This is a genomic window from Cryobacterium flavum (assembly GCF_900103805.1).
GTDB classification, from domain to species: domain Bacteria; phylum Actinomycetota; class Actinomycetes; order Actinomycetales; family Microbacteriaceae; genus Cryobacterium; species Cryobacterium flavum.
Genome location: NZ_FNIB01000003.1, coordinates 1 through 57671 on the forward strand (window position 1 = coordinate 1; position 57671 = coordinate 57671).

54 protein-coding genes, 1 tRNA gene, 1 rRNA gene, 1 pseudogene and 1 riboswitch (1 of these 58 running past the window's edge) are annotated in these 57671 nt (G+C 64.5%); of the genes and pseudogenes, 37 read left to right on the forward strand and 20 right to left on the reverse strand.

Features of this window, described 5'->3' with window-relative positions:
- The first annotated feature begins 208 nt into the window (after positions 1 to 208).
- The 24 genes and pseudogenes from rrf (at position 209) to BLS91_RS04405 (ending at position 24402) form a co-directional block, all read left to right on the forward strand.
- A 5S ribosomal RNA gene (gene rrf / locus BLS91_RS04290) occupies positions 209 to 325 on the forward strand.
- Between the two features lie 1466 nt (positions 326 to 1791).
- Positions 1792 to 2775, forward strand: a complete 984-nt coding sequence (locus tag BLS91_RS04300; protein WP_233197485.1) for a hypothetical protein — start codon at positions 1792 to 1794, stop codon at positions 2773 to 2775.
- Positions 2753 to 3781, forward strand: a complete 1029-nt coding sequence (locus BLS91_RS04305) for an HAD-IIA family hydrolase (protein ID WP_092339526.1) — start codon at positions 2753 to 2755, stop codon at positions 3779 to 3781. The genes BLS91_RS04300 and BLS91_RS04305 overlap by 23 nt, the downstream gene beginning before the upstream one ends.
- A gap of 9 nt (positions 3782 to 3790) precedes the next feature.
- Positions 3791 to 3946, forward strand: a complete 156-nt coding sequence (locus BLS91_RS20135; protein WP_166789869.1) for a hypothetical protein — start codon at positions 3791 to 3793, stop codon at positions 3944 to 3946.
- A gap of 116 nt (positions 3947 to 4062) precedes the next feature.
- Positions 4063 to 4863, forward strand: a complete 801-nt coding sequence (locus BLS91_RS04310) for a TlyA family RNA methyltransferase (RefSeq protein ID WP_092339840.1) — start codon at positions 4063 to 4065, stop codon at positions 4861 to 4863.
- A 4-nt stretch (positions 4864 to 4867) separates the two neighbouring features.
- A complete protein-coding gene (locus tag BLS91_RS04315) occupies positions 4868 to 5788 on the forward strand; it encodes an NAD kinase (protein ID WP_092339527.1) in 921 nt (306 codons plus the stop codon).
- Positions 5785 to 7479: a DNA repair protein RecN gene (recN, locus tag BLS91_RS04320; protein ID WP_092339528.1), complete on the forward strand. Its 1695-nt coding sequence runs from the start codon at positions 5785 to 5787 to the stop codon at positions 7477 to 7479. The genes BLS91_RS04315 and recN overlap by 4 nt, the downstream gene beginning before the upstream one ends.
- Positions 7480 to 7514: 35 nt before the next feature.
- On the forward strand, positions 7515 to 9209 hold the full coding sequence (locus BLS91_RS04325; protein WP_233197486.1) for a CTP synthase: 1695 nt from the start codon (positions 7515 to 7517) through the stop codon (positions 9207 to 9209).
- Positions 9202 to 9846 carry an NUDIX domain-containing protein gene (locus tag BLS91_RS04330; RefSeq protein ID WP_092339529.1) on the forward strand — a complete coding sequence of 215 codons (645 nt, stop codon included), beginning with the start codon at positions 9202 to 9204 and terminating at the stop codon, positions 9844 to 9846. Before BLS91_RS04325 ends, BLS91_RS04330 begins: the two co-directional genes overlap by 8 nt.
- Before the next feature lie 2 nt (positions 9847 to 9848).
- The gene (gene xerD / locus BLS91_RS04335) at positions 9849 to 10781 is read left to right on the forward strand and encodes a site-specific tyrosine recombinase XerD (RefSeq protein ID WP_092339530.1); all 933 of its coding nucleotides are present in this window, start codon (positions 9849 to 9851) and stop codon (positions 10779 to 10781) included.
- Between the two features lie 141 nt (positions 10782 to 10922).
- Positions 10923 to 11762, forward strand: coding sequence for a ParA family protein (locus BLS91_RS04340; protein ID WP_233197536.1), 840 nt, complete (start codon positions 10923 to 10925; stop codon positions 11760 to 11762).
- Complete coding sequence (locus BLS91_RS04345) at positions 11746 to 12555, forward strand: segregation and condensation protein A (protein WP_092339532.1); 810 nt, start codon at positions 11746 to 11748, stop codon at positions 12553 to 12555. The genes BLS91_RS04340 and BLS91_RS04345 overlap by 17 nt, the downstream gene beginning before the upstream one ends.
- Positions 12545 to 13189, forward strand: coding sequence for an SMC-Scp complex subunit ScpB (gene scpB / locus BLS91_RS04350; protein ID WP_092339533.1), 645 nt, complete (start codon positions 12545 to 12547; stop codon positions 13187 to 13189). The genes BLS91_RS04345 and scpB overlap by 11 nt, the downstream gene beginning before the upstream one ends.
- 68 nt (positions 13190 to 13257) lie before the next feature.
- Complete coding sequence (locus BLS91_RS04355; RefSeq protein WP_241983052.1) at positions 13258 to 14007, forward strand: pseudouridine synthase; 750 nt, start codon at positions 13258 to 13260, stop codon at positions 14005 to 14007.
- A 12-nt stretch (positions 14008 to 14019) separates the two neighbouring features.
- Positions 14020 to 15102 carry a prephenate dehydrogenase gene (locus BLS91_RS04360; protein WP_092339535.1) on the forward strand — a complete coding sequence of 361 codons (1083 nt, stop codon included), beginning with the start codon at positions 14020 to 14022 and terminating at the stop codon, positions 15100 to 15102.
- Positions 15103 to 15107: 5 nt separating this feature from the next.
- Positions 15108 to 15800, forward strand: coding sequence for a (d)CMP kinase (gene cmk, locus BLS91_RS04365; protein ID WP_092339536.1), 693 nt, complete (start codon positions 15108 to 15110; stop codon positions 15798 to 15800).
- A complete protein-coding gene (gene der, locus BLS91_RS04370; protein ID WP_092339537.1) occupies positions 15793 to 17304 on the forward strand; it encodes a ribosome biogenesis GTPase Der in 1512 nt (503 codons plus the stop codon). Before cmk ends, der begins: the two co-directional genes overlap by 8 nt.
- A 307-nt stretch (positions 17305 to 17611) precedes the next feature.
- Positions 17612 to 18901: a hypothetical protein gene (locus BLS91_RS04375; RefSeq protein ID WP_092339538.1), complete on the forward strand. Its 1290-nt coding sequence runs from the start codon at positions 17612 to 17614 to the stop codon at positions 18899 to 18901.
- A gap of 144 nt (positions 18902 to 19045) precedes the next feature.
- A complete protein-coding gene (locus BLS91_RS04380; RefSeq protein WP_092339539.1) occupies positions 19046 to 20158 on the forward strand; it encodes a lipocalin-like domain-containing protein in 1113 nt (370 codons plus the stop codon).
- Positions 20159 to 20519: 361 nt separating this feature from the next.
- Positions 20520 to 21089 (forward strand): RNA polymerase sigma factor, encoded by a 570-nt coding sequence (locus BLS91_RS04385; protein ID WP_092339540.1) that lies wholly within the window; start codon positions 20520 to 20522, stop codon positions 21087 to 21089.
- The gene (locus tag BLS91_RS04390; RefSeq protein ID WP_092339541.1) at positions 21076 to 21684 is read left to right on the forward strand and encodes a hypothetical protein; all 609 of its coding nucleotides are present in this window, start codon (positions 21076 to 21078) and stop codon (positions 21682 to 21684) included. The genes BLS91_RS04385 and BLS91_RS04390 overlap by 14 nt, the downstream gene beginning before the upstream one ends.
- 460 nt (positions 21685 to 22144) lie before the next feature.
- Positions 22145 to 22432 (forward strand): annotated as a pseudogene (locus tag BLS91_RS04395) (NAD-binding protein); the annotation flags it as partial.
- Between the two features lie 85 nt (positions 22433 to 22517).
- Positions 22518 to 23183, forward strand: coding sequence for an SDR family NAD(P)-dependent oxidoreductase (locus tag BLS91_RS04400; RefSeq protein WP_092339542.1), 666 nt, complete (start codon positions 22518 to 22520; stop codon positions 23181 to 23183).
- 297 nt (positions 23184 to 23480) lie between these two features.
- Positions 23481 to 23581: riboswitch (TPP riboswitch) on the forward strand.
- 56 nt (positions 23582 to 23637) lie between these two features.
- Positions 23638 to 24402 (forward strand): 3-oxoacyl-ACP reductase, encoded by a 765-nt coding sequence (locus BLS91_RS04405; protein ID WP_092339842.1) that lies wholly within the window; start codon positions 23638 to 23640, stop codon positions 24400 to 24402.
- A gap of 159 nt (positions 24403 to 24561) precedes the next feature.
- Here the strand turns inward: BLS91_RS04405 and BLS91_RS04410 are convergent, their stop codons facing one another.
- A complete protein-coding gene (locus tag BLS91_RS04410; RefSeq protein WP_092339543.1) occupies positions 24562 to 25617 on the reverse strand; it encodes a bile acid:sodium symporter family protein in 1056 nt (351 codons plus the stop codon).
- Between the two features lie 850 nt (positions 25618 to 26467).
- Between BLS91_RS04410 and BLS91_RS04415 the strand changes: the two genes are divergently transcribed.
- Positions 26468 to 28381 carry an ABC transporter ATP-binding protein gene (locus tag BLS91_RS04415; RefSeq protein WP_092339544.1) on the forward strand — a complete coding sequence of 638 codons (1914 nt, stop codon included), beginning with the start codon at positions 26468 to 26470 and terminating at the stop codon, positions 28379 to 28381.
- A 110-nt stretch (positions 28382 to 28491) separates the two neighbouring features.
- Here the strand turns inward: BLS91_RS04415 and BLS91_RS04420 are convergent, their stop codons facing one another.
- From BLS91_RS04420 to BLS91_RS04470, 11 genes are all read right to left on the reverse strand, one after another.
- Positions 28492 to 28959, reverse strand: coding sequence for an SRPBCC family protein (locus tag BLS91_RS04420; protein WP_092339545.1), 468 nt, complete (start codon positions 28957 to 28959; stop codon positions 28492 to 28494).
- Between the two features lie 100 nt (positions 28960 to 29059).
- Complete coding sequence (locus tag BLS91_RS04425; RefSeq protein ID WP_241983051.1) at positions 29060 to 29512, reverse strand: hypothetical protein; 453 nt, start codon at positions 29510 to 29512, stop codon at positions 29060 to 29062.
- A gap of 286 nt (positions 29513 to 29798) precedes the next feature.
- Positions 29799 to 30332 carry a hypothetical protein gene (locus BLS91_RS04430; protein WP_134505201.1) on the reverse strand — a complete coding sequence of 178 codons (534 nt, stop codon included), beginning with the start codon at positions 30330 to 30332 and terminating at the stop codon, positions 29799 to 29801.
- Between the two features lie 32 nt (positions 30333 to 30364).
- On the reverse strand, positions 30365 to 32782 hold the full coding sequence (locus BLS91_RS04435) for an AAA family ATPase (protein WP_159433821.1): 2418 nt from the start codon (positions 32780 to 32782) through the stop codon (positions 30365 to 30367).
- Entirely contained in the window at positions 32772 to 33113 is a 342-nt protein-coding gene (locus BLS91_RS19515) for a hypothetical protein (RefSeq protein WP_134505200.1), read from the reverse strand. Before BLS91_RS19515 ends, BLS91_RS04435 begins: the two co-directional genes overlap by 11 nt.
- A gap of 230 nt (positions 33114 to 33343) precedes the next feature.
- Entirely contained in the window at positions 33344 to 35104 is a 1761-nt protein-coding gene (locus tag BLS91_RS04445) for an SIR2 family protein (protein ID WP_159433822.1), read from the reverse strand.
- Between the two features lie 699 nt (positions 35105 to 35803).
- Positions 35804 to 36298, reverse strand: a complete 495-nt coding sequence (locus tag BLS91_RS04455; protein WP_092339551.1) for a DUF1801 domain-containing protein — start codon at positions 36296 to 36298, stop codon at positions 35804 to 35806.
- Between the two features lie 289 nt (positions 36299 to 36587).
- The gene (locus tag BLS91_RS04460) at positions 36588 to 37535 is read right to left on the reverse strand and encodes a tyrosine-type recombinase/integrase (protein ID WP_241983050.1); all 948 of its coding nucleotides are present in this window, start codon (positions 37533 to 37535) and stop codon (positions 36588 to 36590) included.
- Positions 37536 to 37561: 26 nt separating this feature from the next.
- Positions 37562 to 37777: a hypothetical protein gene (locus BLS91_RS20495; RefSeq protein WP_241983049.1), complete on the reverse strand. Its 216-nt coding sequence runs from the start codon at positions 37775 to 37777 to the stop codon at positions 37562 to 37564.
- A gap of 6 nt (positions 37778 to 37783) precedes the next feature.
- Positions 37784 to 38041 (reverse strand): helix-turn-helix domain-containing protein, encoded by a 258-nt coding sequence (locus BLS91_RS04465; protein WP_241983048.1) that lies wholly within the window; start codon positions 38039 to 38041, stop codon positions 37784 to 37786.
- Positions 38042 to 38219: 178 nt separating this feature from the next.
- Positions 38220 to 38296: transfer RNA gene (locus tag BLS91_RS04470), tRNA-Pro, on the reverse strand.
- A 288-nt stretch (positions 38297 to 38584) separates the two neighbouring features.
- Here BLS91_RS04470 and BLS91_RS04475 point away from each other — a divergent pair.
- Positions 38585 to 39325: a hypothetical protein gene (locus BLS91_RS04475; RefSeq protein ID WP_092339552.1), complete on the forward strand. Its 741-nt coding sequence runs from the start codon at positions 38585 to 38587 to the stop codon at positions 39323 to 39325.
- Here the strand turns inward: BLS91_RS04475 and BLS91_RS04480 are convergent.
- Positions 39322 to 40329, reverse strand: coding sequence for an NYN domain-containing protein (locus BLS91_RS04480; RefSeq protein ID WP_092339844.1), 1008 nt, complete (start codon positions 40327 to 40329; stop codon positions 39322 to 39324). The two genes, BLS91_RS04475 and BLS91_RS04480, sit on opposite strands and share 4 nt — an antisense overlap.
- A gap of 198 nt (positions 40330 to 40527) precedes the next feature.
- Between BLS91_RS04480 and BLS91_RS04485 the strand changes: the two genes are divergently transcribed.
- Together BLS91_RS04485 and BLS91_RS04490 are read left to right on the forward strand one after the other, a co-directional pair.
- Positions 40528 to 41217: a class I SAM-dependent methyltransferase gene (locus tag BLS91_RS04485; RefSeq protein WP_092339553.1), complete on the forward strand. Its 690-nt coding sequence runs from the start codon at positions 40528 to 40530 to the stop codon at positions 41215 to 41217.
- 108 nt (positions 41218 to 41325) lie between these two features.
- Positions 41326 to 42081, forward strand: coding sequence for an MOSC domain-containing protein (locus BLS91_RS04490; protein WP_092339554.1), 756 nt, complete (start codon positions 41326 to 41328; stop codon positions 42079 to 42081).
- Positions 42082 to 42149: 68 nt separating this feature from the next.
- Here BLS91_RS04490 and BLS91_RS04495 read toward each other — a convergent pair whose 3' ends face one another.
- Positions 42150 to 42908, reverse strand: coding sequence for an SDR family oxidoreductase (locus tag BLS91_RS04495; protein WP_276326786.1), 759 nt, complete (start codon positions 42906 to 42908; stop codon positions 42150 to 42152).
- 108 nt (positions 42909 to 43016) lie between these two features.
- Here BLS91_RS04495 and BLS91_RS04500 point away from each other — a divergent pair, with 108 nt between their 5' ends.
- Complete coding sequence (locus tag BLS91_RS04500; RefSeq protein ID WP_092339556.1) at positions 43017 to 43895, forward strand: helix-turn-helix transcriptional regulator; 879 nt, start codon at positions 43017 to 43019, stop codon at positions 43893 to 43895.
- Positions 43896 to 44147: 252 nt separating this feature from the next.
- Here the strand turns inward: BLS91_RS04500 and BLS91_RS04505 are convergent, their stop codons facing one another.
- Positions 44148 to 45215, reverse strand: a complete 1068-nt coding sequence (locus BLS91_RS04505; RefSeq protein WP_092339557.1) for an NAD(P)-dependent alcohol dehydrogenase — start codon at positions 45213 to 45215, stop codon at positions 44148 to 44150.
- 312 nt (positions 45216 to 45527) lie between these two features.
- Here BLS91_RS04505 and BLS91_RS04510 point away from each other — a divergent pair, with 312 nt between their 5' ends.
- The 7 genes from BLS91_RS04510 to arfB all read left to right on the forward strand — a co-directional run bounded on the left by BLS91_RS04510 (position 45528) and on the right by arfB (position 51961).
- On the forward strand, positions 45528 to 46556 hold the full coding sequence (locus BLS91_RS04510; RefSeq protein ID WP_092339845.1) for a LacI family DNA-binding transcriptional regulator: 1029 nt from the start codon (positions 45528 to 45530) through the stop codon (positions 46554 to 46556).
- A 1-nt stretch (position 46557) separates the two neighbouring features.
- Positions 46558 to 48072: a sugar ABC transporter ATP-binding protein gene (locus BLS91_RS04515; protein WP_092339558.1), complete on the forward strand. Its 1515-nt coding sequence runs from the start codon at positions 46558 to 46560 to the stop codon at positions 48070 to 48072.
- 10 nt (positions 48073 to 48082) lie between these two features.
- A complete protein-coding gene (locus BLS91_RS20140) occupies positions 48083 to 49054 on the forward strand; it encodes an ABC transporter permease (RefSeq protein ID WP_134347022.1) in 972 nt (323 codons plus the stop codon).
- Between the two features lie 55 nt (positions 49055 to 49109).
- Positions 49110 to 50054 carry a substrate-binding domain-containing protein gene (locus tag BLS91_RS20145; protein ID WP_104090953.1) on the forward strand — a complete coding sequence of 315 codons (945 nt, stop codon included), beginning with the start codon at positions 49110 to 49112 and terminating at the stop codon, positions 50052 to 50054.
- Positions 50051 to 50995 carry a ribokinase gene (locus tag BLS91_RS04525; RefSeq protein WP_092339559.1) on the forward strand — a complete coding sequence of 315 codons (945 nt, stop codon included), beginning with the start codon at positions 50051 to 50053 and terminating at the stop codon, positions 50993 to 50995. Before BLS91_RS20145 ends, BLS91_RS04525 begins: the two co-directional genes overlap by 4 nt.
- Positions 50992 to 51375: a D-ribose pyranase gene (rbsD, locus tag BLS91_RS04530; RefSeq protein ID WP_092339560.1), complete on the forward strand. Its 384-nt coding sequence runs from the start codon at positions 50992 to 50994 to the stop codon at positions 51373 to 51375. Before BLS91_RS04525 ends, rbsD begins: the two co-directional genes overlap by 4 nt.
- Positions 51376 to 51538: 163 nt before the next feature.
- A complete protein-coding gene (arfB, locus tag BLS91_RS04535) occupies positions 51539 to 51961 on the forward strand; it encodes an alternative ribosome rescue aminoacyl-tRNA hydrolase ArfB (RefSeq protein WP_092339561.1) in 423 nt (140 codons plus the stop codon).
- 32 nt (positions 51962 to 51993) lie between these two features.
- Here the strand turns inward: arfB and BLS91_RS04540 are convergent, their stop codons facing one another.
- A complete protein-coding gene (locus BLS91_RS04540; RefSeq protein ID WP_092339562.1) occupies positions 51994 to 53880 on the reverse strand; it encodes an FAD-binding monooxygenase in 1887 nt (628 codons plus the stop codon).
- Between the two features lie 181 nt (positions 53881 to 54061).
- Here BLS91_RS04540 and BLS91_RS19520 point away from each other — a divergent pair, with 181 nt between their 5' ends.
- Positions 54062 to 54196 carry a hypothetical protein gene (locus tag BLS91_RS19520; RefSeq protein WP_420838489.1) on the forward strand — a complete coding sequence of 45 codons (135 nt, stop codon included), beginning with the start codon at positions 54062 to 54064 and terminating at the stop codon, positions 54194 to 54196.
- Between the two features lie 33 nt (positions 54197 to 54229).
- On the opposite strand, the gene BLS91_RS04545 is transcribed toward BLS91_RS19520, so the two are convergent.
- The 4 genes in view from BLS91_RS04545 to BLS91_RS04560 are tightly spaced (at most 43 nt apart) and all read right to left on the reverse strand, a layout consistent with a single transcriptional unit that may run on beyond the window.
- Positions 54230 to 55159, reverse strand: a complete 930-nt coding sequence (locus BLS91_RS04545; RefSeq protein ID WP_092339563.1) for a cytochrome b/b6 domain-containing protein — start codon at positions 55157 to 55159, stop codon at positions 54230 to 54232.
- On the reverse strand, positions 55156 to 56133 hold the full coding sequence (locus BLS91_RS04550; RefSeq protein WP_092339564.1) for an electron transfer flavoprotein subunit alpha/FixB family protein: 978 nt from the start codon (positions 56131 to 56133) through the stop codon (positions 55156 to 55158). The genes BLS91_RS04545 and BLS91_RS04550 overlap by 4 nt, the downstream gene beginning before the upstream one ends.
- An 11-nt stretch (positions 56134 to 56144) precedes the next feature.
- Positions 56145 to 56915, reverse strand: coding sequence for an electron transfer flavoprotein subunit beta/FixA family protein (locus BLS91_RS04555; RefSeq protein ID WP_092339565.1), 771 nt, complete (start codon positions 56913 to 56915; stop codon positions 56145 to 56147).
- 43 nt (positions 56916 to 56958) lie between these two features.
- Positions 56959 to 57671, reverse strand: the 3' portion of a protein-coding gene (locus BLS91_RS04560) for a 1,4-dihydroxy-2-naphthoyl-CoA synthase (protein ID WP_092339566.1). It continues 175 nt past the right edge of the window; only the last 713 of its 888 coding nucleotides appear in the window; its start codon lies off the right edge, out of view — the gene reads right to left on this strand; it ends in the stop codon at positions 56959 to 56961.

The following is a 57671-nucleotide window of genomic DNA, read 5'->3' on the forward strand; positions in this document are numbered from 1 at the left end:
TACTGCGTTGATAGGCCGGATGTGGAAGTGGGGACTAAAGACCCATGGAGCTGACCGGTACTAATAAGCCGATAATTTGATAACACTCAGTTTGAAGAAGCTGCTTTAGCGTCCACTATGTGGTTCTCGATGTACGGTCGAGAACAACGTCCTCGTCACGAGGACTCTATATAACTACATAATATAGAATCGATTCATCGCAAGATGTTTCGGCGGCTATAGCGAGAGGGAAACGCCCGGTCACATTCCGAACCCGGAAGCTAAGACTCTCAGCGCCGATGGTACTGCAGGGGGGACCCTGTGGGAGAGTAGGACACCGCCGGACTCAACGTAGAAACACCAGGAAAGCCATCCCTCCGGGGATGGCTTTCCTGCGTTAACAGGCCACCCACGGGTGGCCCTGTTTTCGTTAAGCCGCTCTCTTTCGACCGCGTTCAGTAGCGTTCTCAAGACCCCGGCCGTACGCCTGCGGGGTGACGGCGCCTCCGCTGCTCAGCTCAAACACTCGAACTCGGCACCCCGCGAATACCCCGACACCCCGCCCACAACGTAGACGCTGTGCGAGCTGCGACGTGCTCCAGCCGCGGTAAGAGCGGGCGTCTGGCGGAATGGAGTTGCATCTTGATGGGTAGGTTCTCAGCGGGGTTTTGCGCTAGGGATTAGGCTTGGTCTGTCTGTCGAAATGCCGGACTAATTACACAGGAGATACAAGTGAGCCCTTCAGGACCCCGCGACGGCGATTCCCGTAACAACGGTCAGGATGACCGTCGTTCGAACCAGAGTGGCCGACCCTCGAACGAGCGACCTTCCGGTGGCCGTAATGGTGCCAAGCCTCCCTACCGTGGCAACTCCGACCGCCCCCAGCAGGGTGGAGAACGGCCGCCGTATCGCGGTAACTCTGATCGGCCCGCCTATGGCGGCAATGACCGGGCTCCGTACCGTGGCAATTCGGATCGTCCGGCTCAGGGCGAGCGTGCTCCGTACCGTGGCAACTCTGACCGCCCCTCCGGTGGCAACGAACGCGCACCGTACCGTGGCAATTCTGATCGTCCGTCTCAGGGCGAGCGTCCTCCGTACCGGGGAAACTCTGATCGACCTTCCGGCGGCAATGACCGCGCCCCGTATCGAGGCAATTCGGATCGGCCCGCGCAAGGCGAGCGTCCTCCGTATCGGGGTAATTCTGATCGTCCGTCTGGTGGAAACGACCGTGCGCCGTATCGGGGTAACTCGGATCGTCCTGCCCAGGGTGACCGTGCCCCGTACCGTGGCAACTCTGACCGACCCTCCGGCGGCAACGAGCGTGCTCCCTACCGTGGCAACTCTGACCGCCCGGCGCAGGGCGAGCGTGCTCCCTACCGTGGCAACTCTGACCGCCCGGCGCAGGGCGAGCGTCCTCCGTATCGGGGTAGCTCTGACCGCCCGGCGCAGGGCGAGCGTCCTCCGTATCGGGGTAGCTCTGACCGCCCTGCCCAGGGTGAGCGTCCTTCGTACCGTGGCAACTCTGATCGTCCGTCCGGCTCCAACGATCGTGCTCCATACCGGGGCAACTCTGATCGCCTTGCCCAGGGCGGGGACCGTAAGCCGTGGGCCAAGGATGGCGCACGGCCCGACCGCAGCGATCGGCCGAGCAACGACCGACCGCGCAGCGACAACGACAGCAAGCCGTGGACCCAGCGCGGCGGTTCACCGAACCGTGCCGGTGCCCCGCGCGTCGACGCCGGCAAGAAGCTGTGGACCCGCGACGGCGCTCCGGCCCGTAACGACCGCGATGCCCGCGTCGTCGAAGAGGAGATGACCGAAGAGCAGCGCATGCAGCGTGAGCTGCGTTCGGTGCGTCCCCGTCACGATGACCCCGAGCTTCCCGACGACATCACGGCCAACGACCTCGACCGCATCGCGCGGAACGAGCTGAAGACCCTGACCAAGGAGAACGCCGAGACCGTTGGCCGCCACCTGGCCATGGCGGCACGCGTCATCGACGAGAACCCGCAGCTCGCCCACCAGCACGTGATGAGCGCCGCCCGCAGGGCCGGCCGCATTGGAGTTGTGCGCGAGAGCCTCGCGATCACCGCTTATGCCACCGGCGACTTCGCCCTGGCCCTGCGCGAACTGCGCACCTACCGTCGCATTTCCGGCTCGAACGACCAGCTGCCCCTCATGGTCGACAGCGAACGTGGCGTGGGCCGTCCCGACCGGGCTCTCGAACTTGGTCGCTCGGTCGACCGCAGCACGCTGTCCCCGTCCGTACAGGTTGGTCTGGCCATCGCCATGTCGGGGGCACGCCTCGACCTCGGTGAAACGGATGCCGCGCTCGTTGAACTCGAAATTCCCCAGCTCAACCCCAACACGGCCTTCTCCTACAGCCCCGAGCTGTTCGCCGCCTACGCAGAGGTTCTGAGCGAACTCGGCCGCGAGGACGAAGCTGACGAGTGGCTCGAACGGGCCTCTCGCGCTGACGCCGCCCTCGGTGCCTCCGGTGACGATGACGAAACCATCGAAATCGAAGAGATGGAAGAGGACGACGATGACGCCCTCGCCGACTTTGCGGCTGACGCCGGCGATGATGACGACGATGACGAATCGGTCGACGCCGGCGAGGCTGCTCGTGCAGTTGCCGCGGCCGGCCTCGGCGATGCTCCGGCGACGGCCGTTGATCCAGCGTCTGCCGTTGAGGTTGACGACGCCGACGACCAGACGAACGCCGAGGACGACGCTGCGGCATCCGTTTCGCAGGATGACGAAACGGAGCCGGATGCTGCATCGCCGAAAGCCTGAGTCGGCGACGCCACTCGATGGCGTTGACGTGCTGCTGGCCGATCTGGACGGCGTGGTTTATGCGGGTCCGGCGGCGATTCCGTTCGCCGTTGAAAGCCTGAACCGTGCCGCTGACACGATGCGCGTGGGCTACATCACCAACAATGCCTCGCGTACCGACCAGTCGGTTGCCGACCACCTCACCCAACTCGGGCTGAGCGTGGCCGCAGGGGATGTCGTCACCTCTCCCCAGGCAGCCGTGCGGCTGCTCGCTGAGCAGGTGGCACCCGGCTCGAGCATCCTCGTGGTGGGTGGCGACGGTTTGGTCGATGAGGTGGTCAAGGGCGGTTTCGTCGTGACGCGCTCGGCCGACGACAAGCCGGCCGCCGTCATCCAGGGTTTCTCACCCGACGTCGGCTGGGTGCACCTGGCCGAAGCGGCGTTCGCATTGAATGCCGACGGCGTGGGCACCGGAATTCCGTGGATCGCGACCAACACCGACTGGACCATTCCGGTGGCCCGCGGCATCGCTCCCGGCAACGGAACGCTTGTTTCCGCCGTGCACACGGCTGTGGGCCGGCTGCCGCTCGTGGCAGGCAAACCCGAAGCGGCCATCTTTCTGGAGGCGACTCGGCGGTTCAACGCGAAGAACGCGCTCTTCATCGGCGACCGGCTCGACACCGACATTCTCGGTGCCAACCGGGCCGGCATCCCCGCCGTACTCGTGCTCACCGGCATCGACCGGGCCAAACAAGCCCTCGCCGCCGACAAGGAGTCGCGGCCGGCGTTCATCATCGAAAACCTGCAGCAACTGCACGAGCCGTACCCGGAAACGGTGTTCTCCAAGGACGGTTCGACCGCGACGGTGAACGGGGCCAGCGTGCGGGTGCATGGCAACGACGTGCAAATTCTCAAGGCAGGTGACGGCGGGGTCAACCTGCTGCGCGCGGCCTGCGCCGCGATCTACCGATCCGGGCGGGCGATTTACGGCCTCAACGTTCCGGAGCGACTGTATCTCGAGCAGTAGCCTAGAGCCGTGAACCCCGAACCAGAATCGGTCGATCTCGCGGCGCAACTCGTCGACATCGAGACCCAGCCGCTCGAAGCGCGCGCTGAGGCCTTTGGGCAGCTGCACGAGCAGCTGCGCGAACAACTCGAGAACGCCGACACCGACCAGGCGGGCCAGGCGTGACCGACGCCTCCGTGCCGAATTTTCGCCGAGACCATGAAACAGACCCATTTATGCCCGAGTACGTGAACGACGCTGACCCGACCGATACCGCCCCGTTTGACGGCCCGCCAGAACGGATGCCCGCCTCCCGCCTCGACGCCGCCCTCGCCGATCGTGGCCTGGTTCGGTCCCGAACGGTCGCTGCCAAACTCATCGCCGACGGCCTCGTCACGGTCAACGGAGTGCCGGTCGTGAAGGCCAGCACCAAAGTAGACGTGGACGCTGTTCTCGAGGTGGCCGCGACCGACCACTACGTCAGCCGGGGCGCCCACAAACTCAATGCAGCTCTCGACGCCTTCAACCTCGACGTCAGCGGCCGCACGGCTCTCGACGCCGGAGCGAGCACCGGTGGGTTCAGCCAGGTACTGCTCGAACGCGGCGCAGCTCAGGTGATCGCCGCCGATGTCGGCCACGGCCAGCTGGCAGCGCAACTGAAGATCGAGCCGCGGCTGTTGTTGGTCGAGGGGTACAACATCCGCTATGCGACCCCGGAAACGCTCGCCGGGGCATCCGGAATCGCGGACCGGCCCGACCTCGTCGTGGCCGACCTGTCGTTCATCTCACTGACCACCGTGTTGCCGGCCCTCGTGGCCACGGCCGCACCCGGCGCCGACTTCGTGCTGCTGATCAAGCCGCAGTTCGAGGTGGGTCGCGGCGGCATTCGCGAGGGCATCGTGCACGATAGGGGCCTGCGCAGCGACTCGGTGGCCGGCGTGCTCTGGGCCGGCTGGGACCTGGGCCTGAAGACCTGCGGCGTCATCGCCTCACCCATCATTGGGGCGGCCGGAAATCACGAGTATCTGTGCTGGATGAGCGCCACGGCCGGCACAAATCCGACAGAATGGATGGACCGGGTCGATTCCGTGGTGGGAGCGTGACGAGATGAGTGACACCCCGCGGTATTTTCTGATTGTGGCGCACACCGGCCGGGCCGACTCGCTCGAGGCCGCCGCGACGGTCTGCGAGCAGCTCATCGCTGCCGGCGCCGTGCCCGTGCTCGCGCTCGATGAGCGGGCCGACCTGCTCGCTTCATCGCCCGAACTGAACGGCCACATTGCCATTCTCGGGGAAACCGTAAAAACCGACGAACTCGAGCTGGTCATCGTGCTCGGCGGCGACGGCACCATCCTGCGATCGGCCGAACTCGTGCGCGGCTGCTCGGCACCGCTGCTCGGTATCAACCTTGGCCACGTGGGTTTTCTCGCCGAGAGCGAGCGTGACGACCTCGGCGAGGCCGTGCGTCGAGCACTCAAGGGCGACTACGAGGTCGAGGAACGCCTCGCCCTCTCGGTGCGGGTCAAGGTCGCCGACGAGGTCGTCTACGAAACCTGGGCGCTCAACGAGGTCACCGTCGAAAAAGCCAGCCGCGAACGCATGATCGAGGTCGTCGTCGAGGTTGACGGTCGTCCGCTGTCGTCGTTCGGCTGCGACGGCGTCGTGCTCTCGACCCCGACCGGCTCAACCGCCTACTCGTTCTCGGCCGGCGGCCCGATCGTCTGGCCCGGCGTCGAAGCGCTGCTGCTGGTGCCGCTCAGCGCCCACGCCCTGTTCGCGCGGCCGCTCGTGGTCGGCCCGGAGTCGTCCCTTGCCGTTGAAGTACTCTCCCGTACCGGCGCCCGCGCCGTGCTCTGCGCCGACGGACGCCGCACCCAGGACCTCCCAACCGGCGCCCGCGTGATCGTGCGCCGTTCCACTGTTCCGGTGCGGCTGGCCCGCCTGCACATCGGGCCATTCACCGACCGCCTGGTCAACAAGTTCGACCTGCCGGTCACCGGCTGGCGCGGCCCGGTCGGCCGCGAGTGATCGACGAGCTGTTCATCCGCGACCTCGGCGTCATCGCCGAGGCCACGCTGCCGCTCGGCCCCGGCTTCACCGCCGTCACCGGCGAAACCGGCGCCGGCAAGACCATGGTGGTCACCGCCCTCGGGCTGCTGCTCGGCGATCGAGCGGATGCCGGCACCGTGCGCCAGGGTCAGCCGCAAAGTTTCGTGCAGGGCCGTTGGGTCATCGACCCGGCCAGCGCCGTGGCCGACCGTGTGCGCGACGCCGGGGGAGACCTCGACGGGCCGGAACTGATCCTCGGGCGATCGGTCTCGAGCGAAGGGCGCAGTCGCGCGATGGTCGGCGGCCGTGGCGCTCCGGCGAGCGTACTCGGTGACCTGCGCAACGACCTCGTCGTGGTGCACGGCCAGAGTGATCAGGTGCGCCTGCGCTCCGCCGCCGCCCAGCGCGACGCCCTCGACCGCTTCGCCGGGCCCGATCTCGCCGCCGTTCTCGGCGACTACCAGCACGCCTTCCACCGCTGGCAGGCCAATCAACAGGATCTCGATCGGCTGGTCACGGAGCGCGACCTGCGTGCTCGCGAGGCCGACGACCTGCGCGCTGCACTGGCCGAGATCGAAACGGTCGCCCCGCAGCGCGGAGAGGACGCCGAGCTGGCCGAGCGTGCTGAACGCCTCGGCAACCTCGAAGAGCTGCGCCTGGCCGGCGAGCAGGCCCGTCAGCTCATCTCCGCCGAAGACAACCCCGACGACCTGCCCGACGTCGTTGCCCTGCTCGAAACCGCCAGGCGCGCCCTCGACCGGGTCGCGCCGCACGACGTCGCCCTGCCGTCGTTGGTCGCGGCGATCGCCAACGTCGGTTTCGTCGTCGCCGACATCGCCGCCGAACTGGCCAGGTATCTGGACGGCCTCGACGCCGACGGTGCCCGCGAACTCGAAATCGTGCAGGAACGCCGCGGCGAACTGGGAATCCTCGCCCGCAAGTACCCAGGCGGTCTCGAGGAAGCCATCGAATTTCTGGACACCGGCAGCACGCGGCTGCTCGAGCTCGACTCCGACTCCGAGAGAATCGATGAGCTCAGCGCCGAAGCGGATGCCGACCACACGCTGGTCACCGACCTCGCCGCCGCCCTCACCGCGTTGCGCCTGGCGGCAGCCGTGCAGCTCGGCGCCCGGGTGACCTCAGAACTCGGCGCGCTGGCGATGCCGGACGCCGTGCTACTCGTGGAGGTGGAACCTGGCCCCGAGTTCACGATCACCGGCAGCGACCTCGTACGCCTGCTGCTGCAGCCGCACGCGGGCGCCGAACCCCGGGCGTTGGCGCGCGGGGCATCCGGTGGTGAATTGTCGCGGGTCATGCTCGCCATCGAGGTCGTCATCAACGCGACCGACCCGGTACCCACCTTCGTCTTCGACGAGATCGATGCCGGCGTGGGCGGGGCCGCCGCCATTGAAATCGGACGCCGGCTGGCTCGACTGGCCGAAACCGCCCAGGTGATCGTGGTCACCCACCTCGCCCAGGTCGCAGCGTTCGCCGGTAACCACCTCAGTGTGGTCAAGGACAGTGACGGATCCGTCACCGCCTCGAGCGTGCGCCAGCTGCGCGGCGACGACCGGGCCGCCGAAATGGCGCGCCTGCTCTCGGGGCTGCCCGACTCGAAGAGCGGCCTCGAACATGCCCGCGAACTGCTCGACCTCGCGAAGCCAAAGTGATCGGCGAAATTCAGGTGATAGCATTGAAGCCCGTGGTGGAAAATATACTTACGGATAGATCAGACGGCACGACCAAGCACATCTTCGTGACCGGGGGTGTGGTCTCCTCGCTCGGTAAGGGCTTGACGGCGGCCAGCCTCGGAAACCTTCTCACTGCACGCGGCCTGCGGGTCGTCATGCAGAAGCTTGACCCCTATCTCAACGTCGACCCGGGAACGATGAACCCGTTCCAGCACGGCGAGGTCTTCGTGACCGACGACGGCGCGGAGACCGACCTCGATATCGGGCACTACGAACGTTTTCTCGACATCAACCTCGGCCAGTCGGCCAACGTGACGACCGGGCAGATCTACTCGCAGGTCATCGCCAAGGAACGCCGCGGCGAATATCTCGGCGACACCGTGCAGGTCATCCCGCACATCACCGACGAGATCAAGCGTCGCATGCGCCTGCAGGCCAGTGACGATGTGCGCCCCGACGTGATCATCACCGAGGTCGGCGGCACCGTCGGTGACATCGAAAGCCAGCCGTTCCTCGAGGCCGCCCGCCAGGTGCGCCACGAACTCGGCCGCGGCAACGTTTTCTTCGTGCACGTTTCGCTCGTGCCGTTCCTCGGCGCGGCCGGCGAGCAGAAGACCAAGCCCACTCAGCACTCCGTCGCGACTCTGCGCTCGATCGGTATTCAGCCCGACGCCCTCGTATTGCGCAGCGACCGGCCGGTCTCTGAGTCAAACAAGCGCAAGATCGCGCTCATGTGCGACGTCGACGAAGACGCCGTCGTCAACGCCGTCGACGTTGCGTCGATTTACGAGATCCCGACCATGCTGCACGACCAGGGTCTCGACAAATACATCGTCAACGCCCTCGGCCTCGTGGCCGACGTCGTCGACTGGTCCGGCTGGGAGAACCTGCTCGAAGCCGTACGCCACCCCAAGCACGAGGTCACGATCGGTCTGGTCGGCAAATACATCGACCTCCCGGATGCCTACCTCTCGGTTACCGAGGCGCTGCGAGCCGGCGGATTCGCCAACCAGAGCAAGGTCAAGATCGTCTGGATCGGCTCCGACGATTGCGAAACCGACGAGGGAGCGGCCCGCCTGCTCGGCGAACTCGACGGCATCTGCGTGCCGGGCGGCTTCGGCATCCGCGGCATCGAGGGCAAGCTCGGCGCCCTCAAGTTCGCCCGCGAAAACGGCATCCCGGTGCTCGGCCTGTGCCTCGGCCTGCAGTGCATGGTCATCGAATACGCCCGCAACAAGGCCAACCTGCCCGGAGCATCCTCGAGCGAGTTCGACCCGGAAACCGAGTTTCCGGTCATCGCGACCATGGAAGAGCAGGTCGAGATCATCGCCGGCGGCGACCTCGGCGGCACCATGCGCCTCGGCCTCTACCCGGCTACCCTCGCCGAGGGGTCTCTCGTCGCCGAACTGTACGGCGAAAACTCGGCGTCCGAACGTCACCGTCACCGCTACGAGGTCAACAACGCCTTCCGCGACCAGATCGCCCTGGCCGGCCTGTGGTTCTCCGGAACCAGCCCCGACCGCCACCTGGTCGAATACGTCGAGCTCAAGCGCGAGGAACACCCGTTCTACGTGGGCACGCAGGCCCACCCCGAGCTGCGGTCACGACCGAACCACGCGCATCCGCTGTTTCGCGGCTTGATCAAGGCCGCGCTCGACCGCCAGCAGGCCAGCCGCCTGTTCGAGGTGAAAGAAGAACTCAGTGCCTGAACTGCAGGATGACGTCGCGCCGGTCGAGGTAACCGCGAGCGACATCGTCTATGACGGCGCCATCTGGAACGTGCGTCGCGATAGCTTCGACTACAACGGCGCGAGCATCACCCGCGAGTACCTCGACCACCCCGGCGCGGTCGCCGTACTCGCCCTCGACCAGCAGGACCGGGTGCTGCTGATCAAGCAGTACCGGCACCCGACCGGCCTGCGCGGTTGGGAACTGCCGGCCGGACTGCTCGACGTGAGCGGCGAGAACGCCGTCGTCGGAGCGAAGCGCGAACTGGCCGAAGAAGCGGATGTCGTCGCTTCCGAGTGGGCGCTGCTCACCGAGTTCTACACCTCGCCCGGCGGCAGCAACGAAGCGATTCGGGTCTACCTCGCCCGGGGCATCTCGGCGGTTGCCGCGTTCGCCCGTACCCACGAAGAAGCCGACATCGAACTGCGCTGGGTTCCGCTGGACGAGTGCGTCGACGCCGTGCTGGCCCGTCGCATCTCCAACCCGATCCTGATCGTGGCTGTTCTGGCCGCCCAGGTGGCGCGTTCACGCGGTTGGAGCACGCTGGCGGCGGCAGACCTGCCGTGGCCGCGGCATCCGCTCAGCATTCATTCGCGCAGCAGTCACACCGCCGCCTGAACATGTCGATCGCCACGGCGGTGGATGGGTATCTGCGGCACGTGTCGGTCGAGCGCGGTCTCGCGGCGAACACCGTCGCCGCCTACCGCCGTGATCTCGGGGTGTACACGGACTGGCTTGGGGCAGATTCGGCTGAGGGTGCGCCGCGGCCGATCACCGACCTGCGCGACGTCACCCGAGCGCACATCTCGGCCTTCGTGCAGTACCTCGGACTGCGCCCGGAATCGCCGCTGACGGCGGCTTCCATCGCCCGCGGTCTCTCGACCGTGCGCGGGTTTCACCGGTTTCTGCAGGGTGAGGGCCTCGTCGAAACGGATGTTGCGCACGACACCAAACCGCCCAAACTGGCCCTGCGCCTGCCCAAGGCGATCTCGATCGACCAGGTCAGCGCGCTGCTCGCGGCCACCGACGGCGACGATGTGCAGCGCCTGCGCGACAAAGCCCTGCTCGAACTGCTCTACGCTACCGGCGCCCGGGTGAGCGAGGTAGTCAACCTCAACGTCGACGACGTGCTCGTGGAGGAGTTCGACTCGGTGCGCCTGACCGGCAAGGGCGACAAACAGCGCATCGTGCCGGTCGGCAGTTTCGCGCGCGCCGCCGTCTCCGATTACCTGGTGCGAGCGCGGCCGATGCTGTCGGCTCGCGGACGCTCGACGCCGGCCCTGTTTCTCGGGCTGCGCGGGCAGAGGGTGAGCCGGCAAAACGCCTGGCTGATCATTCGCGCTGCCGCCGAACGCGCCGGGCTCACCGTGCCCGTCTCGCCGCACACCCTGCGACATTCCTTTGCGACACACCTGCTCGCCGGAGGGGCCGACGTGCGCGTGGTGCAGGAACTCCTCGGCCATTCCTCGGTCGCGACCACCCAGATCTACACGCTCGTCACGGTGGACACCCTCCGCGACATGTACACCCTCGCCCACCCCCGAGCGCGCTGATCAGGGGGCACAGCGGCGATCCTTGCGGTGACGGGCCGAACACTCGCTACAATCGACCAAGTGATGGGTGCAGGACAAATCAAGGACGGGCCAGTGACGCGTAAGTTGAGCGACCGAATTTCGCTACCCGGTTTCGACGATATGCCGGTCGGTCCGACCGGACGAGAAAAACACGAATTCGCCGAACCGGAGCCTCTGAAAAGCCACGGTCCGGCCCGCATCATCTCCCTCTGCAACCAGAAGGGTGGCGTCGGCAAGACCACGACGACCATCAACCTCGGTGCCGCCCTGGCCAGCTACGGCCGCCGCGTGCTGGCCGTCGACTTCGACCCGCAAGGCGCCCTCTCGGCCGGCCTCGGCGTACCCACCCACGACGTCACCACCATCTACGACCTGCTGCTGAACGGCAAGGTCGACCCGAGAGACGCGATCCAGCCGACCTCGGTCGAGGGACTCGACGTTATCCCGGCCAACATCGACCTCTCCGCCGCCGAGGTGCACCTGGTCAACGAGGTCGCCCGCGAGCAGATTCTGGCCCGCGTGCTGCGCAAGGTGTCGGCCGACTACGACGTCATCCTGATCGACTGCCAGCCCTCGCTCGGCATCCTCACCGTGAACGCCCTCACCGCGAGCCACGGCGTGCTGATCCCGCTCGAGTGCGAATTCTTCGCCCTGCGCGGCGTCGCCCTGCTCATCGAAACCATCGACAAGGTGCGCGACCGACTCAACCCGGCCATCGAACTCGACGGAATCCTCGCCACTATGTACGACTCCCGCACCCTGCACTCCCGCGAGGTACTCGAGCGCGTCGTCGACGCCTTCGGCCACAGCGTGCTCGAAACCGTCATCGGCCGCACCGTGAAATTTCCCGACGCGAGCGTCGCCGGGGTTCCCATTACCGACTTCGCGCCCGAGCACGCGGCCGCTAAGGCCTACCTACAGGTGGCCCGCGAACTGATCCACCGTGGCGCAGTCGCCTAGCGCGGCCGAGAAGCCCGCGTTTTCGGTCGCCCTCGGCAACTTCGAAGGCCCGTTCGACCTGCTGTTGAAACTGATCACGCGGCACGAACTCGACATCACCGAGATCTCGCTCAGCCAGGTCACCGACGAGTTCATCTCCTACCTGCGCGGGCCGGGCGCTGCCGAAGAACTCGACCAGGCCACCGAGTTTCTCGTCGTCGCCGCCACACTGCTCGACCTCAAGGTGGCCGGACTGTTGCCGCAGGGTGAACTCGTCGACGCCGAAGACGTGGCGCTGCTCGAAGCCCGCGACCTGCTGTTCGCCCGCCTGCTGCAATACCGCGCCTTCAAGGAAGCCGCGGGCTGGTTCACCGGTCAGTTCGACGTGGAGACCCGCCGGCACGTGCGGTCGGTGCGACTCGAGGAGAAGTACCGTCAGAAGACTCCCGAGCTGGTCTGGACACTCTCCCTCGCCGATTTCGCCGCCCTGGCCGCCGTGGCCCTCGCACCGCGCGAGCTGCCCGTTGTGGGCCTCGACCACCTGCACGCGCCGCTGGTCAGCATCCGCGAACAGGCCGCCTACGTCGTCGCCATGCTGCAGTCGGGGGAGCCGGTCTCGTTTCGGCAGCTCATCGCCGGGGCCGACCTGAAGGGCGTTATCATCGCCCGCTTTCTCGCGGTGCTCGAGCTGTACCGTCATGGCGCCCTCTCCTTCGATCAGATCGAGCCCCTCGGCGAGCTCACCCTGCGCTGGAGCAGCGACTCTTGGTCCGATGAAAACCTGGCATCCCTCGGAGCCGACTATGACAATTAGAAACCCGACAACCGACACGCGATCGCGCGCCCCGCAAACGGATGCCGCAGCATCCGTTTCGCCAGCGGCCAGCGACCTCGACCGCCAGCTCGAAGCCGTGTTCATGGTCGCCGACGAACCGCAGGGCCTCGTGCACCTCGCGACCGCCGTGGGGCGGCCGGTCGCTGAGGTAGCGGCATCCGTTGCGCGGCTGGTGGCCGATTTCGACGGCATCAGCAGCCCCGACGGTATGAAAGCGGTGCGCCGTGGTTTTGAGCTGCGAGAGGTCGCCGGTGGCTGGCGCATCTACGTGCGTGCAACGCACGATGAGCTCGTGACCGACTTCGTGCTGACCCAGAATCCCAGCCGGCTCAGCCAGGCGGCGCTCGAAACCCTCGCCGTGATCGCCTACAAGCAGCCGATCAGTCGCGGCCAGGTCGCCAGCATTCGCGCCGTCAACGTCGACTCCGTCGTGCGCACCCTGCTCGGTCGCGGCCTCGTCACCGAGGCCTTCACCGACAGTGAAACCGGCGCGATCAACTACGCCACCACAGACTTGCTGCTCACCCAGCTCGGAATCAACTCGCTCGACGAGTTACCCCACCTTTCGCCGTTGCTCGACGGCGGCACCGACGGATTCGAGGATCTACTTTGACCGACAACACCCCCCAGGACCAAGCCCCGCGCGACCCCAACTTCAACCCGGAGGCCGCAGCCGACGGCGTGCGCCTGCAGAAGGTGCTCGCCTCAGCCGGCGTCGCCAGCCGCCGCGTCTCCGAAGACCTCATCACCTCCGGCCGTGTGCGCGTGAACGGCAAGGTCGTCACCGAGCTTGGCCGCCGGGTACACCCCGAAAGCGACCAGGTCGCCGTCGACAACGTGGCCGTGCAGCTCGACACCACCCGCCGCTACCTCATGCTCAACAAGCCGGTCGGCGTTGTTTCCTCGATGCAGGACGAGAGCGGACGCCCCGACCTGCGCGAATTCACCGACCAGTTCGACGAACGACTGTTCAACGTTGGGCGCCTCGACGCCCAGACCAGCGGCCTGCTGATTCTCACCAACGACGGTGACCTCGCCCACGTGCTCGCCCACCCCTCCTTCGGCGTCTCCAAGACCTACATCGCCAAGGTCGAGGGCCGCGTCTCGCCGCAGACCATCGGGCAGCTGCAGAGCGGCATCGAACTCGACGACGGCCCCATCCACGCCGACAAGGCGCGCATTCTCACGAGCCCTCCCGGCGGCGGCTACAGCATGGTCGAACTCACCCTGCACTCCGGTCGAAACCGCATCGTACGACGGATGCTCGACGCCGTCGGTCACCCCGTGGTCGACCTGGTACGTCGCCAATTCGGACCGTTGAACCTCGGAACCCTGCAGCAGGGAGCCGTACGCGAACTCACCCGCGAAGAACTCGGCCAGCTGCTCACCGTCTCCCGGCAGGCGCCGAGCGCGCGGCCCGAAGCTAACTAAGGACTGACGCATATGGGGGAAAGCCGCCTCGTCGGCCCGGTGCGCATCGTCGGCGTCGGTCTGCTTGGAACCAGCATCGGCCTCGGACTGCGGGGCCGCAAGATCGAGACGATCCTCGCCGACGCGTCACCGACGAACCTGCGCATCGCGATCGACTACGGTGCCGGCCGCGCCGCGAAGGACGGCGACCTGCCGCAGCTGATCGTGGTCTGCGTGCCGCCCGACGTGACCGCCGAGATCGTCGCCCGCGAACTCGAGGCGTACCCGGGAGCGATCGTGACGGATGTCGCGAGCGTCAAGCTGGCACCTCTCGCCGAGCTGCGCGAGCGTGGCGCGGACATCAGCCGGTACATCGGGTCGCATCCGCTCGCCGGTCGGGAGAAGGGCGGCCCGCTGTCCGGCCGCGCCGACCTGTTCATCGGCCGACCTTGGGTGGTCGCCGCGCACGACGCGATCAGCTACCAGCAGGCCGGCGCGATCGACGACCTCATCCTCGACCTCGGCGCTATCCTGGTCGAAATGACGCCCGAGGAACACGACCTCGGCGTCGCCCTGGTCTCGCACGTACCGCAGGTCATCTCCACCCTGATGGCCCGCCGCCTCACTGGGGCCGCACACTCCTCGCTCAACCTGGCCGGCCAGGGCCTGCGCGACGTGACCCGCGTCGCGGCGAGCGACCCCGACCTGTGGGTGCAGATCCTCGGAGCCAACGCCGGCCCGGTGCGGGACGTCTTGCTGGCTTACCGCGACGACCTCGACCGGTTCATCGATGCCCTCGAAGACCCTGCCGTACCAGGTTCGCAGCGCAAGGTCGCCGAGGAACTCGCCGGCGGCAATGCCGGGGTGGCCCGCCTGCCCGGCAAACACGGCCAGGACCGCCGGTTCTCATCGATGGTCGTCATGGTCAACGACCAGCCCGGCCAGATCGCCCGGCTGCTCAACGACATCGGTGAGCTCGGCGTCAACCTTGAAGACTTACGCTTGGAACACTCGCCGGGCGCCCAGATCGGTCTCGCCGAAATCTCCGTACTGCCCGAGGCCGTCATTTGCCTCACCGAAGAGCTGGCCACCCGCGGCTGGCGGATTGCTGGTTGACTTTCATGGCCCGTCACACCCTCCCCACCCTCGTCGCCATCGATGGGCCGGCCGGAAGCGGCAAGTCGAGCGTGAGCCGAGCGGTTGCACGTCGCCTCGGTTTCGCCTACCTCGACACCGGCGCCGCCTACCGCGCGCTGGCCTGGCTGGCGCTCGACCGCAAGACCGATCAGACCCAAGCGGATGCCGTCACCGCGCTGCTCAAAGACTTCGACTATTCGATCGGTACCGACCCGGACGAATACTTCGTCACGGTGGGGCAGACCGACGTGACCGACGCCATCCGCTCGCCCGAAGTCAGCGCCGCCGTCAGCGCTGTAGCCCGGGTTCCCGCGGTGCGTGAGGCCCTCACCGAACTGTTTCGGAGCCTCGCCGCGAACGTCGATCGGCCCGGCGTGGTGGTCGAAGGGCGCGACATCACGACCATCGTCGCCCCCGAGGCCGAGGTACGCATTCTACTCACGGCATCCGAGGAGGCTAGAATGGCTAGACGCTCTGCGGAAATAACGACCCAATCGGCCCAAACCGTGGCAGAACAGCTGCGATCACGTGATCGCGCTGACTCACAGGTTGTCGATTTCATGAGCGCTGCAGACGGTGTGATAACCGTCGACTCCACCCATCTCGACTTCGAGCAGACCATTGACGCGGTCATCGACGTCTACCACACACGCACGAAGCGGGCTTTGAATGAGTAACGAATACGACGACACGAGCACAGCGCTCGACACCGAGCTGGCCGAACGACTCGCCAACCTCGATGAGGAACTCGCCACGCGGCGTTCCGCCGCGCTGCGCACGGACCTCGACAACTACGACCTCGACGAGGAAGACCTCGACGTACTGCAGGCCGTCACCGACGACCCCGACGCGATCCAGTACCTGCCGGCCGTGCCGGTCATCGCCATCGTCGGCCGCCCGAACGTGGGCAAGTCGGCGCTGGTCAACCGCATCCTCGGCCGCCGTGAGGCCGTCGTCGAGGACACCCCCGGCGTCACGCGGGACCGCGTGGCCTACAAGGGCGAATGGCACGAGCGCAAGTTCAGCCTCGTCGACACCGGCGGGTGGGAGCCCGACGCCAAGGGAATCGACGCCTCCGTCGCAGCCCAGGCCGAGATCGCCATCGACCTGTCCGACCTGGTCATGTTCGTCGTCGACTCCAACGTGGGTCCAACCTCGACCGACGAGGCCGTCGTGCGCATGCTGCGGAAGTCCGGCAAGCCGGTCTTCCTGATCGCCAACAAGGTCGACGACGTGCGCCAGGAGCCCGAAGCGGCCAGCCTGTGGTCGCTCGGCCTCGGCCAGCCATGGCCGGTCTCCGCCCTGCACGGTCGTGGTGTGGCCGACCTGCTCGACGCGATTCTGCTCGTGCTGCCCGAAATCTCCAACGTCGCCAAGCAAGAGGTCGGCGGCCCGCGCCGCGTCGCCATTCTCGGCCGCCCGAACGTGGGCAAGTCCAGCCTGCTCAACAAGGTCGTGGGCGAGGAGCGCGTTGTTGTCAACGAGCTCGCCGGCACGACCCGCGACCCGGTCGACGAGCAGGTCGAACTCGGCGGCAAGGTCTGGCGTTTCGTCGATACCGCCGGCATCCGCCGTCGTGTGCACCTCTCGCAGGGTGCTGACTTCTACGCCTCGCTGCGCACCAGCGCTGCCCTTGAAAAGGCCGAGGTCGCCGTTGTGCTGCTCGACGTGACCGAGGTCATCAGCGAGCAGGACATTCGCGTCATCGACCTCGTGATCGAGTCGGGCCGCGCACTCGTGCTCGCGTTCAACAAGTGGGACCAGATCGACGACGACCGTCGCCGCTACCTCGAGCGTGAGATCGAGCAGGACCTGGCCCACGTGGCCTGGGCCCCGCGCGTGAACATCTCGGCCAAGACCGGTCGCCACATGGAGAAGCTGGTTCCGGCCCTCGAGCTCGCGCTCGAGTCGTGGGACACCCGCATCGCCACCGGCAAGTTCAACGCCTTCCTGGCCGAGCTCGCCGCAGCCCACCCGCACCCCGTGCGCAGTGGCAAACAGCCGCGCATCCTATTCGGCACCCAGGCTTCGAGCCGCCCGCCGACGTTCGTGGTGTTCACCACCGGGTTCCTCGACCCGGGCTACCGTCGCTACATCCAACGTCGCCTGCGCGAGATCTACGGCTTCGAGGGAAGCCCGATCAACCTCAGCATGCGGGTGCGCGAGAAGCGTAAACGCTAAATTCGCAGAATCCAAGCGGCCGGTCCTGTTAGCGCAGGTCCGGCCGCTTTTTTGGGCGCCGAATGCCCGTCGCGCCAGCGAAGATGAGGTCACTCGATTTGCGTGCGAACCTTAAGTGGGCAAAGCTCATTGAGTACATTGTGGCCCTCTACGGCTGATCACCCGCACGTTCCCGGACTTGTGCGCGACAAAGAATATACGTAACCAACTAATGGCATTGAGAAATATCCGCACGTCCATCCTTAAACACAACTCAAGCACAACCACTCGGCCTGTCACCGACGTCCGCCCACGCCGGGAACCACGATTGGTCATTCTGGCCGCCGTCGCGGTGTCGGCCTTCGCCCTTTCCGGCCTCACCGCTGTTCCGGCCTTTGCCGGGAGCGGAAGCGCCGACTCGACAAGCACCTCGATCGATATCCCGGCTGGCCGGAGCATTACCGCTCAGCTGGGCACAGTGCCCTCCGGCCTGAAATCCGTCGATGTGAAGTTCTTCACGTCCGAGGTCACGGCCAGAAGTCAGGTGAAAATTGCTGTCGGCGCAGAGGACACGCAAACGTATTCGTTCACGGCACCCGTGGGTACCAGTGCAACCAAGACGGTCACGGTTCCCGTGACGACGCAGACAAACGGCGCCGTAACCCTGTCCAGTAGCGTCGCCGACGTCAGGTTGAACCTCGAACTGGCCGGTTTTGAACGCGGCGCAACGGAGCCCACGCCCGCACCGACTCCGGAGCCTACGCTGACTCCGGCTCCGACACCGTCACCCGAGCCGACTCCGGCTCCGGCTCCGACACCGTCACCCGAGCCGACTCCGACACCGGGTGGCATACCTGGTGCCTCCAACACGGGTGTTCCGTCCGGAACCACACTGACCGTGCACCATGGCGACATCAATGTCACGACGGCCGGCACAGTTCTCGACGGCCTCGACATTCGTGGTCTGGTCAAGATCAGCGCGGCCAACGTCACCATCAAAAATTCCATCATTCGTGGTCGCACCATGAACGGCCCGGGCGCCCTCATCAACAACCTCGGCGGCTTCAGAAACCTCGTCGTGACCGACACCGAGCTGTCCCCGAGCACCGCTTCGCCCGATGCCAATGGAATCTACGGCTATAACTTCACGGCAACGCGCTTGAACATCAATAACGTCATCGATGGCATTCACATCACGGGAAGCAATGTGAGCCTGCAGGACTCCTGGATCCACGACCACATGCATTACCGCAATGACCCGAATCAGGGCGGTTCGCCCAGTCACGACGACTCCATCCAGGTTCAGTCTGGCAATAACATCACGGTCGCCGGCAACCGCCTGACCGACTCGCACAGCGCCGCCGTGCAAATCACCCAGGACCGCGGAACGGTATCCAACTTCACCTTCGTCGACAACTTCGCCAATGGCGGGGCCTGCACCGTGAACATTGCCGAAAAAGCCTATGGCCCCCTCCAAGGCACCATCATCAAGGACAACACCTTCGGCAAAGACACCAAGGTCGCCAACTGCGCCGTGATCGCCAAAACCACCACCAAGATCGACTTCCAACGCAACTACTACACCGACAACACCACCGTCGTCATCAAAAAAGGCTAACAAGCACCGGTAAATCCACTCGAATTCCCTCACAGGACCAGGCGGGCCCCACGCACACAGCGTGAGGCCTGTCCTTGTTGCATGCTCGGCGGCATGCGCGTATTGAGTCCGGTGTATACCTAGGTCATCGATAGAAGGAGCGCCATGACCACTACGAGTGCTGGCCAGAAGCGAGTGCGTCTGGCCGCCGACCCGGCTGATTTCGCTCGGCTCGGCCTCAACCCGCTCAGCACGGCGCAATTCGAAGACGGTCTGCGCACCGACCCGAACCGCCGTGGGTCGTACGAGTGGTGGTATTTCGACGCGAGTCTCGACGATGGTGCCAAGCTCGTCGTGGGCTTCTACACGAAGAACCCCGCGACGCCGGGCACCCGCCTGGCTCCGTTCGTGAACATAAACCTCGACCTGCCCGATGGACGGTCGTTCGAGAGGACTTTCGCGGCCGATCCCGAGCAGTTCAGTGCCTCCACCGACGGCTGCGATGTGCGCATCGGCGACCATCGCTTCAGCGGTGATCTACAGACCTACCGGGTGAGCGCATCCGTCGAGAACGTCACGGTGAACGTGACGCTCAACGGCACGGTGCCGGCCTGGCGGCCCGCGACCGGCTACGAGATGTTCGCCTGCAACGGCGTGGAGAAGACGTTCGCCTGGTTTGTGGCGGTGCCGAACGGGCGCGTCGACGCCGAGTACTCGGTCGACGGGCAGGTCGTCAAAACCACGGGGGTTGGCTACCACGATCACAACTGGGGCGATGCGCCTCTGCGTGAACTCATGCACAACTGGTATTGGGGACGCGCGCAGGTGGGGCCGTACAGCCTGATCGCCGCGCACATCACTGCCGAAAAGGCCTACGGCTACGAGCCGCTCACCACCCTGCATCTCGCCCGCGATGGTGTTGTCGTGGCCGACGACGGCACCAAGGTGGCGGTCACGACCGACCGTATCGGCATCGACGCTCCCTCTGGTAAGCCGGTAGCGGATATCCTCACCTACGACTACCGCGCCGGCCCCGACCGCTTCACCATCGCCTTCGAACGGGAGGAGACGCTGCTGCGCACACGATTCATCGACGTCGTGCCGCCGGCCGCGAAGCTGCTCGCGCGCCTGATGCGGTTCGACGCAGCCTACCTGCGTTTTACCGGAACCCTGGTTCTGCGCCGGTACCTCGACGATGTTCTGGTCGAGGAATACACCGAGACCAAGGCGCTCTGGGAGCTCATGTACCTGGGCAAGACCCGCCTTCCGGTGACCTGAGGGTTGTTCGCACGGCCGCAGCGCGCCCCGCAGGATCTGGGCCAGTGCGCGCGAGTTCCGCCTGGCGCGCAGCGGCGCAACTCCCGCGAAACTCTACGACGGAGTCTGCATCCCAGACGACTTGTGACGCCTTAAAGAATTGTGCCTCCCGCAGCCGGTCGGATTTGCTGAGCGAAGGACAAGGTCGATTTCATGCGAATCGAGACCTGTAGTGCCAAAGTGATTCGCATCACTTGCGAACTACACAGCTGCGGAAATAGATGAGGTTCGCTGCGACCAAACTGCCATCCAGCGAGTCGACCACGTCCGTCCTCGCATGAAATCCTCGCGCCCCTGCCGGACATGCCTCAATATGAGAGTTGTGACCGACACCGAGCGCGAAAAACGGATGCGCAACCTCGTCGCGCTCGTCGGCGACCCTGTGCGCCACTACCTGCACCGCCGCACCGACGCCGCAATGGCCGACGACGTGATCGGCGACACCCTGCTCGTGTGCTGGCGCCGCCTCGACGAGGTTCCCGACGATGCCCTCCCTTGGGCGATCGTCGTCGCTCGACAGTGCCTCAGCAACGCCCAACGCGCCGAGCGTCGCCGCACCCGTCTCATCGGCCGCATCATCGCCATCGACCCGCCGCCGGCCGCTACGGACGAGAACCCCGCAGCATCCACCGTCGATGAAGGCACCGCCGTGGCGGCCCGCGTGACCGCAGCCCTCGCCGGCTTGCGTCGAAACGATGCCGAGATCCTGCGGCTGTGGGCGTGGGACGAGTTGACGAGCCCGCAGATTGCCGTTGTGGTCGGCATCAGCGCGAACGCAGCGGCGATCCGGCTGCACCGCGCGAAGGCGCGCCTCAAGCAGGAACTACTGAAATCCGGCCACTCGACCGGACATATAACTTACGACGAAGGGAGCGACGATGCACGACGATGACCGTGCGCTGCGCGATCAGCTGCGTGCCGCCGATCCGGCCCGCGCGCTGCCCCCTGCCTCGCCGACGTGGCTCGACCACAGAATGGAGCAGATCATGACCGACCAGTCCGTTACTACCTCGACGGTCACCCCCGAGGCCCCGCGACGCGCGTTCCGGCGGTGGATGCCGGTGGCCGGCGTCGCCGCGGGCCTCGCCATCGCCGCCGCTATCGTCGTACCCCTCGTTCTCGGTGGTCCGGAACCCACTGTCGAGTCGCTGCAGCCTTCCATGGGCGGAGGCCTCGCGAGTGGCAGCTGCCTCGTGCTCGAGCCGGCGACCGTCGCGGCGCAGGAGCAGGCGTTCGCCGCGACGGTCCTGCAGATCCAGGGCAACACCGTTGTGCTGGAGGTCACGGAGCGCTTTGTCGGCGAGGTCGCCGACCGCGTGGAGGTGGCGCAGATCGACACGATGACCTCCGACTTCTCAGGCGTGCCCTTCGAGGTCGGCCAGAGCTACCTCGTCGGCGCAATCGATGGAACGATCACGGGATGCGGCGTGACCGGGGCCGACAGTGCCGAGCTTCGCGCGGTCTACGACGCAGCGTTCCCGGGCTGATCCGGGCCCGCGAGAGCGGTCGGGAACGCTGCGTGGAATCGTCCCATCGGCGTCAGACGGTGGGGAGAGGCTCACACAGCATCCGGTTGAACGAGAAATCGCTCCGGGTCGATTCAGGTGGGTACATGATGGGCGTTTGCTTGATCCTGAACCGCAACGATGGCCATAACTTGTTGTCGCGAGCGTCGGCCGCCACAGCGAGAATCACCGAGCACATAATTTTTCGGGTTCAGGCTTCCTCTGCACCAGTAAGCGCGGTCTACCCACCCGACATCGTTTTACGCCGACCATCGCGAGTTCTGGCACTACATGGACCTGATTGTCGATCCTGTCTTTATGTGCCCGATGAAGGTTAGCTCCTCGTCGAACAACAGTCCCTGCTGTTCACCCTCGCCGACATGGAGACCGAGCTGCAAGCGGCGAGAGGACTGCTTCGACGCGCGGCCTGGCGTCGGCGGCGGACTTCGCGATCGCCGAACCAATTCTTGCCACGATGGGGGCGCGCATCGTGCACTGCGGCGACCCGAGCGCCGGACAAGCCGCAAAGATCTGCAACAACATGATCCTCGGAATCTCAATGATCGCCGTCAGCGAAGCATTCGTGCTCGGTGAAAAACTGGGCCTCACCCACCAGGCGCTCTTCGATGTCGCGTCCACGGCATCCGGTCAATGCTGGGTGCTGACCACCAACTGCCCCGTTCCCGGCCCGGTACCCACCAGCCAGGCCAAGCCCGGACGCAGCGGAGCGACTTACCAATCCACGGCTCGTCACTCACGGGAGCTCACATCGCGGGTATCGGAAATTCTCGGACAGCATGGCCCTTGTACCAGCTATGACTACTATCGCAATCATCGGAGCTGGCTCAGGACTCGGGGCCGCCGTCGCGCGGCGATTCGGGGTCGAAGGCTTCACCGTCGCGCTCATCGCCCGCCACCAGGGACGCGTAGATGCCCTCGCCGCCGAACTGCTGGCCGAGGGCATCTCAGCTCACGGCTTCGTCGCCGACGTGCGCGATCCGGCCTCCATCACCCGCACTCTCGAACAGGTCGCAGAGACGCTCGGCCCGATCGAGGTACTGCAATACAGCCCGTTGCCGCAGAAGGACTTCATGCGCCCGGTTCTGGAGACCACTCCTGCCGACCTCGTGGGCCCGATCGAGTTCTCCATCTACGGACCCGTCGCCGCCGTGCACCAGGTCCTCCCCGGCATGCGTTTCCTCGGCGCTAACCGCGGCACCATCCTCTTCGTCAACGGCGGATCCGCCGTGACCCCGGGCCGCAATGTCACCGGCACGTCAATCGCATTCGCTGGACAGGCCGCCTACGCACAGCTGCTCAACGAGGCCCTCGGAGAAGAAGGAATCCAGGTCTCCCAGCTCATCATCGGCGGCCGCATCATCGCCGGCGATCCCGAGAAGGACCCGTCAGCGCTCGCTGAGCACCTCTGGAACCTCCACAGCCGTCGCGATCGCTTCCGCCACCAGATCAGCGCTGACTAGAAAGCGTCGTTCACTGTCAGGACCCGCCAGAGCCGGCACAGGTAGCCGATACGTCGATCGGTTCGGGCGGTCGCAGAATCAGATTGCAGGCGACCTCACCGGTGCCGTTCTAGGCGATCCTGCCACCACGATCGGGGTCACCGCACAAGACGTCGGTGGCGTACAGGGTACGCTGCCGGGCCAGACCGTCAAACGCGGAGTTGATGCTGAGCTCCGCGACGACACAGTCGACCAGCCCGGTTGGTTATGAGTTCAGGACGCGAATTTTCCGGTGCCAGGCGGTTGCGTATACTCGTTTTCAGCGACACGGGGTGCCGACTGCATGACGGTCGGCTGAGATGACACCCGTTGAACCTGATCTAGTTCGAACTAGCGAAGGGATGTCACGGAGAATTACGTGCACTGCTTTGGTGCCGGATCTCGTCCTTTCGCCTTACCCAAGGTGAAGAAAATCATGCAAATAGCAGAACAGATTGTCCTGGTCACTGGCGGCGCACGCGGCCTGGGTAAAAGCATCGTGCACGCTTTCGCGGCTCTGGGCGCCCGGGTGGTCATCAACTATCGCAACAGCGCCGCAGCGGCGGAAACCTTGGCTTCCGGCTATGGGCCTGAACACGCTCTTGCCGTACAGGCCGACGTCACCGACCCGGCCCAGGTCGCGGCAATGCTCACGCAGGCGCAGGCACATTTCGGCTCCAGCGTGACAACGGTGGTCAATAACGCGTTGGTCGATTTCAGCTTCAACGGCGACGCCCGCTCCGGCGCTGCCGACATCAGCTGGGACGAATTCCAGGCGCAATTCTCGGGCAGCGTCCGCGGTGCCCTGAACACAACCCAGCAGGCGCTGGCAGGCATGCGCGAGGCCGGGTTTGGCCGCATCATCAACATCGGTACCAACCTGTTTCAGAACCCGGTGGTGCCCTACCACGACTACACGGCCGCCAAGGCCGCCCTGCTCTCCCTGACCCGCACCCTCGCCTCAGACCTCGGCCCGCACAACATCGCCGTAAACATGGTCTCCGGCGGGCTGCTGCGCACCACGGATGCCAGCGCGGCTACCCCCGAGGACGTGTTCGACTTCATCGCCGCCTCCACCCCGCTACGCAGAGTGACAACCCCGGCCGAATTTGCGGATGCGGTACTCTTTTTTGCCTCCCCCTGGGCGCGGTCGGTCACCGGGCAGAACCTGGTCGTCGACGGCGGCCTGGTAATGAACTAGGGCAGCGCCGGCCAGGTCAGCCCCACACCAGCTCCACTTCAATGCGTTCCTTATGGGTTGCGGCCACCACGGCGCCGCCTGGCGGCGGCCGCAGTCGCCCATCGAGCAATTGGGAGCTGCCCGGCCCCGTTCGCGGCGTAGGTCCTCGTCCGGCAGGTACTAAAGCCCCGGGGGAGTGACCGACTTGCTAATGCTGAGACCGGGCGGCGACGGCCGGAAGTCTGCGAGGTTGACCGTGGATCCTGACGCGCGGGCGGTAACCGGCAAGGATTCGGAAATCTCATCGGACGGTAGATCCTTGCGCGCCCAGTAGCTGGCGAGCACCGAACCCGATACGTTATGCCAGACCGAGAAAATTGCCGCTGGCAGCGCGGCTACCGGGTTGAAATGCGCCACGGCTAGGGCGGCAGCCAGGCCGGAGTTCTGCATGCCCACCTCGAAGCTGAGAGCTCGGCGACTGGCGACCGGAAGCCCGAACAGACGCCCAATGTAGTACCCAAGCGTCAGTCCGAGGGAGTTGTGCAGGATCACGGCGACGACCACGAGCACGCCAATCGACAACAGCGTGGAGGCACTGGCGGCGATGACGGCCGCAACCACGACGGTGATGCCGGCTACCGACAGCAGCGGCAAAACATCGAGAAAACGCTCTACCAGGCGCGGCACGATCATGCGCAGCACGAGCCCGAGCACTACCGGAACCAGCACGATCTGCACAATCGACACGAACAAAGCGCCAGCATTGACGGGCAGGGACTCTCCCACGAGTACCAGCACGAGCAGCGGCGTCAGCACGGGGGCCAGCAAAGTCGAAACGGACGTCATCGCCACAGACAACGCGGTATCGCCCTTAGAGAGGTAGACCATCACGTTGGACGCTGTACCTCCGGGCACAGAACCGACCAAAATCATGCCAGCCGTCAGCATGGGCGAAAGCCCCAGCGCGACGGCAATCCCGAAGCCGATCAACGGCATCACGAAGAACTGGGCCGCAACGCCCAGCAGTAGCGCCCACGGCCGCCTGGCAATAATCGCGAAGTCAACCGGGCGCAGCGTCATACCCATTCCCAGCATGATCACGGCAAGTAGCCATGGGATCGCCACGGTCAGGCCGGAAAATGCGTCGGGGACAGCAAGCGCCAACGCTCCCGCAGCCAAAACAATAACGGCGAACCAACGCCCGACGAATGCGCTGACAGTTCTGATGCGGTCCATGATGAAACCATACCCACAATGGGCAGAAACCTCATGGCCGGCAGGTGCGATTGTGAACAGGAAGCGCGAACAGTTTGCCCACGATTCTGACCGGTTTCAATACGACAAACATGCCGCCTGCGCAACCTCACTTCTCAAAGCTGGCATCTGAACCCCTTGCAGAGCCGCCGGCCTGGTTCGGGTACACGCCGAGCGAGATTAGGTGTGTGCTCCCGTTCGAGGTGGTGAGCTCCACACAGGGATAGTTCTCTTCCGGCGCGATTCCCCCTGGGATAGGCGTCGCGACGAGTGACCTGATGAGCACAGTTAGTCGGTGCGCTGGGACGCCGCTTAAACCAGAAATCGCTCCTGAGAATCCTCAGGAGCGATTTCTTTTTTGTTTCGACCGGGCCGTTTCGTGAACAGTTTCGCGAACGGCCCTTTTGGTCGGGCTGACAGGATTCGAACCTGCGACCCCTTGGAGGTTCTAGGCTTAATTCTGTCATCGCCGAATGTCCCCGAAAACCCGCGGATTCCTTTGTGTTTACAGGGAACCGGGCGGTTCGCTGCCTCCAATTGTACGTCATCGTTTTGGGTCATTTAGTGATGAATGTGATGGGTAAATGATGACCTTGTGAACCGCTTTTGGCGGGCGCACAGTCGTGGAATGACGGCGGCCCTGACGCGGTCCATGAGGCTGACCGGCGCACCGCGCATCGCCTCGGCAGCCGAGTTGCAAACCCCGCCCACGCGCTCGTTGCCGGCCGAGCCGTTTCATGAAAGAAGCCCCGGTGCGTCGCCGCTGGGGAGAACCCCGAGGTCGGGCAACTCGCCACCTAAACTTGGCCTAGTACGAGCGAAAGGAACCACCATGAGCATGGAAGGCGCGGCCTGGAGCTCGCTGCACAAGATCTCGAGCGCCAGGGACAGCAAACACGGCTTCTCCCGTGAGTCCGTGCGGCGGATCATGACGTTCGCGGTGCCCTACCGGTCCAAGCTGCTGATCTTCATCACCCTCTCCACCGTGGGAGCTTTCCTCGCGGTCGCGACGCCGGTACTCGCCGGCCAGGTGATCGACGTCATCGTCGCCCAAGGCGCGGTCACCACAATCGTGTGGCTCGCCGTCGTCATCGCCCTCGTGGCCGTGGCCGACGCCGCCGTGTCACTCGTGACGCGCTGGTACTCGGCGCGGATCGGTGAAGGCGTGATCCTCGACCTCCGCACCGCCGTCTTCAACCACGTGCAGAAGATGCCGATCGCGTTCTTCACCCGCACACGAACGGGCGCCCTCGTGAGCCGCCTCAACAACGATGTGATCGGCGCTCAGCAGGCCTTCAGCGGCACGCTGTCCGGCGTGGTCACGAACGTCGTGGCGCTAATCCTCACCCTGATCGTCATGCTCAGCACGTCCTGGCTCGTGACGGTTCTCGCCGTGATCATGCTCCCCATCTTCCTGGTACCCGCCCGCCGCATGGGAAGCCGCCTCGCCGCGCTCCGCCGCGAGGCCGCCGACCACAATTCCGCCATGAGCACGCAGATGACCGAGCGCTTCTCAGCGCCCGGCGCCACCCTCGTCAAGCTGTTCGGCCGGCCCGACGAGGAGGCCGAGGAGTTCCGCGTCCGCGCCGCCCGTGTCCGCGACATCGGTGTGCGCGCCGCAATGCTGCAGTTCGTCTTCTACACCGCCCTGATGCTCGTCTCCGCTCTCGCCCTCGCGCTCGTGTACGGGCTCGGCGGCGCCCTCGCACTAGCCGGCCAGCTGAATACCGGCGACGTGGTCACCCTGGCGCTTCTCCTCACCCGCCTCTACGCGCCGCTCACCGGCCTCGCAAACGCACGGGTGGAGATCATGAGCGCGGTGGTCAGCTTCGAGCGCGTCTTCGAGGTGCTCGACCTTGACCCGCTCATCAAGGAGAAGCCCGACGCCGTCGTCGTTCCCGAAGGCCCGGTGGCCGTCGAGTTCGACAACGTGCGCTTCGCCTACCCGTCCGCGGACAAGGTGTCTCTCGCCTCTCTCGAGGAGGTTTCCACATTGGATACCCGCGGCGGCGAGGAGGTGCTGCACGGCGTGTCGTTCAGGATCGAGCCGGGTCAGACCGTTGCCCTCGTTGGTTCGTCCGGTGCCGGCAAATCCACGATTGCGCAGCTCCTTTCGCGCCTGTACGACGTCGACAGCGGCGCCGTGCGCCTCGCGGGGGCGGATGTCCGCGATGTCACGTTCGCCTCCCTGCGGCACACCCTGGGAATGGTGACGCAAGACGGCCACCTGTTCCACGAGACCATCCTCTCCAATCTGCGCCTCGCGAGGCCGGAAGCGTCCGACGATGAGGTGTGGGACGCCGTCCGGCGTGCGCGGCTCGAGCCGCTCATCCGGTCCCTGCCCGACCAGCTGAACACCATGGTGGGCGAGCGTGGCTACCGATTGTCCGGGGGTGAGCGCCAGCGGATGACCATCGCGAGGCTCCTGCTCGCCCAGCCGCGCGTCGTCATCCTCGACGAGGCGACGGCGGCGCTGGACTCGACGTCTGAGGCCGCCGTGCAGGCGGCGCTCAGCGAGGCGCTCAAGGGACGGACAGCGATGGTGATCGCACACCGCCTCTCCACCATCCGCAGCGCGGACCTGATCCTCGTGGTTGAGGACGGCTCGATCGTGGAGCGCGGTACGCACGAGGAACTGCTGGCTGTGCGTGGGCGGTACGAGGAATTGCACCGGACCCAGTTCGCCGTGCAGAAGAATGTTGCGGCCGATGCGGATGCGGATGCGGAGGCGCTAAGCGGGATCTAGTTACTGAGCACTTCGCCACCATGCGGTCCGGCGCCTGAGCCGGACGACCGACGAGTCGGTGGCGCTGGTAATCACGGCCGCGTAACCGACTCCGGCCCGGTGGCCTCACGTCAAGCGCGGGCGGAGCGCGACGTGAGTTGGCGAAGGGTGGCTTCGATGCCGGCGGCGTTCTGCCGGGGAAAGCCGAGCAGCTCGTAGACCTTTCCCTGAACGGCTGGGACGGTGCTGTAGTCAAACGTCTCGGTAACGCGCGTAGACGTGGGCGTGAGCGGCGTGAGTTCCCAGCGCCACCGGTGTCCCGCGGGGTGACGCCACTCTACAAGCCGACCGTCTTCGATGCGCGTCACCGTGCTGGTGATGCGATACGGGACGCCGAACTGCTTCATCGCTACCGAGAATTTTGCGCCCTGGGTGAGCCGCCGCGGTCCCGACACCGTACCGCCGACGGTGCCCGAGCCGTCCAGCTCACCGTGACGGTGCGGATCAGCCACCAACGCGAAGATGTCTTCGGCCGAAGCCGGCACCTCAACAGTGCGCGCGATTTGGCGAGGCCCTTGCTCAACCTGTTCGACCGTCATACTGCTCAGCCTAGGTGGGGGCTGTCTCTTAGACGGTGTTTCCGGCCTGACGCGCTGCACGTGGGTTTTTCAGGAGCGGCGTCGATGCAACGAATTGCCGCTACGCGGGGTCAACAAGGGCGCCGTCATCCTCGTCGCCCCAAGACTCAACAAGCGTGATTCGCCCGCGCGAATCGCGAATCGAAAGCACGAGCGCAATGATCGCGGTCGCGATTCCGATAACGCCCAGGGGGTTCGCGATACCAAGAGCGATATCCAACGCAGGCTGTGTGGGTCCGCTGATGATTGTCTGCAAACCGCGAGGTGTTGAATCTGGAAGCGTGAGTCCCAACAAGAGTCCGCTAACGCCTGATGCAAGGAAAAACGCGTATGTTATCGCGCGAGTTTCGAACCCTCGACGTGCCGTGCGTCGTACCGCGAGCCCCGTGAACACCAGCAAGGCGGCAAAAATCACACCCAGCGTCGCCGCGTAGATGATGGTGAGGTCGCCACCGATCCCGAAGAGGTGGCGGCCGAAAGAAATCCACGCGGCCACCGCGATACCAGCAACCACGACCACGCCACCCATGTGCCCTGAGCGCGAGGCACCAGGCGTCGCGCGAACTCGAATTACGCTGTACGTCATCACGCGCTCTCAATCACTGTGCTCGTTACAACCGTAGCCATGGAAGTGCTTGCGCGTGCGCACCTCCACAGATGGACAAGCCCGCGAACCGCGAAATAAATGCGACGCTATCCGACAACACACCCTTACATGCTTTCTCTAGACGGAATCTAGCAAGATGCCGCAAGCCTGAGTTTCATCCTTTCCGTGCTCCGGTACCGCGATGATCTCGGCGTCAGCGGCGCGGCCGGCTTGCGCGCTCAGCAGCATTCTGAATGGCGCGGTTCAAGTCGACGATCAAACGCAGTGCGGGAGCCCACTTGTTATCCAGCAGCAATGTGTCCGAGCGGACCAACCCATTCAGAGCGGCGAGGACATTCGCGACCGCCCGGGGTGATCCGCAGACCTGTCGGATGCACTCGGTGATGTCGTGCCCTTCATCGATGGTCCGAATCTTCTCAACCGTCTTCACGACAGTACGGTCAACAATTCGCACGTGAAATGCCTCCGGTTTACGGGCCCGTCTGTCGTCGTACGCTGCTTTGCGGCAGCCGGGTCCACAAAAGACGCGCGGTCGTCCGGTGCTCGCGGCCGGCGTCAGCGCCGCGCCACACCGGACGCACTGGGTCATAGTCATCCGCCGGATGGTGAATTTCTGCAGGTCGCTCATACTCAGGAGGAGCGCCAGGCTGCACCGTTTCGTCACCGACGAAACAGCCGGGTCCTCGATCTGCAAGAGGCGTGGCAATTCAAAGTCGGGATTCTTCAAGATCGCTCGGGGCGCCGCCTCCCGGCGAGCTGCTAGTTGGCGATCGCGACGTCTGGCGTCCAGAGATGGCGAGTGATGCCTTGATCCTCCTCCGTTGCGCGTTCGCCGAGCTCGATGGTGATGAGTTCGTCGCCCTCATAGGCAGGGCTTAGTTCGAGAGCCAGGTAATCGAACAGCTCGCGTTCGTGGACGGCAATGATGACTTGCCGGTTGTTTTGTTTCGAAAGGAGGCGGATGAGGCCAGCGAACTGCGCCACATGCACTTCGTCCATAGCCTGGACGGGGTCATCGAAGACGAGGCACGGAACGAGGGGTTCAACGGCTAGGTGGAGCGCGAGGAACAGGGACAGCGCTGCGGTGTTCAGGTTGCCGGCAGAGAGCATCATTTGAGGAGGACCGCTGGCCTGGCCGTTGCGGTGCGTAGTCTCCAGATTGATGTCGAATGTCTTCTTTGTGGCGCTGGGGATGCCGAAGCTTGGGATGAACCCTTCGTTCGGGGCGAGCCTGGTGAAAACAGTCTTCCAGACCTCGTTAAGCGATTCGGTGAAGACACGGTGGACGATGTTGGTGCGTGCCTGTGTTGCGGCTTCGTGGACTTCCTTCGCTACACCTTGGCGGCGCTTCGCTTCAGCGACACGATCGTCACACTGTTTCTTGTGTTCGGCGGTATCGGCGAGGCGTTGAACAGTGGCGGATTCATGTTCAAGCGCGGCCGCGAGGCGAACTGCTTCGACGCTTGCTTTCCTGTGCTGGTTGACCGTGTCGGCAAGGCGGGCAACTTGAGCTTCGGCACTTTGAAGGAGTTCGGTCGACACCGTCTGGAATGAATCGAATGTCGGAACTTCAGTGGTTCCCAGAAGACCCGCGTATTTGGCGAGCTCACTGCTGATATGAAGCTCTTCCGACGTAGCGGCCTCAAGGTCGTCGAGTGATTGTTGAAGGTCGCGCACGAGCCGGAAAAGGTCCGTCTCGTTGGACTTGGCGGCTTGGATTCCTCCGATTTGGGCGGCGAGTTCAACGAGGGTTGCGTGACGCTGTTCAACGGCCTCTCGCTGGTCGGGAGAGAGGAGCCGTGACATGAGTTGGGTGTGCTCGATTTCCGCCGTCTTCACCCGTGCCGCAAGCTGGTCGCGCGCGTTCCGCAGGTCAACAAGTAGCTGTCCGTGGCTAGTGAGCTCCGCCAGCTTTCTATCGATGTGCGCTGAGAGGCTGGGGTGACCCATTTCGGTGAAGTCACGGTCGCAGACGGGGCACCTGTTGCTGTCGTCGAGAACACTACGAACTGCAGTTAGGCTCTCGACGAGGGCACTTGAATGCTCGTGAGCATCAGCAAGCCGGGTCTGAAGCACATACAACCCAGCTCGGTCTGCATCCAGTTGCGTGCCGACCAACTCAGCCTGCGTGCGAAGGCTGGAGGCGGTCTCCAGCTCTTGGACAACCAAGTTCGTGGCGTGCTCAACGGCGATACGCGGTTCGCTGCGCAGGTTGACACCAGCAGCCTGCGCTGCCGCTTCCCACGCCTGGACTCTCGTCCCGTCCGTCGCCTCCCATGCCTCCTTGTCGGCGGTCGCAGCCGCCAGCGCAATCCGGGTCTCCTCGATTCGGTGCGTGGTCGGACGTTCGACCAGCGCTGAAATGCGACCACCCAAAGCGATGAGTTCCTGGTGGAGGGTTACCGCGGCGGCGGAATCGACACGAGTCGTGTCATTGTTAAGTGAATTCCGGACGAACTCAAGAAGGTCCACATCAGAGCCGCCTTCGGTCACCTTAGAGTCGAGTCCAGCAACGGCCTCGCGGGTCGCGGCCCTTGCGTCAGCAACTTGGGTTTGGATCTCGGCTCGCAGAGCAACGTGTTCCTTCAGCTGCATTGCTGCCGTCTTCGCTTCGCGGTCGGCCTCGTCGACGCCGACCGCAAGCTTCTTGAAGAGCCTGAAGTCATTCGCATCGCTAAGCCCGCTACGAAGAGCGTCCAGTTTCTCAAGGCCAAGGAGTTCGTTCACGAATTTCTCGAGCGCTGTCTGTTCCTTGCCTTCGCGGGCTTGGTACAGGTCGAGGAGGCGACCCAATGACGCCTGGTCCAGGTAGCACCGTTCCGCGTAAAACTTAGCAGCAGCGGCGTTGAAGGCCGGGGTGCCTTCCTGCCGAGCACCGCTCACGGTCATTGGGGTGCCGGGCGATCCCGCCTGGAAGTACTCGGCGACATCGGCTCGAACTGTTGCGTAGGACTGCCCGAGGAATGGCAGGTGCGCTTGGTAGCGATCAGAGTGACGTTCCATGCTTCGAATGCTGCCGGTTAGGGCGAGTTCTAGTGCGGACAGAACGCTAGTTTTTCCCGTACCGTTGGGGCCGTGGATAAGTACAACGGGTGCATCAAAAGGCAATTCACGAGTGCCTTCAATGCGCCGGAAGTCGGAGACCATCAGACGACGGATGGGGACGTCACTCATCATCGCCCTCCACCTCGTCGGTCCAGCCTGCTCCATCATTAGCGTACCGGCGCAAGGTTTCCCTTACTGCGTCCGTTCCGTCGGCGGCAGCCTTGACAAGCGCAATATGGTCCGACGTCGTCTTCAGCGGCCCGAGGACAGCCATCACTTCGTTGACTGGATCGCTTCCGTGAACGAGGTCTGCGTTCGGCAGCTTCAGCGGCAGGAGGACAGCAACGGCTTCTTCAATCTCCGCGGTATCGGGTGAGGAGGACTCAATGGGAAGGATGCGGGCGTAGCGCTCCAACTCGATACGATCGGAGCCGGCGACTCCGCCGAGAAGCACGAGACTCACAGGCCGACGCGACGCCGCGAGGTCTAGGGAGCGAGCTAAGCCCGCGACGAGACGTTTCAGGCGCCGACGAGGAACTTGGTCAGTCGCAATCAGAACTAAGTCATGCGAAGTGTTCGTCCCACGGGCCGCGGCCTCGAAGTCGAACTCTGTGCCGACAACAGTAAGAGGCTTCGAAAGTCGTTCGAAGCCAGCGCTTTCCAATACAGCTAGGACATCTTGAACGCTTGTCATCAGAACCCTCCCGCTAGTTTAAAAGCCTCATACAAGTCATCAGTTGAGTCGGTGTTGGTGATGTTGGATGCGACGCTGAACCGCCCGGCGCTGACTTTGCCATCACGTCCGAAGCGAGATTTCGGCGATCGGGTTTGTGCCGGGGGCTCTGCATCAGCGATGACAATCAGGGCATCCCCCTCGCTGTCGTCGAACGAACCTTCCAACTCAAGCTGCGTCAACGTCGTGGCGTCCTTTACGAAAAACACGCGGGCGCTTCGCTGGCTAGTGACCAAACGAACCACACCGTCACCGGCTGCTCTACTATCGCCCGGCACAGCTGACCACTGCCCCGACGTAAGACCGCGACCAATCAAAGCCAACGCGACGCCAAACCGCCCGAACTGTTTCGAAGGGAAATCTGCGTTAAGAACCGCCTGAGCGGCAGGACGATCCGACAACGGTTCATAGCGACCGCCACCGGGAGTCGGCATGCGCCCCGTACGAAAGACCGCCAGCGCCAGATTCGCTACATCGATAAGACGGGCAGCGAACTCCCGCTGAAACTCTAGAATCTCGGGGTATTTGAGCGCTGTCGGGTCAAAGGGGTCAGCATGGCTCGCCGCCAAGTCGCGGAGGCCAAGGAGGTCTGTCTGGAACTGCTTCACGGCCGCTGAGCCCCAGATGCTTTCAATTTCACGCCCAATCAAGAAGCTCAGTTTGTCAGTAAGTGACGACAAAACCAACGCCAGCAAAACTGGTTTACCGTAAGCACCCAGAAGTGACGAGTCCTTGATGGCGGTCCCGTTTCCTTCGAAGGTCGGGCCGTAAGTGGTCCTCAAAACGCTTTGATGATACGACTCGAGACGCTCTTCACTGAGAACAACCGCAGGCGGTGAGATCGGCCACGAACGAGCCAGATCCTGGGCCGCAGCTGCGAACACCGTGTGGAAGTTCTCGTCCTGCGCCGAGAGGCCAATCATCAACGTCAGGCGAGCCGCGTATCGCAACTCAAGCTGTTTACGCATCAGACGATTCTTCGGCTGCTCCGTCCACGCCGAAATCTGTGAGTGGCGTGCCACAAGTGCGTTACGGGATTCAGGTTCCCCGTCTCGGGCACGCACTGCGCAGCCGTGGACCTTGATCACTTCGAGACGCCTTCCAACTACACGGAAATCGTCCGGGCTAACCGCAACCCGAACCAGCGAGCCATATGCGGGGGTCAGTTCATTCAGCGCCGTCTCCAGGAGGCCGTCCCAGTTTGCCGTGACTGCTGTTTCGACCAGCCCCTCGAGCATCAGGATCGCGATGCAGTAGTGCTCTACATCAGGTTCAAGATCTGGCGATCCGTACGTGTTAGGAACATCGAGCCCTGTCCAGACAAGATAGTCATCCGGATTGTCATCACCCACGAGCACATCAAGAACGCGCGCGTAGTTCGTCACCAGAACGGAGATGACGCGGGCCTTGAGTGGCCACTCGTCGACGACAATCGAGAAATCGATCGACGCTAGTTCTTCAGGCATAAGGCCCGCGAGCCGCATCACGTCGTCGAGCGCAGTCCGGTACTCACAACCCGGCTTGCCTTCAACAATGTTGAACCGGAGGTGCTCTACGACCCGTCCGATGAGTTCGCCAACATTCGGCACTCTCTCGCGAGAGATACCCGAACCGAGCCAGAGGACGTACTGTCCCTCGTTGAAAGCGCTACTGAACGCCGAGAAGTTCGAGCCGAACCTCTCCAGAACCGCCGCAACAGTTCGTGCAGGTTCGACCGTCATCCCGTCCCCCAAGTGCGATAAGTATCCGCAGCTTGCGGAGATCCGGCACGTCCGTGCGCCTAACGCAACTCTGCCATGCATTCGCGGTGTTCGTATCGCGCTCGCTAGCAATATGTCGCGGCGGACCTCCCATTCATGCTCATTTGAGGACCATCATTCGCCGCGCTAGCTATACTGCGCCACTACCTGAGTGACACTCGGCTGATGGGAGTTCCCCGACGCCTGTCACGGACGCGGCCTGATCCATCCAGACCGAGATCTGGCGTGCCTCGAGGTCGTCCACGGAATCGAACTCCACGCCACGTGTTGCTTTGCCCACTCCCACCGGAGTCATCGGACGGACCGGCTCAAGAGGGCCGTCGATCTGAACCACGCCGTGTCCCGGTGGTGCTTCGTGCTCGGATCGCAGGCCTCGATGGATGAGGTCGATCGAGGAACGTTTGCAGATTTCTGAGAAGGTCTGGGACCAGACTTTGATGGCCGCCAGGCAGCGCACTAGGTTCCAGCGGCACCGATTCTGCTGACGGCGCTACGACAGGTGGAAGTGACTCGCGGATGGCCAGCCCATCAATTTGGTTTTCGCATCGGGCGGAGGTTGACCCAGCATCGCCGCGGCCGCTCCCGATACTTCCTGAAGATGGCTCGACGCACGTGGCTTGCGTCGCAGACGAATTCTGGCCTATACGGCCATTCTCGGCGTCACCGCTTCTTCCCTCCGATCCCCGGCACGGACGCGACCTGTGTCATCCACGCCGCTATCGGGTGGTCGTCGACGTGGTCCACGGACTCGAGCTCCACACCCCGCGTCGACTTGCCCATCCCTACCGGTGTCACCGGCGGTACCGGCTCGAGCGCCGCGCCGTTGATGAACATGAGCTTGACGTGGCCTGCAAAACCGCCGCAGCTGAAGCACCATCCGTCGCCTACTCCGTAGTAGGCCATGCCCCACTTCACAGAGCGATGGAGGTTGGGCAGTGTTTTGGCGGCCAGCGCGTCGATTGCTTCGATGATGCCTCGCTGCGGCTGCGGAAGGCTGGCAATGTACGCGAAGACAGGCTTGTCCCCGACGGCCGCTTTCGCGGGGCTCGCCCGGCCAGTCATAGCTGCCGGCAGTGTCCACGACGCATCGCTAGACGCCGCAATGCCGTCGGCCGGCTTTTGAACTTCGCTCCTGCCCCTCTCGCTGCTGTCCATGGCGAGATGCTATTCCTTCCCCGTCGCCGAAAGACGATTGCGCATCCTCAAATTTCGGTGTATCACTGAGGATAGATCTAGCAGGCACCCTTGGTACCGGAACGAACGTGAACATGGGATTCGACAAAACTGCAGATCAGACGGCGGTGCCACCGTGGCACCACCGCATTCCAGTCGGCAACCCTTGCCTAGGCCCGGTCGAGAAGTGCGGCGGCGGTCGGGCAGCTTATGGCCTGACTTGCAGAAAAACCCCAGATCTCACGGTGCTGCCACCGTGGCAGCACCGCGTTCACTCCTTGTCTTTCGCGAATGCGCGGTCGAGAAGTGCAGCAGTAGCCGGGTTCACCAGTTCGCTGCGCTGGATATAGTGCTGCACCGTGACCCGCGTGTCCGTGTGGCCAAGCAGCTCGGCGGCGAGTTCGATGCTGGCGTTGGTGTTGACCGCGGTGGCGACCGTGCGGCGGAACATGTGTGGTGTCACTCCGTTGATGCCCGCTCCCTCGAGCACCTGTCGCAACTGACGACGCACGTTCGCGGTCGTCAACGGAGTGCCGTCGCGGGACTGAAACAGCAGCCCATCCAGGCCCAGACTCCCGAATTTGGCGAGCCGCCGGCGCACGGCGTCAGCGGTGAATGTGGGCAGTGCCACAACACGCGTGGACTTCGCGGTTTTGGGATGGTCTTGCCGGAAGGTCAGTTCGCCGTTGCGACTGACGATGGTTCCGGCAAGGCGAATGGAGGGCACGGCACTAGTGATGTCAATGTCCCGGCGTCGGATGGCGAGAACCTCACCGATGCGGGCCGAGGTGCCGAGCATCACCTCGATGATCGCGCCGAGCTGGCCATCGGGTTTGGGGCCAGAGATATGGTTGGCGGCGCTCTCCCATTGCGCGATCGCCGCGCGGATGACGTTCACCTCTGGGGCGGTGAGGGCATTGGGCACGTGCGGCTCGCGGTAGAGGCGGGCGACGTGGTGCATCGGGTTGCGGGGGAGTACCTCGTGCCGCACGGCCAGTTCCAATGCCAGCCGCAATACGACCCGAGCCTGTTTGGCCCGGCTGTAGGAGAGCTTCGCGAGCTGCTTAATGAACTTGTCGCACCGGGCCACACCGATCTCCCGCAACGCCAGGTTGTCGAAGGCGGGTGAGACAAGCGTGCGCATGTTGCGCTCGTACAGGTTGCGGGTGGTCCGGGAGATCCGATCCTCCAGGTCGATGTCTTCCAGCCAGTACGTCACCAGGTCTTTGAACAGGCTGTCGGGCGTCAGCGCTGTGTCGGCGGGTTGGAGAACAGGTCCCGGTTGGCGAGCTTGGCCTTCAGCGCCCGCTCGGCGGCGTTGGCCGTGGTACCGGAGGCTTGCACGAGGCGCGCGTGGCCGTCCCAGTCCCGGTAGCGGGTTCTCGCCTCGTACCGGCCGGTCGGTGTCTGGCGGGTGTTGATGTCGCCGAAGGTGCCGATCGTGAGCCGCTGCCGGGCCACCTCAGCTCACCGCCGATCGGTGCGCCGGGGCTCGCTGGGGGAGGGCTCGCGCTGCTGGGCGATCCAGGCTCGCACGTCGGAAATGGCGAACTTCAGATGCTTGCCGAACCGGTAGGCCGTTGGCCCTTTGCCGTGCACCCGCCAGTCGTAGACCGTGGAGATGGGGATACCCAGGTAGGCGGCCAGCTCGGCAACGTCCATCAGCGGTTCGAGCCCCCAGCTGTCGGTGGGAGGGGAGGTTAGCTTGTCGTCGTGGATACTCATGCCCAGAAGGTGCGCACGACGATCCCGGACGATCGGGAGGTACCGAAACCGACGACGGCGACTCGCACGCGAAGGCCGAATCACCGGCTCCAAAACGCTCAAAGTGATGGGGTAGTGATGACTTAATCAAATCTCTTAACCAAAAAAGTCCCGGAAATCCTTGAGTTTCCGGGACATTTGGTCGGGCTGACAGGATTCGAACCTGCGACCCCTTGACCCCCAGTCAAGTGCGCTACCAAGCTGCGCCACAGCCCGCCGCTTCCGCAAAGCGATTCCAACACTCGAAACCTGCGGAAGACAACTGTAAGAGCTTACCGCTTTATACGAGGACCCAAGAACACATGGAAGGGCACCGACGATCGCCGTTGGAATGAAGAATATTTGGTGTTCCCATGGCCTCCGAGCTGGCAGGGTTTATTGGTTGCGTCGCAAAGGGGCTCACGGCGATACGACATTCGTGATGCGCGGCGGTGCTCACGGCCTCGCGTCTAGATTTACCCACTGTTCGCTTGCCAACTTTCACCAAGTTGCTACTCTGAGCGCATGGCAGTCATCGTTCGCACCGTGAACCGCATGCAGACAAATCGTGCCCGTCGTGTTTCGGTCCGCTGGTCGCTCGCCGCGGCCGGGCTGTTTCTTGCAGCGGCCGCGCTGCAGCTTGTCGCCTCGTTGGAACGGTGGGTCGTGCTCACCGACTCATGGACGCGCACCGACACCTCCATTGAAGACCACCGTTTCGACTACTCGTACCCCGCGGACCCGTGGGAAAACCTCGGCACGACCGCGCAATTTTTCGGCTTAAGTCTTCTGCTGCTGGCGCTGGGCATCAGGGCCTTGGCACGATCAGTCGCGAGTCGCGACAGTGGCTTTGAGCGGATGCTTACCGTCGCCACCGCAGCATCTTTCGGCATCACCGGCATGCACGCCCTCGTTTCGGGCCTCATGGGTGTTCCGTCTCCGCTGCAATTCCTGCCGGTGCAGATGCTGCTGAGTTTGATCGGGTTCGCTGGTTTGATCGTCTTGAGCGTGCGCTCGCTGCGCGTGTCATGGGCGTCATCCGTCGCGTGCCTGTTGTTGCTCGGCGTCACCTTGCCGGGCACTATCGTCGTCACCTTTCAGATTGCGCCGGCCATCCTGGGCTATCAGTCGCACGACACGACTCCCTTTACCGAGATGATCGTCGCGGTGTCGACGGCCGCGGCAGGCGTGGCGACGCTTGTGGCGGCAGGGGTGGCGGAGCGCGCTCGTCGCCGATCCGCTGCGCAGAGTCGCGTGGCGGCTTAGCGCCTACTTTCTGCTTCGGGGCGCAGTCGGATGAGCCGCTGAGGGCCATCCTCTTTCAGCTCGGCCAAGTCGCTGCGCGAGGAGAGAAAGTCGGTGAAGGACCGAAAGCCGAGCGGCTTCTCGTTGAAGGACGGGTCCATGCGGCGCATTTGGTTCTTGATCGTGCCCGTGTTGAGCCACTCGTCGGCGTCACCCTTGGCGTGACCGATCTGCAGCGCACGCACAAGGAGCTCCGTGGCCAGTGTCTGTGGGTCAATGTCGTCGCCGGCCTCAGGCTCGTCGAACTGCGCGTCTTCGGTGTGCGAGAACATGGGATTAGTGGCGAAAAGTCGGGCCTGGACGGGCGCCGGGTCGGGTGTAATCTCAACAGTTTCCGGGGTCTTCCTGCTTGACTTGGGCCTCTCCTCAATGGTGGTGACGGTCGTTTTGCCGATTCCGGGCAGCGAGTCGTAGTCCTCGAACTCGTCGCAGGCTGCCGCCAGCGAGGTGCTCGTCGAGCCCGCGACCCCGATGCCGACCACGAAACGACCCAGCCGCTTCGACTTCTGGGCGAGCGCGATGTAGTCGGAGTCGCCGGCGATGATGATCACGTGGGTGAGGTCAGGCAGGCGAAAGAGGTCTTCGACCACGTCGACGGCCAAACGGATGTCCGCGCCATTTTTGGTTCCGCGGGTAGTCGTGGTGAATAGCTGGGTCAGGTCCACCGCACGAGACATGAGCTGGCGCTGGTAGCTCGCATTGACGGGCACGGACCAGTCGGCGTAGGCGCGGTTGACGACCAGGGTGCCAAAGGACGCGGCAAAGTCGATGATGGCGTTGAAATCTACCGTCGCGGAAGCGAGGCGTGCGGCGATCTCGGGGTCGGCATCCGGGCTCTTTTTATTGAAATCGCGGATGCCGTCGCGCTGGAAGGCGTTGCGCCCGTGCAGCTGCTGGTAGCGCGAGATGACGATGTTGTCGAAGTCGATATAGAGGCCGACGCGAGCATCGTTCGGTTCAGTCATGGTGAGCTCCTTAGCCACAAGCGGAAGACTCAGGCGCGATCCGGTATCTCCAGTCTGCGCCGAGCGGCGGGGAGAGAGCAACTCGGCTTCCTCCTTGCACCAGTAATCGACTCCAGCGGGCGCTCTCTGCACCGGGTCATGAAGCGCCGTGGGCCACCAAAATTTGTCGCGCACCCGTGAAAGACGGATGCTTGATTCATGGAGCACACGAACGAAACCTCACCCGGCGACACCGACCACGAAGCGGAGGTTGCATCCGCTGTTCCCGCCCCGCGCGATCCCGGCGCGGTCGAAGAATTCTGGGATGAGCGCTACGCCGACACGGCACAGCTGTGGAGCGGGCAGCCGAACGCGACACTCCTGACCGAGATACAAGGATTACCGGCCGGGCGCGTACTTGACGTCGGCTGCGGCGAAGGAGCGGATGCCCTCTGGCTGGCGGAACACGGGTGGCGCGTCACCGCGCTGGACGTGTCGCGGGTAGCACTCGACCGGGCAGCCGCCCAGGCCGCCGTTCGCGGAGTGCAGGTGAACTGGCTACACGCCGGCCTGGTCGAGGCGGCGCTGCCACCGGCATCCTTCGATCTGGTTTCTGCGCAGTACCCCGCGTTGCTGCGTACCGACGAGAACGTTGCCGAGCACGCGCTGCTTGCCGCTGTCGCGCTCAATGGTGTGCTGCTCTTTGTGCATCACCCCGCTCCGACGGAAGAGGCGGCCGTCGCCCATGGTTTTAATGCCGAGGACTATGTGGGCCCGGCCCAGGTCGCTGCACTGCTGGACGACAACTGGCGGGTCGAGATCGATGAGACCCGGCCTCGCCATGTAGCCACCGGCGCCGGGTCGCATCACACTCACGACGTTGTCCTGTGGGCTCGACGACTGCGCTGATCGGCCACATTGAGATTGCGGCCGGTGCTCCGCGGCCGCAGCGAGATTTCGCAAGTACTTCGGGCTGCCCCGGCCCGCGAGTAGTCTGCCGATAGGGTGATTATTATTATGCAGATTCGGGACATTGGCCTGTCGGAGCTCAAGGGCGGCCGACACACGACGCGGGAAAACCTGCTGCTCGAAGCGTACGGTCCGGCGGGGGACCGACTCTTCGCGGTCGTTGACCTCGCTAACGGGCGCGTGTTGAAGACCGTTGAGCATCCGTTATTGATCACCTGCCGAGCCCAGTGGCAAGACGGGGTCCTGTCGGTCGACATCGGTGGGCAGCATATTTCCGCGACACCCGAGGTCAACGATCAAAATGTCACACTGGACTACTGGGGTCGCGCCGTTGGTATGCACGTGGTTGCGGGGCCGTGGGCCCGAGCATTCTCTCGTTTGCTCGGCAAGGATGTCGCTCTGGCACAGATCAACGCCCCGGGCGGCGTGGTCTACGGCGACTCCGTCACCATCGTGACAACGAGTTCGCTTCGCCGGCTCGCCGATGAGGCGGCCACGACCGTTGATGCTCGCCGGTTTCGGGCGACGTTCACAATTGACACGGGCGACGCGGCTGCACAGGTGGAAGATTCCTGGGCTGGTCGTGAACTCGACGTGGGGAGCGCACGCCTGCTCGTGGGCGCCGGTATCCCTCGCTGCGCCGTCATCGATCAGGAGCCCGACACCGGCGCTCGCGGAACAAACCTACTGAAGACCCTCGTCCGATTGAACGGGAGTGACATGCCATTCGGCGTCTACGCTCGGGTCATTCACCCGGGAAGGGTCGGCTGCGGCGACCAGGTGCGATTACTCCCCGGTAGCTGATGGGAAGCCGGGCTTAGAGCGATTCTGTCCGTGGTTCGTATCGGTGCCGGCCGCAAAGCGGCAGCAGGTCAGGGAGCGATCTGCTTGACCGGGCGCATGAGAATCTCCTGGATGAGTACATTGGCCGGCTGCGCAAAGGCGAAGACCAGCGCCTGGGCTACGTCTTCGGGCTGCATCGCTTCCAGCTGTGTGCGGCGGGTTAGGAGAACATCGCTGACGTTTTCGCCGAACTCGGTCCAGACTGCGCCCGGTTCGAGAACCGAGACGCGGATACCCTCCTCGCCAAGTTTTTTGCGCAGGGCATCGTGAAAACCGACGACGGCATACTTCGTCGCGCTGTACACCGACCAGGTGGCTGCGCCGTAGCGGCCTCCGACGCTCGAAACGGAACAGATCATTGCGCCGGCCCGGCCGCGCATGAGGGGGATGGCCGCCTGGGTGCAGTTCAGCACGCCGTACAAGTTTGCATCGATCATTGACTTCCAGTCAGCGGGGTCGCTGCTCTCAAATGGCGAGCTGATGCCCAGGCCAGCGTTGTTGAAGAGCAGATCCACCCCACCGAAACGGCTCTCGATCGTGGCGAACATGGATGTGACTGCGGTGGCATCCGCGACATCGAGCTGCATAATCGTGGCGGAGTCTCCGAGTTCGGCGGCCAGATCCTGCATTTTCATGTGTGTGGCTCTCTTGCTCGTGATGAGGACAGAAAGGCGACCCGGCGCTGATCCATCAGGTTGAGAACACAAAAGGCATGGTGCAGCTTTACACCGGACAGACGCTGGAGAACCCAGACTTGCACGAATTCTCAATTGTACAGTTGATGACACCGGCGAACAGCTGCCCAATCGCAAAAGTGCATATCTGGTGAGCCCCTGGTCGACGACGGGCGGGCCGCACCACAAGTTCGACGCGCACCGGCAAGGGATACTGGAGGCATGGACGACAAAGATACCCTCGCTGATTTTCTGCGCTCAGCCCGGGCACGACTGACGCCAGCTGATGTCGGCCTGCCGGTGAACCCCCACGCGGCCGCACGGCGGGTACCCGGACTGCGCCGTGACGAAGTAGCCGGGCTGGCCGGCGTGAGCGTGGATTACTACGCGCGCATGGAGCAGGGCCGGGTAACCCAGGCATCCGATGCTGTTGTCAATGCGCTAGCCGGTGTGTTGCACCTGAATGAGGCGGAACGCAGCTACCTGTTCTCACTGTTATCCGCGTCGACCGGCGGCCGCAGCCAGCAGCGGCGGCGCACACACGCGGTTCGACCCTCGGTGCGCACCATAATGGATTCCTTTACCGCACAGCCGGCCTTCGTGCTCGGTGTCGGCATGGATGTGCTGGCCATGAACGACCTCGCCAAGCTGCTGCTGAAAGACTTCACGAAGAGCTCGGGACTCGGGCGCAGCATGGCCCGGTGGACATTCCTCGACCCGTCAGCGCGCACACTCTACTTGGACTGGGAGATTGTGGCGTGCGATGTGGCGGCTATGCTCCGTCACGACGCTCGGTCCCACCCCAACGACTCGGCTCTCAACGAACTGATCGGTGAGTTGACCGTCAAGAGCGACGAATTTCGTGCGTGGTGGAGTCAGCACCGGGTGTGGGAGTGCACCTTCGGCGTGAAGCGCTTCATGCACCCGATCGTGGGCCGGGTCGACGTGGATTACGAGACCTTTCCGGTTCCGGGCGAACCAGACCAGCAACTCTTCGTCTACAGCACCCAGCCGGCGTCCTCCTCAAACGACGCGCTGCGCATCCTGGCCTCCTGGCGCGCAGATCAGACGGATGCCGCGGCGCTCGAGTCTTCTCTCTGACGCAACAAATCCTTCCGGTAAAGATACGGCGCCCCGAGGCGGGCGCGCTTCCCGGCGCTGAGAACGAGATTGAGCAATCCCGAGCGCACCACGCAGCGCAATCCAAGCGTCGCCGTAAGGGGAATGAAGTGGTCGAAGCGATGCCCGATTAACGACGGATGCCCCGGGCCGCGTTGACAACTGCGGCCCGGGGCGGTTCGTGCCTGGGTTTATTATCGACCTGGGCGGTGTCTATAGCGCCGGTCGGGGAGCCTACGCGTCGGCGCGGGTCTCGTTGGCAAACGTGGCCACGTCGATAACGAAACGGTAGCGCACGTCGCTGCGGATAACACGCTCGTACGCTTCGTTCACCTGATCGACCGAGATGATCTCAATGTCGGCGCCGATTCCGTGAGCGGCACAGAAGTCGAGCATTTCCTGGGTCTGGCGGATGCCACCGATCTTGGAGGCGGCGATGGCGCGACGCTGGGCGGCGAGCCAGACCATCTTCACGCTGTCCGGTTCGGTGGGGATTCCAACGTGCACGAGCGTGCCGTTGAGGGCGAGCAGCTTGAGGTAGCCCTCCAGCTCGAGGTTTGCGGCCACGGTGTTCACGATGAGGTCGAAGTGGTTCTCGAGCTCGGTGAAGGTGGTCGGGTCGCTGGTGGCGTAGTAGTGATCTGCGCCGAAACGCAGCCCGTCTTCCTTCTTGCTGAGGGTCTGGCTGAGCACGGTGACCTCGGCGCCGAGTGCGTGGGCGATCTTCACACCCATGTGTCCGAGGCCGCCCATGCCCAGGATGGCAACCTTCTTGCCGGGGCCGGCTTTCCAGTTCACGAGAGGGGAGTAGAGCGTGATGCCGGCGCAGAGCAGGGGAGCGGCCTCGGAGAGCTCGATGCCGTCGGGGATGCCGAGCACGTAGTTCTCGTCAACAACGATCGCGGTGCTGTAGCCGCCGTTGGTGGGGGTGCCGTCGTGGTTGCGGTCGTTGTAGGTGCCGACCTCGCCTTTCAGGCAGTACTGTTCTTCGCCGGCGAGGCAGTTGGCGCACTCGCGGCAAGAGTCGACGAAGCAGCCGACGCCGACGCGGTCGCCCACCTGGTAGCGGGTGACGTCGCTGCCGACGGCGGAGACGATGCCGGCAATCTCGTGGCCGGGAACCATCGGGAACAGTCCCACGCCCCACTCGTCGCGAGCCTGGTGGATGTCGGAGTGGCAGATGCCGGCGAACTTGATGTCGATCGCCACGTCGTGGGCGCCGGGAGTGCGCAACTCGATTGTGGTGCGAACGAGGGGCTGGTTGGCCGCGGGGGCGGCGAGGGCAGGAATGGTGGTCGTCATAGAAAAATCTTTCTGTGCCGGTGGTGGAATGCGAGGGAACCCCGTGCCGTGGCACGTGTCGACGGTGACATCCGCTCAGCTAACGTTACGCGGTGCCACCGATCTGGTCGAGGCTGGAACGTGGCACTGTCTGACCTACCCACGGCATCCGTTGATCGCGCGGCCACGAACCGGGCGGGTGCAGGTACGATCCGAAGCCCGGTGCAGGCGTGAGTCCCCGTTACCGGGGCGCATTGACACACGTTCACTTCACGACCTAGTATGGAATCGATTCCATGGAATCGATTCCATAACCACAATGAGGTGAAGAAGATGGCGGACATCACAATCAAGGACGTAGCCGCACTGGCTGGCGTTTCGGCGGCCACCGCTTCCCGCGTTCTCTCCGGCAACCCGGCCACCTCCCCCCAGTCGCGGGACAAGGTCGCCGCGGCAGTCATCGAGCTTGACTATCGGCCCAACGCCCAAGCCAGGGCCCTGCGCTCGACCCGCAGTGATTCCATCGGCCTGCTGGTACCCGACGTACGTAACCCGTTCTTCGCCGATCTCGCCCATACTGTCGAGCAAGCAGCCCTGTCCGAGGGCTATGTCACCCTGCTCGGCAACGCCAACGAGCAGAAGGAACAGCAGGACCGGTACCTGGATACGCTGATCTCTCGGCGGGTAGACGGCATCATCGTGGCGCCACTTGGCGACGGTGGCGGCAGCATCCGTTCCCTGATCGAGCGCGAGATTCCAACAGTCTTCGTGGACCGCACCATCGACGGTATCGACGTGCCGAGCGTGACCACCGATAGTGAGGTCGGCATCCGTCAGACTGTCCAACACCTCGCCGCCCTCGGGCACACCCGGATCGGCTACATCTCCGGCCCGCAGGCGACCTCAACCGGCCGCGACCGGTTTGCAGCCTTCACGGCGGCCGTGGCCGACGCCGGTCTGAGCCAGGACCCCGACCTGGTGTACTTCGGAGACTTCCAGGCGGCGAGTGGCTCGGCCGGCCTGCACGCCTTGCTCGAGTTGCACGACCCGCCGACAGCCTTGCTCGCCGCGGACAGCCTGATGGCCGTCGGCGCGATTGCCATTCTGCACAAGTTAGGTCTGCGCATCGGAACGGACCTCGCGCTGGTCGCCTTCGACGACATCGAATGGTTTGCCCTGCTCGACCCGGCACTCAGCGTCATCTCCCACAGTGTTGAGGACATGGGCCGGATCGCCGTCGAAATGCTGCTTGAAGTCATCGCCGGGCACACCCCGGAATCGGTCGTGCTGCCCAGCGAACTCGTCATCCGTGGCTCATCGTCGTTGCCCATCCTGCCCGCATCCAGCCGAAGGAAGAACTGACATGACTCAACAACCACTGCTGACCCTGCAAAATGTGGGCAAGGTCTTTGGACCCGTCACGGTCATCCACGACGTCACGGTCAGTGTCTACCCCGGCCAGGTTCAGGTATTGCTCGGGGAGAACGGTGCCGGAAAGTCCACGCTGATCAAGATGATGGCGGGTGTCTACCAGCCGGACTCAGGCCACATCGTCGTTGATGGCAGAACGGTCACCCTGCCAAACACCCGCGCGGCTGAGGCGCTGGGTATCGCCACGATCCACCAGGAACTGAACCTGGTGGCCACCATGAGCATTGCCGAGAACGTCATGCTCGGGCGGATGCCGACCAGGCACGGTCTCGTAGACCGTCGCGCCCTGCGCCAGCAGGCCCGAGCCGCGCTGGCCTTGATCGGCCTGGATATCGACGTCGACATTCTGGTGGGTGAGCTGGGCATCGCCCGGCAGCAGCTGGTCGAGATCGCCAAGGCGCTGAGCATCAACGCCCGCATTCTCATCCTCGACGAGCCCACCGCTGCACTGACCCGCCACGAAACCGAAAACCTGTTCGCGGTCATGGCCGACCTGCGCCAGCGGGGCGTCGGCATGCTCTTCATCAGCCACCACCTCGACGAGATCGCCGAGGTCGGTGACACCGTCACCGTGCTGCGCGACGGCGAATTCATCGCGGAGGTTCCGGCCTCCACCTCCGAAGACGAACTCGTGAAGCTGATGGTCGGCCGCGGCATTGAGGACCAGTTTCCGCGGGTGCCTGAAAACCTGAGTCAGGCCGCGGAGGTGCTCATCGTGGAGAATCTCACGTCGACCGGGCTGTTCAGTGACATCAGCTTCACCGTCAAGGCGGGCGAAGTGCTCGGCATCGCGGGCCTGGTTGGCGCGGGGCGCACAGAACTCATCCGGGCCATCGCTGGCGCCGACCGATACGCCTCCGGCACGGTCGCCGTGCGCGGCCAGCATCTGCCGAAGGGCAGCATCAAGGCCGCGATCGCGGCGGGTATCGGGCACGTGCCGGAGGACCGCAAGGGACAGGGGCTGGTGCTCGACGCATCCGTCAATAACAATCTCGGCTACGCCACCCTTGCGTCCACCGCGAAGCTGGGACTGGTCGACTTTGCCGGCCAGCGCAGCCGGGCAACCGCGGTCGCGAAGAGACTGCGCATCCGCATGCACACCATCGACCAGCCGATCGGCGCACTCTCCGGCGGCAACCAGCAGAAGGCGGTCTTCGGCCGCTGGATCATCGCCGCCTCGACGATCTTGCTGCTCGACGAGCCAACGCGCGGTGTGGACGTGGGTGCCAAAGTCGAGATCTACGAACTGATGAACACGATCACGGCGGCCGGGGGAGCGATTCTCATGGTGTCCAGCGAACTGCCCGAGATCCTCGGCATGAGCGACCGCATCCTGGTGATGCGCGACGGCCGCATCGCCGGCGAGCTCAGCGCCGCCGAGGCAACCCAAGACGCAGTCATGACACTCGCTGCCCGCGATGTCGACGAGACGCACGAACAGAGATAGGCAAACCATCATGTCCACCACCACCCTGCCGACGCCGCGCCGCGGTATCGACTACAAGAAGTTTCTCGCCAACAACGGCGCCCTGGTCGGTCTCGTCGTTCTCTGCCTCGCCCTCTTCATCGCAACCCCGGACTTTCTGACCGGGCCGAACCTGCTCAACATCGGTATCCAGGTCTCCACCGTGGCCGTGCTGGCCTTCGGAATGACCTTCGTCATCGTGGCCGGCGGGATCGACCTTTCCGTCGGCAGCGTGGCGGCACTGTCGGCCATGTCCTCCGGCTGGATGTTCGCCAGTGCCGGCCTTCCAGGCTGGCTCGCCCTCGTGGGCGGTCTGGTCGTCGGAGCGCTCGCCGGAGTTATCAACGGTTTGGCCAACGCCTACGGAAAGCTGCCGTCCTTCATCGCCACCCTCGCCATGCTCAGCGTGGCCCGCGGACTGACCCTGGTGATCTCCGACGGCCGGCCGATTAAGACCGCACCCGAGGTTTCCTTTCTCGGCGGCAACCTCGGACCGGTGCCGATGCCGATCGTCATTCTCGTGATCGCCGCCCTGGCCGCCTCGTTCGTGCTCAACCGCACCGTGATTGGCCGTTCGATGTATGCCGTCGGCGGCAACGCAGAAGCCGCCCGACTCTCGGGTCTGCCGGTCAAGCGCATCCTCGTCACCGTCTTCGCCCTAGCCGGGCTCTTCGCCGCCCTCGCCGGGCTGCTGCTCGCCGGGCGCCTCGACTCCGCGCAGCCCCAGGCCGCCGCCGGCTACGAACTCGACGCCATTGCGGCCGTCGTGATCGGCGGAGCCTCGCTCTCCGGAGGCCTCGGCAGAATCTCGGGCACCCTCGTGGGAGCCCTGGTTTTGGTCGTCATTCGCAACGGCCTGAACCTGCTCAACGTCACCTCGTTCTGGCAGCAGGTCGTGATCGGCCTCGTGATCGCCCTGGCCGTTGGTATCGACGTGCTGCGCCGCAAGTCCCGCAACAGCTGACCCACCAGCTGTCAGCAAACTTTCCCCTCCAACCGCCTCATCCAAAGGAAAACCAATGAAGTCATCCTCTTTCCTCAAAATCGCGGCAGTGACCGCAACAGCAGCCTTGATCCTGGTGGGAACCACCGCCTGTGGCCGCGGCGGCGGCGCTGAGGCCTCCGGCGATAAAATCGTCATGGCCATTTCCACCCTGAACAACCCGTTCTTCGTGGAACTGCGCGACGGCGCGGAGGCTGCAGCCAAGGAAGCCGGAGTGCAGCTGAGCATCGTTGATGCCCAGAACGACTCGGCTACGCAGGCCAACCAGCTCGCCACTGCTGCCTCGAGCGGTGCCAAGGCCGTCATCGTGAATCCGGTGGACTCGGATGCTGCCGCCTCGGCAGTGGATGCCTTGATCACCGCCGGAATTCCGGTCATCGGAGTCGACCGCACCGTCACCGACGTTGACCTCGCGTCGCTCGTCGCCAGCGACAACGTCGCCGGCGGTCGTCAGGCAGCCGACGAACTGGCCAAGTCCATGGGCGAAACGGGCACCGTCATCCACTTGCAAGGCGTAGCGGGAACGTCAGCCAGCCGGGAGCGCGGCGCCGGCTTCGACGAGGGCCTGAAGGCCTACCCCGACATCACCGTTGTCGCCACGCAGACGGCCAACTTCGACCGCGCCGCCGCGCTGGATGTCACGACCAACCTGCTGCAGGCCAACCCGGGCGTCACTGGTCTATTCGCCGAAAACGATGAAATGGCCCTCGGCGCCATCCAGGCGCTGGGCGACAAGGCCGGCTCCGAGGTCTTCGTTGTCGGCTTCGACGGCACGACCGACGGACTCGACGCCATCAAGGCGGGCACCATGGTCGCGACCATCGCGCAGCAGCCGGCCGAACTCGGCAAGCTTGCCGTCGAATTCGCCATCAAGGCCATCAAGGGCGAGACGATCGCGAAGACCGTTCCGGTCGAGGTCGTCTCCGTCACCAAGACGAATGTCGGCGACTTCGCCAAGTGAGTCACCTCGTCAATACGGCCCTCACCACGCCCGGTTCGGTCGTTGTCGTGGGATCCATCAACGTCGATCAGCTGATCCGCGTGCAACGCCACCCGAAGCCGGGCGAGACCCTCATCGGAACATCGATGGAGTTCTTGCCCGGCGGCAAGGGGGCCAACCAGGCCGTGGCGGCGGCCCAGCTCGGTGCCAGCGTGCGCCTGGTCGGTGCGGTCGGTCGGGATTCGCAGGCCACCGTCGCCAGTGCGATCCTGACCAGCGCCGGTGTCGACCAGTCGGCCGTGCGAACGGTCGACGAACCCACTGGGTTGGCTCTGGTCAGCGTGGATGATCACGGTGAGAACACGATCGTGGTCATCCCCGGTGCCAATGCACTCATGGGCGCCGAGGCCGTTCAGGCCAGCGCGGGCATCATCGCCGCCGCTGCTGTAGTGGTTTTGCAGGGTGAGATTCCGGCCGACGGAATCGCCGAGGCGGCGCGGCGGGCCACGGGACGGGTGGTACTGAATCTGGCTCCGGTGATCGAACTGGATGCTGACACGATTCGGCGGGCCGACCCGCTGGTCGTCAACGAGCACGAGGCTGCCCTCGTGCTCGCACAACTGGCACCCCACCGCGGTGTCCCCACCGAGGATGCCGAGTTGGTGAGCCGGCTGCTGGAGGTGGGCGTCGCATCCGTTGTTCTGACGCTCGGCGCGAAGGGTGCTATCTGCGCCGACCGGGAGGGTACCAACGCCGTGGCGTCCCCGACAGTTGTCGCCGTTGATAGTGCGGGTGCTGGCGATGCGTTCGTGGGAGCGCTGAGCGCGCAGTTGGCCGCGGGCGTGAGCCTTCTTCAGGCCGTTCGCCTGGCCGTGCGGGTCGGGGCGTTCGCGGTGCAGAGCCGCGGAACGCAGACCTCGTATCCGACAGTGGCGAACGTGCTGCCGACGGTGAACGCATGAAGAAGCGGGGCATTCTGAACGCTGATCTGTCGGGGGCCCTGGCCCGGCTCGGTCACACGGATGTCATTCTGCTCGCGGATTGTGGCCTGCCGATCCCGCGCGGGGTTGCCGTGATCGACCTGGCTCTGGTGCACGGTATTCCGCGGTTCGAACAGGTTCTCGACGCCCTGCTCGATGAGATGGTGTTCCAGGGGTGCGTCGCGGCGGAGGAAGCCAAAACCGCCCCCGCTGGAGCCTGGCTGGCCGAACGATTCAACGAAATCGAGTACATCAGCCACGCGGATTTGAAGGCGTTCTCCGCTACCGCGAAGCTGTTCATTCGCACCGGGGAGGCCACACCGTTCGCCAATGCGGCGCTCGTCTGCGGAGTGTCGTTCTGAGAGCGGCCATCTCCTTCGTCCCGGATTCGAATGGCACATTCTCGGGCTACTGCAGGCGATCGTCTGGCCGCTGTTCTGAGATCGCCCTGTTCTGAGAGCCGCAGGGAAAGATCTGTGATACTTTTCGTGCGCGGGGGATCTTCGGGTGTGTAACGCTAGGGGCATGGATCTTGAGGTGTCGCCGGCGCTGACGATTCCAGAGCGCGAACTCGGCTGGCGGTTCTCTCGGTCGTCGGGCCCGGGCGGCCAGCACGTGAATACCTCTGACAGCCGCGTCGAGCTGTTCTGGAACGTCGCCGAGTCGAGCGTGCTCTCCGACGACGAGCGGATGCTGCTGCTCACCCGGCTCGGGCACCGTCTCGTTTCCGGCGTGGTCACCATCGCAGCCAGCGAGCAGCGCTCCCAGCTGCGCAATCGCGAGATCGCCCTGCGCAAGCTGGCCGACCTGGTGACCGCCGCGCTGGCCGCGGAACCGGCCGCGCGCCGCGCGACCAAACCCACGCGGGGTTCGGCCCGGCGGCACCTTGCGGTCAAGCAGCAGCGCTCAGCGACGAAACGCAACCGGCAGCGGCCCGCGGCCGACTAGGGATGGGGCGCAGTATCCTTTCTCGGTGAGACCTACCGAACCAGCAGCATCTGCCGAAAGTATGCGGCCAGGTCAGCGGTAGCGGTCAGCGGCAGCACGTGCGCGACGTACTGGTCGGGGCGCACGATCACGACGGCGCCGCTTCTGTTGATGCCGCGCTGCTCGAAGATGTCGTGCGTCGGGTCGGCGGCGTAGACCTTCTCGTAGTCGATCAACCCGAACGGGCCGGTTTTCGGCAGGAACGCCGGGTCGACCTGGCCGAGGTTCACCTCGGTGTGCGCCTCCTGGTAGATCACCTTCACGTCGAAGACGCTGTCAATGTCGGTGCCGGCTGGAGTGTGGGCGAGCAGGGGGGAATCGTCAGCGGTGCGCATCCACTCGGCCCAGGCGGTGAGCGCGGAGCTGTTGGCAGCGTCAGCGAACGCGTAGAGGCGCCAGCGGCCGTCGGCGCGGTGGTGGTGGCCGAGCTCGACCGGGTTGGCGTCGGCGACGCGCACCACCGGAGCTGACTTGAAACGCTTTCCGATGGGAAAACCGGTGGCGAGCGCCTGATGGGTTGCTTCACCAATCAGCATCGACGGCGGGTATTGGGTCATGAAGCCGGCCGGAAATTCCGCCGTCTGGGTGTAGAAGTCCTCGAGCGGCACCTTGAGGTCTTCGGGCTTGGCGGCCATCAGTGAAGACCACTCCTTGTCGAAGTCGATCAGGTTCTTGGCGATGACCTGGCGCTCCGCGGAATACGTGCTGAGAAGTGTCTCGGGGCTGCGACCGTCGAGCACGTAGCCGAGCTTCCAACCGAGGTTGAAACCGTCCTGCATGGAGACGTTCATGCCTTGGCCCGCCTTGGCGCTGTGCGTGTGGCAGGCGTCACCCATGATGAAGACGCGCGGCGAGCGGATGCCGATCTCCTCGGGCAGTACGTCGTCGAAGCGGTCGGTGAGGCGGTGGGCGACCTCGTAGACGCTGTGCCAGGCCACGTTTTTCACGTCGAGTGTGTACGGGTGCAGAATCTCGTTCGCCTTCAGGATGATCTCGTCGATCGTCGTCGTGCGCACGGCGCCGTTGTCATCGGGGGCGACTTCGCCGAGGTCGACGTACATGCGGAACAGATAGCCGCCCTCGCGCGGAATGTGCAGGATGCTTCCGTTAGCCCCCTGGATGGCGCACTTGGTGCGAATGTCGGGAAAGTCGGTGACGGCCAGCACATCCATGACTCCCCAGGCGTGGAAGGCCTGGTCGCCAGCGAGGGTGCAGCCGATCGAATCGCGCACGCCGCTGCGGGCACCGTCGGCGCCGACCACGTACTTGGCGTGAACGATGCGCTCCTGACCCTTCTTGGGGCCGGTGGTGTGTACGAGCGTCACCGCGACAGGGTAGTCGCCCACGCTGTTGGTTTCACGCGTGGTGTTGGTCAGGCTGACAAACTCGTAGCCGAAGTCCGGCACCATGCGGGTAGGCGAATTCGCCATGACCTCGGCGAAGTAGTCGAGCACGCGCGCCTGGTTGACAATGAGGTGCGGAAACTCGCTGATGCCGGTGGGATCATCGATGGCGCGGGCGGTGCGAATGATGTTGGCCGGGTTGGTGGCGTCTGGCTTCCAGAACGCCATCTCGGTGATGCGGTACGCCTCGGCGATGATGCGCTCGGCAAAGCCGAACGCCTGAAAAGTCTCGACGCTGCGGGCCTGGATACCGTCGGCCTGCCCGATCGCGAGACGCTCACCGCGGCGCTCCACGATGCGGGTGGTGATACCGGGAAATTGGGAGAGCTGGGCGGCGGTGATCATGCCGGCCGGGCCCGTTCCCACAATGAGAACGTCGACGGTGTCGGGGAGTTCGTCGGGGCGATCGATGCCGACTCCGGCCGCATCCTGGGTGCGCGGATCGGTGGACACGTATCCGTGGTGGTGAAACTGCACGGCTTCCTCACTTCTCTGTGTGGTTAAAACGAGTGTGGCCACTTACGACCCTGTTCGATAATAGAACGCGGTGTTCTATTATTGTTTCTCAAATCATATACGTTCTAGGCGGCTGCGCAATGCGAAAATGCGGGTAACGTGCTGACAATGACGACCGACCCGAAACTTCTCGAGTGGATGCTTGACTCCGACCCGGCCCTGCGCTGGCGGTTTGATCGGTGCACCGCCCGAAGTCTGGCAGGCCACCAGGGCACGGGTGAACACGGAGGGATTCGGGGCGCGACTGCTGGCGCTGCACGACGTCGATGGCCAGTAGGCGGGCGGCGCGAAGCGTCAGATTATGGCCGGCTCAGCGCGACACGGTGCCGGTGAGTGAGGCGATCGCTCGCAACACGAACGGCTGGGCGGCGAACCAGGCCGCGATCATCAGGGCGAGGGCGCCGGCGAAAATCCAGAACCCGAGCCATCCGTCAGCGTTTTGCGCGGCATACATGTGGTTGAGGTTGCGCAGCGCACCGGTTGCGAACACGAGAATCACGTGCACCGCGATGAAGGCCACGAAGAAGATCATCACCGGAAAGTGCACTGCACGGGCCACTGCAATGGGGTAGAGCTTGCTCAGTCGCTTCGAGGTCCACGAGGGCGACATGCGCAGCCCGGTGGCCAGGGCCAGGGGTGCCGCGACGAATACGACGAGAAAATAGCTGATGGTTTGCAGGGCGTTGTAGTTGACCCAGCCGTCTTCGACCGGCCAATTCAGCGACGCGTATTGAAGGCCTGCGGAGAGGGCGTTCGGAAAGATTTCCCAGGTCACCGGGATCAGCCGAAGCCACTGCCCGGTCGCAACGAGCAGAACGTAGAACAGAACCCCGTTCACGACCCACAGGGTGTCAAAGGTGATGTGCAGCCAGAGATTCAGGCTGATCTTGATCGGCGGGGTCTTGGTGCGGATGAGCCCGGTGTTGTTACGTTTCCAGAACATGGTGGGACGCTTGGTGGTGCGGATCTGCCAGCCCGAGCGGATGATGAACAGAATGAAGAAGGCATTCAGACCGTGTTGCCAGGCGAGCCAGGCCGGAATCCCCATCGGGGCGGAGTCGGGCAGGGTCGTCGTTCCTGGATACTCGGTGAGGAAGGACTGCACGTCGGGCAGCGAACGGATGCCCCTGGCTGCGAGTACGACCACGGCCAGCACCACGATGCCCGCCGGAATGATCCAGACCAGCTTGAACCACCGGTTTTCGGCGAGGGTGGCGAGGCGGCTGCCCGAGGAGGTCACTGCGCGCTGCTTCGTTTGCCGATCGCATCGATGAGCTGGGGAACGACGGTGAAGACGTCGCCGACGATTCCGAAGTCGGCAATGTCGAAGATGGGGGCGTCAGAGTCGGTGTTGATCGCGACGATGGTCTTGGCGGTCTGCATGCCGGCCCGGTGCTGGATGGCGCCGGAGATTCCCAGCGCGATGTAGAGCTGCGGGGAGACGGTCACACCGGTCTGGCCGACCTGCGAGGTCTGAGCTACGAACCCGGCATCGACGGCCGCGCGGGAGGCGCCGACCGCGGCGCCGAGGGCATCCGCGAGCTGCTCCACCAGCACGAATTTCTCCTGCGACTGCAAACCGCGACCGCCAGACACCACGGTTTTGGCGCCGCGCAGGTCGGGCCGGTCCGCGGCCACCGGGGTGGCCTCGGCGCTGTCGATCAGGGTCGATCGGGAGGTGTCGAGGTCGAGCGTGACGCGCGTGACGGTCGCCGTTTTCGCCTCGGCACGATCGTCGATTGCGCCCTGCCGCACAGTGATGACGGCGGGGCCACCCTGCACCGTCGAATCGACGGTGTACGCGCCGCCGAAGACGGAGTGCGAGGCGACGATCGCGTCGCCGTCCCGGTGCAGGTCCACGGCATCCGTCAGCAGGGCACCCTGGGTGCGGAGCGCGACATGGGCGGCAATCTCGCGGCCATCGATGGAGTGAGCCACGAGAACGGCGGCCGGTTCGAGCGCGGTGAAGGCGGCGACGAGGGCTTCAACCTGCGGGGTGAGCAGCACGGCCGTGGTCTGGTCGGTTTCGCCGACGTAGACCTGTTCGGCTCCGAGAGCACCGAGCTGTTCGGCGAGGATGGCCGAGATGCCGGGCGCCGCGGCGACGACGGCGACCGGTGTACCCAGACGAGCTGCGGCGGCGAGCAGCATCGCTGCGGTGTTGGCGATGGCGCCGTCGGGCGAGACTTCAATGAGGGTGAGAACATTCGACATTGTGTGCCTTCCTAGATCAGACGGCCGGCGGCGAGAAACTCCGCGAGTTCAACGCCCGCGTTGCCGTGGTCGACGATCTTGGTGCCGGCCACCCGGGCCGGACGGGGGCTGGTCTGGGTTATCACGGAATGAGCGGATGCCGAGGTCGCTTCCAGCCCGAGGTCGGCCAGGGACCAGACCGTGACGGGCTTTTTCTTGGCGCGCATGATGCCCTTGAAGTTGGGGAACCGGGGTTCGGCGGACTGCTCGGTCACCGATACGACGGCGGGAAGCTGGGCGTGCACGGTCATCGACCCGTTTTCGGTGGCGCGGTGGCCGCTGACGGCATCCGTTGTGATGACGACGGAGTCGAGGTAGGTGGCCTGCGCCACGCCCAGCCGACCGGCGATGAGCGAGGGGAGCGTGCCGCCGCGGCCGTCGGTGGATTCGTTGCCGGCGATGATCAGATCGAACCCGGCCTTGGTGGCTGCGGCGGCAATGACCTCGGAGGTGCGCAGCAGGTCGGCTCCGGCCAGGCCGCCGTCGAGCAGGTGGATGGCTGAGTCGGCTCCCATCGCTAGTGCCTTGCGCAGCATGTCTTTGGCCGAGTCGGGCCCCATGGTGAGCGCGACGACCTCAGCGTCATTGCTGTCCTGATAGCTCAGCGCCACCTCGAGGGCACGCTCATTGATCTCGTCAATGACGCAGTCGCTCGAGACTCGATCGAGCCACCCCGTCCTGAGGTCGAGGGTGCGGTCGCCCCAGGTGTCGGGTACCTGCTTGACCAGAACAATGATTTTCATGATCTACTTCCTGCGAGCCTGTTGGTCTCGCCTGTTGTGCCGGCTAGAACTGCCAGGGAAACGGAGACCAGTCGGGTTCGCGGTGTTCGAGGAACGCTTCTTTGCCTTCGACGGCTTCGTCGGTGCCGTAGGCGAGGCGGGTGGCTTCACCGGCGAAGAGCTGCTGGCCGACCAGTCCGTCATCGATGGCGTTGAAGGAGTACTTGAGCATGCGGATCGCGGTTGGCGACTTCGTGAGGATGGTGTTGGCCCAGTCCAGCGCGGTCGTCTCCAGTTCCGCGTGCGGCACCACCGCGTTGACGGCGCCCATTTCGTAGGCGCGCTGCGCGTCGTACGGGCGGGCGAGAAAGAACACTTCCCTGGCGAACTTCTGCCCAACGTGCTGGGCAAAGTAGGCGCTGCCGTAGCCGCCGTCGAACGACCCGACGTCGGCATCCGTTTGTTTGAACATGCCGTGTTCCTTGCTGGCGATCGACAGGTCGCAGACCGAGTGCAGGGAGTGGCCGCCGCCGGCCGCCCAGCCGGGAATGACGGCTATGACGACCTTCGGCATGAAGCGGATGAGTCGCTGCACCTCGAGAATATGCAACCGGCCGGTGCTCACGGTTCCGTCGCGGTACTGGTAGCCGTCGCGGCCGCGGATTCTCTGGTCGCCACCGGAGCAGAATGCCCAGCCGCCGTCTTTGGGGCTTGGTCCGTTGCCGGTGAGGAGCACGACGCCGATTTTGGTGTTCTGCATGGCGTCGTCGAGCACCC

What these genes read in the sequence shown, in the direction of transcription:
- BLS91_RS04505 (WP_092339557.1), bottom strand. Translation starts at nt 45,215, where the DNA reads ATGACGACCACCATTCCTGCCCTCGCCGCCCCCGCGGCCAACCAGCCC.
- BLS91_RS04550 (WP_092339564.1), bottom strand. Translation starts at nt 56,133, where the DNA reads ATGTCGAATGTTCTCACCCTCATTGAAGTCTCGCCCGACGGCGCCATC.
- BLS91_RS04420 (WP_092339545.1), bottom strand. Translation starts at nt 28,959, where the DNA reads ATGACGGTCGAACAGGTTGAGCAAGGGCCTCGCCAAATCGCGCGCACT.
- BLS91_RS04455 (WP_092339551.1), bottom strand. Translation starts at nt 36,298, where the DNA reads ATGGACAGCAGCGAGAGGGGCAGGAGCGAAGTTCAAAAGCCGGCCGAC.
- BLS91_RS04515 (WP_092339558.1), top strand. Translation starts at nt 46,558, where the DNA reads ATGACTCAACAACCACTGCTGACCCTGCAAAATGTGGGCAAGGTCTTT.
- BLS91_RS04300 (WP_233197485.1), top strand. Translation starts at nt 1,792, where the DNA reads ATGACCGAAGAGCAGCGCATGCAGCGTGAGCTGCGTTCGGTGCGTCCC.
- BLS91_RS04465 (WP_241983048.1), bottom strand. Translation starts at nt 38,041, where the DNA reads ATGAGTATCCACGACGACAAGCTAACCTCCCCTCCCACCGACAGCTGG.
- der (WP_092339537.1), top strand. Translation starts at nt 15,793, where the DNA reads ATGAGTAACGAATACGACGACACGAGCACAGCGCTCGACACCGAGCTG.
- BLS91_RS04445 (WP_159433822.1), bottom strand. Translation starts at nt 35,104, where the DNA reads ATGACGGTCGAACCTGCACGAACTGTTGCGGCGGTTCTGGAGAGGTTC.
- BLS91_RS20140 (WP_134347022.1), top strand. Translation starts at nt 48,083, where the DNA reads ATGTCCACCACCACCCTGCCGACGCCGCGCCGCGGTATCGACTACAAG.
- rbsD (WP_092339560.1), top strand. Translation starts at nt 50,992, where the DNA reads ATGAAGAAGCGGGGCATTCTGAACGCTGATCTGTCGGGGGCCCTGGCC.
- BLS91_RS04490 (WP_092339554.1), top strand. Translation starts at nt 41,326, where the DNA reads ATGCAGATTCGGGACATTGGCCTGTCGGAGCTCAAGGGCGGCCGACAC.
- xerD (WP_092339530.1), top strand. Translation starts at nt 9,849, where the DNA reads ATGTCGATCGCCACGGCGGTGGATGGGTATCTGCGGCACGTGTCGGTC.
- BLS91_RS04435 (WP_159433821.1), bottom strand. Translation starts at nt 32,782, where the DNA reads ATGATGAGTGACGTCCCCATCCGTCGTCTGATGGTCTCCGACTTCCGG.
- BLS91_RS04380 (WP_092339539.1), top strand. Translation starts at nt 19,046, where the DNA reads ATGACCACTACGAGTGCTGGCCAGAAGCGAGTGCGTCTGGCCGCCGAC.
- cmk (WP_092339536.1), top strand. Translation starts at nt 15,108, where the DNA reads ATGGCCCGTCACACCCTCCCCACCCTCGTCGCCATCGATGGGCCGGCC.
- arfB (WP_092339561.1), top strand. Translation starts at nt 51,539, where the DNA reads ATGGATCTTGAGGTGTCGCCGGCGCTGACGATTCCAGAGCGCGAACTC.
- BLS91_RS04500 (WP_092339556.1), top strand. Translation starts at nt 43,017, where the DNA reads ATGGACGACAAAGATACCCTCGCTGATTTTCTGCGCTCAGCCCGGGCA.
- BLS91_RS04555 (WP_092339565.1), bottom strand. Translation starts at nt 56,915, where the DNA reads ATGAAAATCATTGTTCTGGTCAAGCAGGTACCCGACACCTGGGGCGAC.
- BLS91_RS04510 (WP_092339845.1), top strand. Translation starts at nt 45,528, where the DNA reads ATGGCGGACATCACAATCAAGGACGTAGCCGCACTGGCTGGCGTTTCG.
- BLS91_RS04485 (WP_092339553.1), top strand. Translation starts at nt 40,528, where the DNA reads ATGGAGCACACGAACGAAACCTCACCCGGCGACACCGACCACGAAGCG.
- BLS91_RS04415 (WP_092339544.1), top strand. Translation starts at nt 26,468, where the DNA reads ATGAGCATGGAAGGCGCGGCCTGGAGCTCGCTGCACAAGATCTCGAGC.
- BLS91_RS04480 (WP_092339844.1), bottom strand. Translation starts at nt 40,329, where the DNA reads ATGACTGAACCGAACGATGCTCGCGTCGGCCTCTATATCGACTTCGAC.
- BLS91_RS04410 (WP_092339543.1), bottom strand. Translation starts at nt 25,617, where the DNA reads ATGGACCGCATCAGAACTGTCAGCGCATTCGTCGGGCGTTGGTTCGCC.
- scpB (WP_092339533.1), top strand. Translation starts at nt 12,545, where the DNA reads ATGACAATTAGAAACCCGACAACCGACACGCGATCGCGCGCCCCGCAA.
- BLS91_RS20145 (WP_104090953.1), top strand. Translation starts at nt 49,110, where the DNA reads ATGAAGTCATCCTCTTTCCTCAAAATCGCGGCAGTGACCGCAACAGCA.
- BLS91_RS04305 (WP_092339526.1), top strand. Translation starts at nt 2,753, where the DNA reads ATGCTGCATCGCCGAAAGCCTGAGTCGGCGACGCCACTCGATGGCGTT.
- BLS91_RS04315 (WP_092339527.1), top strand. Translation starts at nt 4,868, where the DNA reads ATGAGTGACACCCCGCGGTATTTTCTGATTGTGGCGCACACCGGCCGG.
- BLS91_RS04360 (WP_092339535.1), top strand. Translation starts at nt 14,020, where the DNA reads ATGGGGGAAAGCCGCCTCGTCGGCCCGGTGCGCATCGTCGGCGTCGGT.
- BLS91_RS04310 (WP_092339840.1), top strand. Translation starts at nt 4,063, where the DNA reads ATGCCCGCCTCCCGCCTCGACGCCGCCCTCGCCGATCGTGGCCTGGTT.
- BLS91_RS04405 (WP_092339842.1), top strand. Translation starts at nt 23,638, where the DNA reads ATGCAAATAGCAGAACAGATTGTCCTGGTCACTGGCGGCGCACGCGGC.
- BLS91_RS04340 (WP_233197536.1), top strand. Translation starts at nt 10,923, where the DNA reads ATGCCGGTCGGTCCGACCGGACGAGAAAAACACGAATTCGCCGAACCG.
- BLS91_RS04400 (WP_092339542.1), top strand. Translation starts at nt 22,518, where the DNA reads ATGACTACTATCGCAATCATCGGAGCTGGCTCAGGACTCGGGGCCGCC.
- BLS91_RS04390 (WP_092339541.1), top strand. Translation starts at nt 21,076, where the DNA reads ATGCACGACGATGACCGTGCGCTGCGCGATCAGCTGCGTGCCGCCGAT.
- BLS91_RS04475 (WP_092339552.1), top strand. Translation starts at nt 38,585, where the DNA reads ATGGCAGTCATCGTTCGCACCGTGAACCGCATGCAGACAAATCGTGCC.